Genomic DNA, 57,671 nt, shown 5'->3' with positions numbered 1-57,671 from the left:
GGGTTTTCGGCACATCGAATTCCAGTTCGAGCCGATCGCCGCGGCGTTCGACTACGAGTCGCGGCTCGATGCCGAGAAACTGGTGCTGGTCGCCGATATCGGCGGCGGTACGTCCGACTTCTCGCTGGTGCGGGTCGGGCCGGACCGGGCGCGAAAGCTCGAACGGCAAGCGGACGTGCTTGGCCACCACGGCGTGCACGTGGCCGGCACCGATTTCGATCGGCGCGTGGAACTGGTGGCGATCATGCGTGAGTTGGGCTATCAATCACTGGACGAACAGGGACGCGAGGTGCCGAATCGGATTTACTTCGACCTCGCGACTTGGCACCTGATCAACACCGTTTATGCACCCAAGCGAGTGGGCGAGCTGCGGCTGACCAAGTACGTTTATGCGCAGCCCCGTTACCACGACCGATTGATGCGCGTCATCGAGGCGCGTCTCGGCCATGCGCTGGCCGGGCTGGCCGAGCGCGCGAAGATCGACGTGGCCGCGGGCGGTGACGCGACGCTCGACTTGTCCCAGATCGAGCCCGAGCTGACGGTGGTTTTTTCCGAGCCGAAACTGCTGGAGGTGGCACAGGACGAGATCCGCCGGATTGCGAACGCGGCGCGTGACACGCTACGCCAGGCCGGCGTGCAGACCGCTGATTTAGGGGCGGTGTACTTCACCGGGGGCTCAACCGGGTTGCGCTGCGTGACCGAGGCGATTGGCGACGCGTTTCCGCGGGCGGAAAAGGTCTTCAGTGACCGTCTGGCCAGCGTTGCCACCGGACTGGGGATCCACGCACAGCGCCTGTTTGATTGACGCGCACGCCGGATAAAAAACCCCGCATAAAGCGGGGTTTTTTCATGGGCGCATCGCGCCAGGCGGGAGGGGCTTATGCCGCGCGAATATTCGCCGCTTGCTTGCCCTTCGGGCCCATCTTCACTTCGTACGTAACCTTTTGGTTTTCCTGGAGGGACTTGAAGCCATCCATGCGAATTTCGGAGAAATGCGCAAACAGGTCTTCACCACCGCCGTCCGGCGTAATGAAGCCAAAACCTTTGGCGTCGTTGAACCACTTGACGGTTCCGGTTTCCATAAAACAAATCCTTAAAAATGAATAAGAGCCGAGGCCCGATAGCGCACGAAAATCAAGGAAGGGTGAGAGGAACAACCGAAGTACCGTCGTGGGAGACTACAGATGGATAACCACCAACACTCGCCGCTTGAAATCCTGCATGCACATTTATATTGCGAAAATCAGACCCGGTCAATGTCTTTTTCGCAAACTCAGTAGTTTCCCGGATGCGCTCTGCCCGGGATCGCTTCGGATCTCGTCCTTTTTTGCCGTTTCCCGCAACGTCCGCCTCACCATCAAAAATGGGCGTAGAGTTCGCTTTCAACGCCGCGTCTGGCGTTTTATGTTAATCATTTGTCATTTGATTAATGCTGCATGCAGCGGCAATTCCGTGCTCGTCGGGTCGTCTCATGTTTCGCCGATTCGCAACTGATCGGCCAGTTGAAAGGTGCCACCGTTAAACTTCGCGCCGGTTGCAACCGACGCGTGACGCGTACTCACGAGACGTGCCAGCCGGAAACGGCACAGCGGTCAGGCGCGCTCATGTTCCTAGGAGATGTTGTGGATAGTTCGATCAAGCGAAACATCAGTCCCTTTGCGCTGATGTTGACCGGCTTGGGCTCAATCATCGGGTCGGGCTGGCTCTTCGGGGCCTGGAAGGCGGCAAAAATTGCGGGGCCGGCGGCAATCATTGCATGGATCATTGGGGCGGTGGTGATTCTGGCGATCGCGCTGACCTATGCGGAACTCGGTGCGATGTTTCCCGAGTCGGGCGGCATGGTCCGCTATGCCCGCTACTCCCATGGTTCGCTAGTCGGCTTCATCAGCGCGTGGGCTAACTGGATCGCGATCGTCTCCGTGATACCGATTGAGGCAGAAGCATCGATCCAATATATGAGTTCATGGCCTTATGATTGGGCCCATGCGCTGTTCGTGCACGGCGAGCTGACCTTACCCGGGCTTCTGCTGTCGGCTGTGCTCGTGATCGTGTACTTCCTGTTGAACTATTGGGGCGTCAAGCTGTTCGCGCATGCGAATTCGGCAATCACGATCTTCAAGTTCCTGATCCCAGGCGCCACCATTCTGGGCCTCGTGCTGACCGGCTTTCATACGGATAACTTCGCGACCGGCGCGACTGGGCAGTTCGCGCCCTATGGCTGGTCGTCGGTGTTGACCGCGGTGGCTACCAGCGGCATTGTCTTCGCCTTCAATGGATTCCAGAGTCCGGTGAACCTGGCGGGCGAGGCGCGCAATCCAGACCGCAGCGTGCCGTTCGCCGTGGTCGGCTCGATCCTGATTGCGCTGGTAATCTATGTGCTGCTGCAGGTCGCGTATATTGGCGCCATCCATCCGGCGGATGTCGTCAAGGGCTGGGACAAGCTGAACTTCAGTTCACCGTTTGCCGAGCTTGCGCTCGCGCTGAACCTGAATTGGCTCGCGATGCTGTTGTACGTCGATGCGTTCGTGAGCCCCAGCGGCACCGGTACCACTTACATGGCGACGACGACCCGGATGATTTACGCGATGGAGCGCAACAACACGTTGCCCAAGATTTTCAGCAGCGTGCATCCGCTCTATGGGGTGCCGCGGCCCGCGATGTGGTTCAACCTGATCGTCTCGTTCATCTTCCTGTTCTTTTTCCGCGGCTGGAGCTCGCTGGCCGCGGTCATCTCGGTTGCCACGGTGATCTCGTACCTGACGGGGCCGATTAGCCTGATGGCGCTGCGCCGCACGAGCGGGGACATCGAACGGCCGCTGCGCATTCCCGGCATGGGCTTGATTGCGCCGTTTGCGTTTGTTTGTGCGTCGCTAATCCTGTATTGGGCAAAATGGCCGCTGACCGGCGAGATCATCTTGCTGATGGTCGTCGCGCTGCCGGTCTTCTTCTACTACCAAGCCAAGGCAGGCTGGAAAGGATTCTCCAAGGACTGGCGCTCAGCCTGGTGGATGGTCACCTACCTGCCGGTGATGGCAGTGCTGTCGTACATCGGCAGCAAGCCGTTCGGCGGGCTCGGCTACCTCCCCTATGGCTGGGACATGGTGGCCGTCGCGGTGACCTCGCTCGGGTTCTATCAGTGGGGGGTGTCTAGCGGCTGGCGCACCGCGTATCTGGACGAGCGGGAACAACGCGAGGAAATCCTGGAGGGCGTTGTTATTTGAGCGTGAGGCATCGGTATCAGCGTGCCGCCACGTGCATCGGCGTGGATTGACACCGAGGCACGCGTGCCGGCTCGCGCCGCCGCACGGCGTTACGCCGGCGGCAGATGCGATAGCGTCGCCGCCGCAATCAGCGCAGCCGCCAGCAGTGCTGACTCGACCCAGAGTGTTCTGCCAAGATGGGCGGCCGTGACTGAATAGCGCGGCGACAACGTATTGCTTTCCCCGCCATGGACGCGTTGCGCAGCGCGCAGCCGTGGTACCCATACAGCACGGTTCAGTATCCTGAGCAATGCGGCGGTCGCCACGATGACGAGCTTGGCGCCAAGCCATCGGCCATAGTATGTGCCGACCAGCGGGGCGGGCGCGTTGGCGCAGACCCAGGCGACGTTGTATAGGCCCGAGAGCGCGACCAACGTCAAGGCGATCGCCGACGCGCGGGACAGTCGTTCACAAAACGCCAGATGCCGCCCGCCGTCGGCGCGTGTATGCAATGCGAAAGTTGGCAACACGCATGCCGCAATGATCACGCCGCCAGCCCATGCGGCGCTCGCTCCGACATGGACGCAGTACACGGCCTGCGTAAGGCTGAAGTCGCCCGCCTCTGCTGCATGACTGGCTGCGGCCTTGCCCGCCGCGTACAGCGCGAGGCCTAGCATCGTGATGCGTATCGGCCAAGGGGGCGGGGCGCTGCCCGGCCTGAGTGACGAGCTGCCTCGTGCTTGGCCGCCGCGCAAATGCACGCGCGAGGCGGCAAGTGCCACCGCGATACCGGCCGCCCCGATCAGCCACGCGGCGCCGTCATGCGACTGCCGTAGCACGATGCTCAGCATGCCCAGCGCGGCGCTCAGTGTCGAGCCGCTCATCGTGGCGGCCTGCGGCCACAGGGACACCAACTGGGCGATGGCCAGCGCGCACAACGAAAACCATAGGATGGCCGGCAATCGGATGCCGGGCATGGCTTGCTTGATCGAGCCACGCAGCCGCAGCCGTGCAGCGTCGCGAGACGACGCGAACACGGTGGCCAGCGTCGTGCTGCACAGTATCGAGCCTGCGGCGATCGCGAGCAGCACGTCCTGAATGGCGGCGAGCGCCATTTGCATGATGCACAGGGACGAGGTCATCGGGCCGCGCTCCGGCTGACGACTACGCGTGTGCGCGCTCGCACGACGGTGGTGGGCAAGGCAGCTTCACGGGTTGCGGCAGTGTTTTCGCGGGCGGCGACGGAAAGTGGGTGCAATGCTTGGATAGTCATCGCGGCGTGGGCAGTGGCAGGATGGGAGCGGGCGGCAGGCGTCGGCGCCGGACCGCGTATGTCGGAAAAACGAGCGCCGATTATGCCATGCGTTGTGTCATGCGTCGCGATGTGGCGACCGTGCGCGAAACCGCCTCAGCGCGACACACACAGGCAGCAGAGGCTTGTCGCTCGGATGCATCGACGCCGCGTAGGGCGCCTGCTGCCGGTAGTCGAGCAAGGCGCCCAGGTCATGCAGGGCCATCTTCACTGCAAACCATCCGGTGAATTTAGCCACGTGCGGATCGGCATCACCGGGCCGTGCTGAGAAGTCCGCAGCCCGTAAATTGTGCGTGATTTGCCCGGAGCCGACGATCAGCACGCCGTCATCGCGCAGGGGTCTGAGCGCGCGCCTGTCTAATAAATGTGACAGTGGGAAACGGATTGTGTCGTGTCGGTTGTCAATCCCGCGCCGGTGCCAGTCCCGTCCATGCCCGCGAGCGCGCTGTCGCGAGGTCGAACATATCCAGCGCGCGCGCGACGGTATCGGCCACCAATTCGTCGATCGTCGCGGGGCGGTGGTAGAACGCTGGCACCGGCGGGAACACAATGCCGCCCATCTCAGTGACGGCCGTCATGTTGCGCAGATGCGCGAGATTGAGCGGCGTTTCGCGGACCATCAGCACAAGCCGGCGCCGCTCCTTCAGCGTGACATCAGCAGCCCGGGCAATGAGGTTGTCGGACAGGCCATGCGCGATGCTGGCCAGCGTTTTCATCGAGCATGGCGCCACGATCATGCCGTCCGTCTGAAACGAGCCGCTGGCGAGGGTCGCGCCGATGTCGCGCGGATTGTGCACGTAATGCGCCAACTGTTCGAGCGCCGCGCGCTCGATGCCCAATTCGTGCCGTACATTGAGCCAGCCGGCACTGGAGACGACCAGATGGCTTTCGACGCCGTCCAACTCACGCAGCGCGCGCAGCACGCCGGCGCCATAGGTGGCGCCGGTGGCGCCGGTGATCGCGACGATTAGCCGTCGTGTCGACGGCCGCGCGTCATGCGGCATTCGCGAACAGCTGCTGCAATTCTCCGGACTGGTACATCTCCATCATGATGTCCGAGCCACCGACGAATTCACCGTTCACGTACAACTGCGGGATCGTGGGCCAGTTCGAAAACGTCTTGATGCCTTGCCGCACTGCCTCGTCCTCGAGGACATTGACTGTATGCACCGAATCGACGCCGCACGCCTTCAGGACCTGGATGGCTCGGCCGGAGAAGCCGCACATTGGGAACTGCGCGGTGCCCTTCATGAACAGCACGACCGGGTGGTCGCTGACGATTTGCTTGATGCGCTCTTGGGTATCCATAGCTGACCTTGCTTTAAATGCGGTTTGGATTAGATGATAGCGGATTTTGTCTGCCCGGGCCGGCGTTGCGGCCCGCTATCGGCTGCCGCAGGTGACGCGCTCGATGCCGGCCAGGTCTCGCACGGAGCGTACCGAGTCAAAGCCGTGCGCAACGAGCAGCGCGCGCACGGCTTCAGCCTGGTCGTACCCGTGTTCCAGCCAGAGTGTGGCGCCCGGCGCCAGCCACGCGACGGAGCCGGTGACGATCGCGCGAATCGCGCTGAGCCCGTCTGCGTGGTCGGTCAGCGCGTCTAGCGGCTCGAAGCGCAGGTCGCCCTCGCGAAGATGCGGGTCCGACGCGGCGATATAGGGCGGATTGCTGACGATGGCGTCAAAGCGCGCCGGGGCGGTGCGATGCGGCTCGCTAAGCGCGTCGAACCAAGTGCCGTGGCGCAGTGCGAGACGGGGCTGCCCGAGTGTGCCCGATGTGGCGAGGTCGTGACGCGCGGTCGATGCCGGCAGTGCCGGCGCAAGCGCCGCGTCGCCGAGCAGGCGCCGCGCATTGCGCCGCGCGATGTCCAGCGCGCCAGCGCAGCGATCCGTGGCGACGACCTGCGCATCCGAGCGCGTATGGGCGATCGCGATCGCGATGGCGCCGCTGCCCGTGCCAAGATCGAGTATGCGGGGGGACGGGATGGCTCGTACCGCGTCCAGCGTGCACTCAACCAGCAGCTCCGTCTCCGGACGTGGGATCAGCACGTGCGGCGTCACGTCGAAGTCGAGCCCGAAGAATTCGCGCGAACCGACCAGTTGCGCGATCGGCTCGCCCTCGACTCGCCGGGCCTGCAACGCCAGAAAGCGCGCCGACAACGCGTCCGGCAGCGTGTCGTCAGCACGCGTGATCAGCGCGGTACGCGGCCAATTGAGCACGTGGGCGAGCAGAATCCGGGCTTCCAGCCGGGCCAGCGGCGAAGTTCGCAGCAGTTGCGCGACGCAAGTCATGATGCGCTTACTCGGTCTCGCCCATCGCGGCGAGCAGCTCGGCCTGGTGTTCCGAGACAAGCGCGTCGATGAGCGCGTCTAGGTCGCCGTCCATCATCTGTTCCAGCTTGTACAGCGTCACGTTGATCCGGTGGTCGGTCAGCCGGCCCTGCGGGAAGTTGTAGGTGCGAATGCGCTCGGAGCGATCGCCCGAGCCCACGAGGCTTTTGCGGGTGGCGGCCTCCTTCGCATGCTGCTCCTGATATTGCTTATCCTTGATGCGGGCGGCCAGCACCTTCATCGCGCGGTCTTTGTTTTTGTGCTGCGAGCGATCGTCCTGGCATTCCACGACGATGCCGGTTGGGAGGTGCGTGATGCGCACTGCCGAGTCGGTCTTGTTGATGTGCTGGCCGCCGGCGCCAGACGCGCGGAACGTGTCAATGCGCAAATCGGCTGGATTAAGCTCGATCTCGGCGATCTCGTCCGCTTCTGGCATCACGGCGACCGTGCAAGCCGACGTGTGGATGCGCCCCTGCGTCTCGGTGGCCGGCACCCGCTGCACGCGATGCCCGCCTGACTCGAACTTGAGCCGCGAATAGGCGCCCTGGCCGATGATGCGAACGATCACTTCCTTATAGCCGCCCAGGTCCGACGCGCTTTCCGACATCATCTCGACCTGCCAGCGATGGCGTTCCGCATAGCGCAGGTACATGCGCAGCAGATCGCCGGCGAATAGCGCGCTCTCGTCGCCGCCGGTGCCGGCGCGAATTTCCACGAAGATGTTGCGCTCGTCGTTCGGGTCCTTGGGCAGTAGCATTTTCTGCAAGTCGCGCTCCAGTTGTTCCATTCGGCTGCGCGCCGCATTAAGCTCGTCCTCCGCGAAATCCCGCATCGAGGGATCGGCTAGCAATTCCTGAGCGGTCGCCTCATCGTTGCGCGCGGTTTTCCACTGCGCATATTGCTCGACCACTGGCGCGAGTTCCGCGTGCTCGCGGGTCAGCTTGCGGTACTGGTCGAGATCGGACGTGACATCTTCGCGCGAAAGCAGTTCGTTCAACTCCGACAGTCGCTTGGTAAGCTGTTCCAGCTTGGCTTGCATACTCGGTTTCATCGGCGCATCTGGCAAAGGGTGCGAACGGGGTCGCGTTCAATGGAAAACGAAGGCACGCTCGACGATACGCGCGTGCCGGCGGGTGTCGAGCGCCACTAACGCTCGGAGGAGCCGGCGTGCTGATAGAAGCCGGACATCAGGTCGACCAGCTTGTCGCGATCGCCGCCGGCCGCGTGGGTCAGCGCATGCGTTGGGCCGTGGATGAACTTGTTGGTCAGTGCCTGCGACAGTGCCTCGAGCACGGCGGCGGGATCGTCGCCGCGTGCCAGCATTTTCTGGGCGCGCTCCAACTCCACGCGGCGCAGCCGGTCGGCTTGCGTGTGCATGTGACGGATCACCGGCACGATGCTGCGTTGCTCGAGCCAGTGCATGAAGGCTTGCACGCGTGTCTCGATAATCGCCTCGGCCTGCGCGACGGCGGCCTGCCGGATGGCATTGCTTTCCCGCACGATCGAGCCGAGGTCGTCCACCGTATAAAGGAACACGTCGTCTAGCTCGGCCACTTCGGGCTCGATGTCGCGCGGCACCGCTAGGTCCACCATGAACATCGGCCGGTGCTTGCGTGCCTTGACCGCGCGTTCCACTGCGCCCAGGCCGATGAGCGGCAGGGTGGACGCGGTACACGACACGACGATGTCGAACTCGTGCAGCCGCGACGGCAGCTCGGCGAGCATGATCGCCTTGCCGCCGAAGCGCTCGGCCAGCTTGCTGCCGCGCTCCACGGTGCGGTTGGCAACAATCAGCTCACGCGGATTCTGCGCGGCGAAATGCGTCGCACACAACTCGATCATCTCGCCGGCACCGATGAACAACACGCGTTGCCCGGCGATATTCTCGAAGATGCGCTGCGCCAGCCGCACTGCCGCGGCGGCCATCGATACCGAATGCGCACCGATCTCCGTCTGCCCGCGCACTTCCTTGGCCACCGCAAACGTGCGTTGAAACAACTGGTTCAGGTAGGTGCCGAGCGCACCGGCTTCCGACGCGGTACGCACGGCGTCCTTCATTTGGCCCAGGATCTGGGTTTCGCCGAGCACCATCGAGTCCAGGCCCGATGCCACTCGCATCGCATGGCGGACTGCTTCAGACTGCGGCAACGTGTAGATATGCGGTGCAAGCGCCTCGACCGGGATCCGATGATAGCTCGACAGCCACGCGATTGCATGCTCGCGCGCGGCGCGGTCGTCAGTCGCGCAGTAGATTTCGGTCCGGTTGCAAGTCGACAGTATCGCGGCCTCCGCCAGTGCTTGCTGTGCGTGCGCGATACGCGTGGCGGCACGGGGGGCCGCGAGGTGCGCCTCATCGCGCCGCGCCCACGCGTCCTGGAGCGTGTGCAAGGCTGGCTTGATCTGCTCGAGCGGAAACGCCACGCGCTCGCGCAATGCGACCGGCGCGGTGTGGTGGTTGATTCCGATGGTGAGCAGGTGCATGGTTGCCGTCAAAAGTAGCGCATCATTATAGCTTTTTTGGCCGTTGGCTACCCCGGCTGCCGGCGCGCTGAAGGCAGCACATTGCGGCCGGCCTATCCTTTGCCTGCAAGGGTTCGCCCGTTGCCTGGGAGGGGGCCGCCAGTGCCTGGGCGGGTCTGCCAGTCGCCTAGAGGACCGTCAATTGCCTGGGGGCTGCCCGTTGCCTGGTAGTGGCCCGCGAATGGCCCGCGATTCAGAACCGAACCGGAATGCCTGCCGTGGATGTTCGTCAGACGAATGCCACGATACTTGGCACAATGCGCTGATGGGCTGGATTGGCACCTTGCTGCTGGGCGCCGCGATTGGCGGCTTCGGCTGGTGGCGCTATCCGGCACGCCGCGCGGCGGCATGGCCCGTGCTCATCGTCGGCGCGTTGGCTGCCGGCGCGGTTAAACTGGCCGGCAACGCGAGCGGGCTGTTCGAGGATGGCGAGATGCTCGAATGGTCGCTGTGCGTGCTTGGCGCGATGACGGTCGTGGCCGTGACCGTCTCGCTTGGCTCACATCCTTTTCGCCGGTGAACTCAATGAACACCCGACAACCCGCCGCCGATCAGGCGGTCTCCTTCCCCGAGCGGCTAGCGCGGCTGCGCGATGCGATGAAGCGTGCCGATCTGGCCGCGTATATTGTGCCATCCGCCGATCCGCACTTATCCGAGTACTTGCCGCAACGCTGGCAGGGCCGTGCGTGGCTGTCTGGCTTCACCGGCTCGGCTGGCCTGTTGGTCGTGACGCCGGACTTTGCGGGGCTGTGGACCGACAGCCGCTACTGGGTGCAGGCTGCTGCGGAGCTGGCCGACAGCGGCATCGAGTTGATGAGGATCCAGGCTGGACAGACGCAGCCCCATGTGGACTGGCTCGCCGCGCACCTGGGACCCGGTGCGCAGGTCGGCGTGGATGGCAGCACGCTGGGCCTGGCCGCTGCGCGTGTACTGCAGGACGCCCTGCAGGCGGCTGGTGTCCAACTGCGCGCTGACGTGGATCTGCTCGAGTTGATCTGGGCCGGCCGGCCGACGCTGCCTGGGACGCCGGTGTACGAGCACGATCCTGCCTACGCGCCCGTGGCCCGCGCGCAAAAGCTCGACCAGGTGCGCAGCGCAATGCGCGACAACGGTGCGCACTGGCATTTCGTCTCTACGCTGGATGACATCGCATGGATTTTCAACTTGCGCGGCGCCGACGTGAGCTACAACCCGGTTTTTGTCGCGCACGCGTTAATTGGGCCGCAGCACGCGACGCTGTACGTGGCCGACGGCAAGATCGACGCGGTGTTGCGCGAGCGGCTGGCGCAGGACGGCGTGCGCATCGCCCCCTACAGGGATGCGCCGGCGGCGCTGGCCGCGATTGAGCCGAATAGCACGTTGCTGATCGATCCGTGCCGCGTCACGTATGGGTTGATGCAAGCCGTGCAGCCCGGTGTGAAACTCATCGAGGCGGTGAATCCGTCGACCTTTGCAAAGTCGCGCAAGACGCAAGCGGAAGCCGTCCATGTGCGCGCGACGATGGAGCAGGACGGCGCCGCACTTGCGGAATGCTTCGCGTGGTTTGAACAGGCACTCGGGCGTGAGCGCATCACCGAGTTGACGATCGACGAAAAGCTTACCGCCGCACGAGCACGCCGCTGCGGCTTCGTGTCCCTTAGCTTTCCGACGATCGCTGCGTTCAATGCCAATGGTGCGATGCCGCACTATCGCGCGACGCCGCAGTCGCATGCGCTGATCGAGGGCAACGGTCTGCTGTTGATCGACTCCGGCGGCCAGTATCTGGGCGGCACTACCGATATCACACGCGTCGTGCCGGTGGGCCGGACCAGCGTCGAGCAGCGGCGCGATTTCACACTGGTGCTCAAGGGCATGATTGCGTTGTCGCGCACGACGTTTCCGCGTGGCGTGCGCTCGCCGATGCTGGACGCGATCGCACGGGCGCCGATTTGGGACGCATGCATGGATTTTGGGCACGGCACGGGCCATGGGGTCGGCTACTTCCTGAACGTGCATGAAGGACCCCAGGTGATTTCACATTACGCGCCGGCTGAGTCCTACACGGCGATGGAAAAAGGCATGATCACGTCGAACGAGCCTGGTATCTACCGTCCCGGCCAGTGGGGCATCCGCATCGAAAACTTGCTGTTGAGTCAGCCAGCGCGCACGACCGAGTTCGGTGAGTTCCTCTGCTTCGAGACGTTGACGCTGTGCCCGATCGATACCCGTTGCATCGAGCGGTCATTGCTGCGTGAAGACGAAGTGGCCTGGCTCAACGCCTATCATGCGCAAGTACGTGAGCGGGTCGGCAAGCATCTGAGCGGCGACGCGAAGGCGTGGCTCGAGACTCGTACCGCGGCAATCTAACGCATGTTCCCGTGGGCATCGGCACGCTTTCCGGTTCTGCGTCGCTTCAATGACATCGCGTTTGTCGGGCGCAATCTTGTCGGATGCAATCGCCTTCATCGATGGCAATCAGGACAACGCGCAGGCGGCCGACGCGATCGGCTGGCGCGGTGTGCATCACACGGATGCCGCATCGACGCGCCAACGCCTGCGCCAATTGGCAACTGGGGCTGCCGGCCTGAGCCGCACAAGCGGCCCGCGACCTGATGTCAACGTGTGATGGGCTTGTACCGTAGCCGCTTCGGTGCGGCTGCCTCGTCGCCAAGCCGCGCCCGCTTGTCGGCTTCATATTCCTGGTAGTTGCCATTGAAGAACACCACCTGCGAATCGCCTTCGAACGCGAGGATGTGCGTGGCAATCCGGTCCAGGAACCAGCGATCGTGCGAAATGACCATCACCGATCCCGCGAATTCGAGCAGGGCATCCTCGAGCGCGCGCAACGTTTCGACGTCCAGGTCGTTTGACGGTTCGTCTAGCAGCAGCACGTTGCCCCCGGCGATCAGCGTCTTGGCCATGTGCAGCCGTCCGCGCTCTCCCCCCGACAGGTTCCCGACCTGCTTTTGCTGGTCGGCACCGCGGAAATTGAAGCGGCCGATGTACGCGCGCGACGGTGTTTCGTAGCGGCCGACCGTCAGCACGTCCGCGCCGCCGGAAATTTCCTCGAATACCGTCTTGTCGGCGGCCAGCGCATCACGGCTTTGGTCCACATAGGCGAGCTTGACCGTGGGTCCGAGCTTGACGGTGCCGCAGTCCGGCTGCTCGCGGCCCGTGATCATCCGGAACAGCGTCGACTTGCCCGCACCGTTCGGTCCGATGATGCCAACGATCGCGCCGGGCGGTACCGAAAAGCTTAGATTGTCGATTAGCAAGCGGTCGCCGAAGCGCTTGCTCACGTTCTGAAATTCGATGACTTCGTTGCCGAGACGCTCGCCCACCGGGATGAAGATCTCCTGTGTCTCGTTGCGCTTTTGATATTCGACGCTGTTCAGCTCCTCAAAGCGGGCGATACGCGCCTTGGACTTGGCCTGGCGGCCCTTCGGGTTCTGGCGTACCCACTCCAGTTCCTTGTGGATCGCCTTCTGACGAGCGGACTCCGTCGCCTCTTCTTGCTTCAGGCGGGTTTCCTTCTGGTCCAACCAACTGCTGTAATTGCCTTTCCACGGGATGCCGTGGCCTCGGTCCAGCTCCAGAATCCACTGCGCTGCGTTATCCAGGAAGTAGCGATCGTGCGTGACGGCCACGACCGTGCCCGGGAAGCGCACCAGGAACTGCTCGAGCCACTCGACCGATTCTGCGTCGAGGTGGTTCGTCGGCTCGTCGAGCAGCAGCATGTCGGGCTTTTGTAGCAGCAGCTTGCACAGTGCGACACGGCGTTTCTCGCCGCCGGACAAGTGCTCAACCCGAGCGTCCCATGGCGGCAGTCGCAGCGCGTCGGCGGCCACCTCGAGTTGCTGCTCAGCGCTGCCGCCTTCGGCGGTGGCCAGAATCGCCTCGTACTTCGCCTGGTCGGCGGCCAGCGCGTCGAAGTCGGCGTCCGGCTCAGCATAGGCCGCGTAGATTTCATCGAGCCGCTGCTGCGCGTGGAACAGCTCGCCGAGGCCTTCCTCGACCGCTTGCTTGACCGTGTGCTGCGGGTTGAGTTGCGGCTCCTGCGGCAGATAGCCAATCTGGATGTTGGACATCGGGGTGGCGTCACCCTCGATGTCCTTGTCCAACCCGGCCATGATTTTCAGTAAGGTCGATTTGCCCGAGCCATTCAGGCCGAGCACGCCGATCTTTGCGCCGGGAAAAAACGACAGCGAGATGTCCTTCAGGATATATCGCTTGGGCGGCACGATCTTGCCGACCCGGTTCATAGTAAAGACGTATTGAGCCATCGGGTTTGCGTAACGAAGACGAAGCTGGAGGAGGGAGCAGCTTGGCGCGGGCGCAAAGCGCATGCGCGGCTGCCCAAAACCACCATTGTACGGCTCCGGGCGCCGATGGCGGATCGCATCGGCAGTGTGGTGGCTTGGCCGACGTGCGAACGGTACGATAGCTGAATGGCCGTAGTTTGCAGTTGTATTGCGCTGCTGCTACGATCCGGTTTCGGGCATGTCCTATTTTGCTTTCCTGCTCCGATCAACCGACACCGCGGGAGGCGCAGTGATGTTAATACCGCAGATCGCCGCCCCACGCGTGGCGCCACAGCACCGTTAGGCGCTGCCGGCGCGGGTTGCCGAGCACCCGCGCGGTTTCCCGACAGATCCGCTGCTTGTCGCCGGCTTGATCCGGCCCGCATCGTCTGTCCGTTTCTGTTTCTCTCTTGGGCAGTCCTGCGACCAGCGAGTCGCGGGCCATGGCAAATGGTTCGAAAAAAAATCGACTTTGGCGGACAAGCCTTCAAGGCTGTTCTCGGTTTCACCTTTTCGCATTGGGGCAAGCAGCCCTGGCGGATCGCGGCGATCGCATCACTGGCGTTGCTGTCGGCGCTCGCCGATGTGCTGACGCCGCTTTATGCGGGACGCCTGATCGACGCGCTCGCCACCAGCGCGAGCGGCGCCGCGGGCAAGCAGGCCGCATGGAGTGCGGCAGTTTCGGCCTTCTGGACCCTTGCGATGCTGGGGTTAGGTGGCATGTTGATGCGCCAGTTTGGTTTCCTGAACATCATCGTGCTCACGCTAAAGATGATGAGCGAAATTGCGTCCAGCGCGTTCTATCGCGTGCAGCGTTTCTCCGCCGACTGGCATGCAAACAGCTTTGCCGGCTCGACGGTGCGCAAAATCACGCGCGGCATGTGGGCGCTGGACCTGCTCAACGACACGTTGCTGATCGCGCTGTTGCCGTCGCTCGTCATGCTCGTCGGCGCCACCGTGCTGCTCGGCGTGCAGTGGCCGGTGATGGGCATCGTGGTCGGCATCGGATCAATCGTGTATGTCGCGGTCACCGTGGTGCTGTCGCTTGGCTACGTGGCGCCGGCCGCGCGGCTGGGAAATGCGTGGGACACACGGATGGGCGGTGCGTTGGCCGACGCGGTCAGTTGCAATGCCGTGGTGAAGGCGTTCGGCGCCGAGCAGCGCGAGGACGCGCGTCTTGCCCGTGTGATTGGCAAGTGGCGACAACGCACGCGCCGTACTTGGATCCGCGGTACGCTCAACGGTGGCGTGCAGGGCGGCATGCTGGTCGCGATGCAGGCTGCGATTCTCGGGGTGGCCCTGCTGCTGTGGATTCGCGACTTGGCCAGCGTGGGCGACATCACCTTTGCGCTGACCCTGTTCTTCATGTTGCAGGGGTATCTGCGCGACGTGGGCATGCACATCCGCAACCTGCAGCGCTCAGTCAACGACATGGAGGAACTGGTGTCGTTGCAGGCGCAGCCCTTGGGTATCGACGACAAACCGGGCGCGAGGCGTATCGTGATCCGCCGGGGCGAGATTTGCTTTGAGCATGTGACGTTCCGATACGGCGCGCACACGACACCGCTGTATGAGGATTTCTCTGTGCGCATCGCCCCCGGCGAGCGTGTCGGCCTGGTCGGCCATTCAGGCTCGGGCAAGACGACGTTCATTAAGCTGATCCAGCGGCTGCACGATGTAAGCGGTGGGCAGATCACGATCGACGGGCAGAACATCGCTGCCGTCCAGCAGGCGTCGCTGCGCAGCCAGATCGCGATCGTGCAGCAGGAGCCCCTGCTGTTCCATCGCTCGCTGGCCGACAACATCGCGTATGCGAAGCCCGGCGCAAGCCGTGCGGAAATCGAGCGGGCGGCGAAGCTGGCCAGCGCCCACGACTTCATCACCGCGCTGCCCGACGGCTACGAGACGTTGGTCGGCGAGCGGGGTGTCAAGCTGTCCGGCGGCGAGCGCCAGCGGGTGGCGATCGCGCGCGCCTTCCTCGCCGATGCGCCGATCCTTATCCTGGACGAGGCGACCTCCAGCCTGGACAGCGAGAGCGAGGTGCTGATCCAGCGGGCGATGGAGCGACTGATGATGGGGCGCACGACGCTGGTCGTTGCGCACAGGCTATCGACGGTCCGAGCATTGGACCGGCTGCTCGTGATGGATAAGGGGCGGATTGTCGAGGAAGGCAGCCACGATGCGTTGATTCGCGTGGAGGGTGGCTTCTACCGACGGTTGTTCGAGCGCCAGGCGCTGGCGTTGACGCGGGGATGGAGCGCCACCGATGCGGCTGTGGGGCGCCGGCAGGCCTCGGCCGCCGGTGCGCCGGCGGCCGATGTGCCGCTGCCGTTGCCTGAGTAGCGGCGGCGCGCAATGCACGGACATGGCGGCGGCTGACTCGCACAGTTTGCCGCGGCACCATGTCGGGCACTGCAGTGGCACAGCGCAGGTGGCGATGCGTGAGTCACGAAGCGAGCCGCGGACATCTCGCCATTGGCGAGGGGACCGTTTCGCTCGCGTGTGCCCGCCATGGGCGAGGCTGGCATGGCCGGGCGTTCGATGATGTCGGCGGCGCGTGGCCAGCACCTGGCCAGCGGCATGGTATTGTGAAAGCAGCGCTACTGGAGCGCGCGCCGGCAACAGCGCGTTAGACGTTGAACAGTTAGACGTTGAATAAGAAGTTCATTACATCCCCATCCTGGACCACGTATTCCTTGCCTTCGGCGCGCAGCTTGCCCGCCTCCTTCGCGCCTTGCTCACCTTTGCAGGCGATGTAGTCATCGTACGAGATCGTCTGAGCGCGGATGAACCCGCGCTCGAAATCCGTATGGATGACACCGGCCGCTTGCGGCGCTGTATCGCCGACGTGGATGGTCCACGCGCGGACTTCCTTGACGCCAGCGGTGAAGTACGTCTGCAGCCCCAGTAATCTGAAGCCTGCCCGAATCACGCGATTTAGCCCAGGTTCGTCCATGCCCATGTCGGACAGGAAAATGCCTTTTTCATCGTCCGGCAACTCGGCGATTTCCGCTTCGATGGCGGCGCACACGGCGACGACCGGCGAGCCTTCTTGCGCGGCGTAGCTATGCACCGCATCGAGGTACGGATTGTTCTCGAAGCCGTCCTCTCGCACGTTGGCCACGTACATCGTCGGCTTCGCCGTAATCAGGCAGAACGGCTTGATCAACGCGCGCTCGTCGTCGGACAGCTCCATCGTACGGACCGGGCGTGCCTGGTCCAGCTGTGTGCGCACCTTGTCCAGCACGGCGGCTAGCTTGACTGCCTCCTTGTCATTGCCCGATTTTGCCGCCTTCGAATAGCGTGCAAGCGCCTTCTCGACGGTCGCTAGATCGGCCAGCGCCAACTCAGTATGGATCACTTCGATGTCCGCGAGCGGGTCCACCTTGCCGGCGACGTGAATCACGTTGTCGTCGTCGAAGCAGCGAACCACGTGCGTGATCGCGTCCGTTTCGCGGATGTTGGCGAGGAACTGGTTACCCAGGCCTTCGCCCTTGCTCGCCCCAGCGACGAGCCCGGCGATATCGACGAACTCGACGACTGCCGCAAGCACGCGTTCGGGCTTGACGATCTGGGCCAAAGCGTCGAGCCGCGGATCCGGCACTTCGACCACGCCGACATTCGGCTCGATCGTGCAAAACGGATAATTTTCGGCGGCGATGCCCGCCTTAGTCAGCGCGTTGAAGAGCGTGGACTTGCCGACATTGGGCAAGCCGACGATGCCGCATTTGAGGCTCATGGAAAACCTTTATGAATCTGCGTATGGGGCGCGTCAGTGCGTATGCTTTGTCGCGACCGGTTCCACGCCGGGCAGCTGCGAGTCGAGGACGAGACAAACCAGCACAGTGTAGGGACGCGATCCTGTGTCCCTACTTGTGGCCGTAAAACGGAGATTGTAACGCTTTCGCACGCCGCCGCCTTCCCTGTTGCGCGGCTGCGCTGGGTGGGGAACGTGAGTTCACATGACGTGACTAGCGCGCTTGCGCGCGCCGAGCGCGACGGCGACGAGATGTGCGACGCATAGTGCTGTCCGGGCTGAGCCTCTCATCGCCGTCCGGGGCATCACGCGCCGACTGGATGACGCGTCTTGCGGAATCGTCGACTGACACGTGAGCCAAAGCTTCTCATGCTGGCGGCGATGCTGATAAACGAACGCCGGGTTTTATCCGTACTGTCGCTATTCTCCGTATTTTGCCGCGTCGGACGGCGTATGCCGGTTTCAATATCTGCATTCGCGGACTCGGGTTTATTTTTTTTCTTGAAAAAACTTTTGACTCGTTTAAGGATGTTTGGCTTCGATGCGAATTGATTTTGATGCTCAATAGCCTCTGACGAGCCAGTGGTATTATGTGAAAATGGCTTAATAGACGAGGGGAGGCCGTGATCGTTTATTAATTCCGTTTGCGTGTCGGGTGCCTGGGTTATCCCCTGTTTTACCTGCGGCTGCTTTTGGCCGCGCGCTTCACTCGCTGCGGGATCCACATCCTTGAATTGATTTTCCAACCATGCTTTGGCTTGCAGTATGCTCTTATCGAGTTCAGCGTCCCATATCTCTTTTATCGAAGAGCGATGGACTTGGGGCGGTGTTGATTCAGGACTTTGCTTCGCCGGTTGGCTCGTCTGCGACGCCGCACTATGGGTAGGCTGGGCCACCGGGCGAGTTGCTGATATGGAGGCTCGCACTTGCGCCGCGTAGCGCGATGCATCGGTATTGCACTCTGCAGCGCGGCGCTCCGGTGTCCAAAGTTGCGCGTCGTTTTGCTTACGATTCTGAGGCTGCGCACTCAGCTTATTTTTGCCGAGTGGATTGGCATGCGGATTCTTCAATGCTTGCAGAAACTTGTCGCCCTTTTCTTTGGCTTCGTCTAAATTTGAGAAGCTGGGCACTCTCTTGATACTGACTGGCTGAAAGGATGCCGTATCACGTGCCTGGGAGTTCTCCCCAAGCGACAACTGGTAAAACTGCTCAAGCGTAACGGGTTTGCATGGTGAGGTTGGCTGCTGCGCCCGCAGGGCAGCACCTCTAAATGGATTGTGGTCTTCTGCGCTGAATGGGTTGTCGCTTACCGAATCTGATGCGGCGAGTTGCGTCATGTGCCGATCCGCGAGGGCATTATTTACTTGCATATCGTCAACCAGCATGATTAATTGGAGTTTGCACCTTAACGATTTTGCTCCGGGTGAGACGCCAATTGCGCGATTCCGGAAGGATATAAACGAAGCTGCACAATTTCTGATTTAACTGTATTTTAATAATCCGCCATAATTGGTGTATTATCAGACGGGCAAGGGCTTCATGCGGCGATGGGATTGTTCATTCCAAAATTGCATCGCAAGCGGTGGCTTGTATTAATCGGTTAATCGTTACGTGCCGTGTACTTGTGTGCTGGACGAAGCGTCCCGCGTCTCTGATGTCGTTGGTGCAATCGCGTACCTGTGCGCTGACCGGAAATGCGGCCCTTGCGCGCAGTATTTCAGCCCGGATTTCGCCGGCCCCGGCCGCTATAATGTGCCGATGAATTCCGCACATTCGAACCATCAAGTCATCGTGATCGGCGGCGGGCTGGTCGGCAAGGCCGCCGCGCTCGCGCTGACCCAGGCCGGCCTGCGCGTCGCGTTGCTCGCGCAGCGCGCGCCTGCGCCAAGCGAACATCGGTTCGACACGCGTATCTATGCGCTATCGTCCAGTTCACAGGCGTTGCTGGAGCGGCTGCGAGTCTGGCAAGCTCTTGACTCAGCGCGGTTGTGCCCGGTGTACGACATGCGTGTGTTCGGCGATGCACACGCACAACTGCATTTTTCTGCATTTCAAGCGGCGGTTCCGCAGTTGGCGTGGATCGGCGAATCAAGCTTGATCGAACGCGCGCTCGACGCCGCATTGCGGTTTCAGCCGCTACTGACCTGGTGCGAATCGCGGGCACGGGCGCTGCACCCTCAACCGGAAGCCGTCAGCGTGACGTTGGATGATGCGCGGGTGTTGTCCGCCGATTTGGTCGTCGGCGCGGATGGTGCGCACTCGTGGGTGCGGGAGCAGATCGGCGCGAAGGTGAAACGGCGCGACTATCGGCAAACGGGCGTCGTGGCGAACTTCCGGTGCAGCAAGCCGCATCACGAAACCGCATTCCAGTGGTTCATCGACGGTGAGATCCTCGCGTTGCTGCCGTTGCCGGATTCGCACGTGTCGCTGGTCTGGTCTGCCCGCACCGAGCACGCGGATGCGTTGCTGCAACTAGACCTGCCGGCGCTAGCCGAACGGATCGAGGCCGCCACGGGCGGTGCCAGTGCGCGTCAGGTCGGCACGCTCGAAGGCGTGACCTCCGCGCAAGGATTCCCGCTTGCGCTGCAGACGGTGGATCAGCTGATTGCGCCGCGCGTGGCGCTCGTCGGCGATGCGGCTCATCTGATCCACCCGCTCGCGGGACAAGGCGTTAACCTCGGACTGCGCGATGTTGCCGCGCTGCTGGACGTGGTGAATCGGAAGGAACCGTTTCGTGATCTCGGGGATCTGACACTGCTTAGACGTTACGAGCGTTCGCGTCGCGAGGACATTCAAAAGCTGACCATCGCAACCGATGGGCTGCAGCGGTTGTTTGCGCTGCCGGGCGGGCTGGCCCGCGGCATCCGCAACGTCGGGATGACGATAGTCGGCGCGCAGCCTTTCATCAAGCGCTGGCTGGTGTCGGCCGCGCTCGGCTGACGCATGTTTGCTCAATTAAGCAAGGAACCACGATGACATTTCAAATTCGCACGATCGCGCTGACCTCGGTGGCCGGCGCGCTGCTGGCCGCCGCGTTGGCAAGCTATTCCGCATTCGCCGATACGAGCCTGGACAGGGTGAAGGCCGCGGTGCAGAGCCGGCTCGGTTCCGACGCGGGCGTGAAGGGTGTGGCCAAGTCGCCGATCGCTGGACTGTACGAGATTAATCTCGGCAAGGAAATCGTCTATAGCGACGCTAATGCCGATTACCTGGTGCTGGGTGACCTGGTGGAGACTCGCACGCGGAAGAACCTGACGCAAGCGCGCAACGACGAGTTGAACAAGGTCGATTTCGCGAGCCTGCCCCTGGCCAACGCCGTCAAGGTCGTCAAGGGTAATGGCGCGCGCAAGCTCGCGGTGTTCTCTGATCCGAATTGCGGATACTGCAAACGGCTGGAGACGACGCTGAAGGGATTCGACAATATCACCGTCTACACCTTTCTGTATCCGATGCTTTCGCCTGACTCAGACGTGAAGGCCAAGGCGATCTGGTGTTCGGCGGACCGCGCGAAGGCGTGGCAAGCGTGGATGCTTGATCATCAGTCGCCGAGCGCGGCCGGCAATTGCGACACCAGCGCGCTGCAGAAAAACCTGGCGCTGGGCCAGCAGTTGAACGTAAGTGGCACGCCGACGATCATCTTGGCCGACGGACGCCGGCTCCCCGGCGCAGTGCCGGCCGAACAGCTCGATAAGGCCCTGTCCGCGCAGCATTGACGGTTTGCCGATTGGCGGTCCGTGACCCCGATTTGTCCGGCCAGCAGGCCGGCGCCTACCTGCGTATCCCGATGAAGCCGATTCGTTATTCCATCATCCCGAAGCATCCGGCCGCTCACGTGTTCGAGGTCACGTTGACGGTGACGGATCCGGATCCGGAAGGCCAGCAGTTTATGCTGCCGGTTTGGATACCGGGCAGTTATCTGGTTCGCGAATTTGCGCGCAATATTGTGACGCTGAGGGCCATGAACCAGGCCGGCCGCAAGGTCGCCGTCGCTAAGCTAAATAAGAACACGTGGCGCACGGCCGCCGTGGATGGCCCGTTGACGCTGACCTACGAGGTCTACGCGTGGGACCTGTCGGTGCGCGCCGCGCATCTAGACGAGTCGGTCGGTTTTTTCAATGGTACCAGCGTATTTCTGGCCGTGGCCGGACGCGAGCAGGGGCCGTGTGAGGTAGAGATTCGGCGTCCTGAAGGCAACGCTTATCGCGGCTGGCGGGTGGCGACCGCGTTGCGCGAGGCGCGCGGCACGCGTCGTTACGCATTCGGCCTGTACGTTGCTCAGGACTATGATGAACTGATCGACCATCCGGTCACGATCGGCGAGTTTGAGTTGGCCCGCTTCGATGCGCACAGTGTGCCGCACGATGTCGTGATCGCAGGCAGGGTACCGGCGCTGGACATGCCGCGGCTGTGCGCGGACTTGAAGCGGATATGCGAAGCGCAGATTGCGCTGTTTGAACCACGCACGAAGCGTGCGCCGATGGATCGGTACGTGTTCATGACGCTGGCGGTGGGCGACGGATACGGTGGGCTCGAGCATCGCGCGTCGACCGCGCTAATCTGCAAGCGCGCTGATCTGCCGGCAAAGGGCAAGCCGCAGACCACGGATGGCTATCGTTCGTATCTTGGCCTGTGCAGTCACGAGTACTTTCATACCTGGAACGTGAAGCGGATCAAGCCGGCGGCGTTTGCACCGTACGATCTGACACAGGAGAACTATACGCCGCTGCTTTGGCTGTTCGAGGGGTTCACGTCGTACTACGAAAGCCTCATGCTGGTCCGAGCAGGGCTGATTTCACAGGATGAATACCTTGCGCAGTTGGGCAAGACAATCGGCTCCGTGCGGCGCGGCGCTGGGAGATTGCGCCAAACCGTGGCCGAAAGCTCGTTCGACGCATGGATCAAGTACTACCGTCAGGATGAGAATGCGGGCAATGCGATCGTCAGCTACTACACGAAAGGGTCGCTGATCGCGCTGGCGTTCGACTTGTCGATTCGGGCACAAACGCGCCATCGCAAGTCGCTCGATGACGTGATGCGTCTGCTGTGGCAACGCTACGGACGCGACTTCTATACGGGGCGGCCAACCGGCGTTGAGGCGGCCGATATTCCGGCGTTGTTTGCCGAGGCGAGCGACGCGGACTTGAGCCGACTCTTTCGTGATGCGGTGAACGGCACGCGCGACTTGCCGCTGGATGCACTGCTTGCGCCGTTCGGTGTTGAACTGGCTGCTGCCGACACGAACGGCAAACCATCGTTGGGGGCGCGCTTGCGTACCGGCAGTGACTGCACGCTCGCAAGCGTCTGCGACGGTGGCGCGGCGCAAAAGGCCGGCTTGTCCGCGGGTGACGTGTTAGTGGCGATCGATGGGTTGCGGGTGCCCGGCAGCGGACCCGATGCGCTGCTGGCCCGCTATCGGCCCGGCGACGTGGTGCAGGTGCACGCGTTTCGTCGGGATGAGCTGCGTACCGTACGACTCAAGCTGGATGCACCGGAGGTCGCGCACTACACGCTTACGGCGCGGCCCAGTCCCGCGTCGGCCAAGCGTGCGCGCGACGCGTGGTTGCATGCCGGCCGGTGATTGTTCCGCCAGTGCAACAATCTGTGTCGTGCAACGCCCTTTTTCGCACTGCGCCAAAAAACTAGGATGGCTCCTGAACCGGGCATGACGCTCGAACTGAACTTGACGGAGCCCCAAGATGACTACGATTCTGCAAATCAATTCCGCTGCGCGCAAGGACGCGCAATCCACGCTGTTGGCCAATGAATTGACGGCGAAGCTGCAACAGTCGCATCCGAATGCCACGCTCGTCGTGCGGGATCTGTTGACCGATAGCTTGCCGCACCTGGACGAGGCGGTACTCGGCGCCTTCTTCACGCCGGCAGAACAGCGCAATGCACTGCAGCAGGCGATTATTGCCCGCAGCGACGCGTTGGTGGCGGAGCTGAAGGCTGCCGACATCATTGTCATCGGCGCGCCGATGTACAACTTTGGTATCTCCAGCCAGTTAAAGGCGTATTTCGACCACGTCGCGCGTGCCGGTGTGACCTTCCGCTATACGGCGCAGGGCCCACAAGGACTGATCACAGGCAAAAAGGTCTATGTCGTGACCGCGCGCGGTGGCAAGTATCTCGGCACACCGGCGGATTTGCAAACGCCTTATCTGAAAATGTTCCTCGCCTTTATCGGCCTGACCGACGTTACGTTCATCTTCGCCGAAGGGCTGAACCTCGGTGAGCAATCCAAGCAAAGCGGCCTAGCGGCGGCGCGCGAGGCGATTGCCGCCGTGTGATGCGCAGTTGCCGGCAGGCCCCCAATCGGCTTACGGCACGCGCCAATCGATCGGCTCGCGACCAACCTGGCGCAGATGCTCATTGGCGAGCGCGAAGTGGCGGCAACCGAGGAAGCCACGGTGCGCCGACAGGGGTGACGGATGCGGCGCTTCGAGGATCCGGTGGCCGCGGCCGTGTAGTAACTGTCGTTTGGCTTGCGCATGCGAGCCCCACAGCATGAACACGAGGCCTTCGTGCTGCGTAGCAAGGTGCTCGATCAGCGTGTCCGTGCATTGTTCCCAGCCACGCTTTGCATGGCTGGCTGCCCGGTTGCGCTCGACGGTCAATACTGTATTGAGCAGCAGCACCCCTTGCCGGGCCCAGTCATCCAAGCAGCCATGGCGTGGCACCGCATGGTCGAAGGTCGCGGCAATTTCCTTGAAAATATTGCGTAACGACGGCGGAGGCCGGACGCCGGGGGGCACGGAAAACGCCAGTCCGTGCGCCTGCGGCACGCCGTTGTCCTCGCCGTGATAGGGGTCCTGACCTAGGATGACCACCTTGACGTCGTCTGGCGACGTCAGATGCAATGCGCGGAATACGTCCGTCGGATAAACCGTCTTGCCGCTGCTGCGCTCGTGATCGATGAACTCGCACAGGCGCGTGTATGCCGGACTGCCAATGAACGGTGCCAGGTGCGTGCGCCACGCCGGTGGCAAGCTGTCGAATTGTTGCTCGAGGGTGAGCGCCGTGCAAGAGGGGGGGGCCGACCGGGACGATGGTGACGCCGCGCCCTCACGCGGCGGTGACAGCGGATTGTCGAACAATGACGGTTGCCAAGCGTCAGCCGACGCGTTGCCGAGCAACGACGATTGCCTGGGCTCGGCCGACGCCTGCCGGTGTTCGGCCGATGCCTGCCCGTGTTCGGTCGGCGCCTGCCGGTGTTCGGCCGACGCCTGCCAGTGCTCGGTTTGCTGCTCGCGGGCGCCGCGCAATGCGGGGGCGGTGGTGGTGGAGTTTTTAGTGCGGGAAGCCATGATCGCGATAAAGGCGGATAAAAGAGTGGGGCGCTCGGCCACAGCGGATGGTTTACTGGCCGCTGCGCAACCGATAACCGCGTTCGGCCTTGCTGACGTCCTCTAACGTGGTGCCCGGCAAGCGTTGCTGGATAACGTCGGCGAGCGCGTCGAGGGCTGCATGCGCGCTGGCCTTTGGCGCATCCTTCAATTCAAGCTCGATTTCGCAGATCGGCGCGCGCCGCATGGCGCCGTCCACCTCGGCCTGCACTTCGCCCATGTCCAGCGCGGCTTCGATGGGTGTACCGGTCCAGTGAAGCGGCCATAGTGTGCGCGTGAAGTCGGTGCGAAACAGTGGCACAAGCGTTGCCGCAGCGTCGCGCACGAGCGCGCGCGCTTGCGCGTTGCCGCATGCGGCGAGCAGCGCGTCGAGTTCAAGTGCTTCACCGGCCACCGCCATTTCCCATTCATGGCGGCTGTGCACGCCACCCGACGCGCCGCCGCCAAACTTGAAGGTCTGCAGCCAGCCATCGGGCGTGCGTCGCAATCGCAACGCACCGCCGGCACGCGCGAGCCTGCCGTCAGGCGTATCGAAGTAGAGGTTGGCGAGCGTGACCGGTTGGCCGGCCTGTCCGCTCAACTCGGCGAGCAGCGCGCGGGCCGCCTCGACCCGCGACGCTGGCAGCGCAAGCTTGATTTCCCGTTCGATGCTCATCGTCGTCATGGATGCTGCGGTCAGAAAAACATATCGGCGAGCGCGGCACCGGGGCGGTCCGCGCGCATGAACGCCTCGCCGACCAGGAAGGTATGCACGCCGGCTGCGCGCATCCGGTCCACGTCGTCGCGCGTCAGGATACCCGACTCGGTGACCACGATACGTTCGTCGGGAATGCTGCTGAGGAGCCCAAGCGTGGTGTCTAGCGTGACGGCGAACGTGCGCAGGTTGCGGTTGTTGACGCCAATCAGCGGTGTCTTCAGCGTCAGCGCCACGTCCAGCTCATCCGCGTTGTGCACTTCCACCAGCACCGCGAGCCCCAGCGAATGCGCGTACGCTTCCAACTCGCGCATCTGCGCCGGCTCCAGCGCGGCGGCGATCAGCAGGATGCAGTCCGCACCCATCGCACGCGCCTCCAGCACCTGGTACGGGTCGATGATGAAGTCTTTGCGTAGCACAGGCAGCGTGCACGCGTCGCGAGCCTGCTGGAGGTCGCGCGCGCTGCCCTGGAAAAATTGCACGTCCGTGAGTACCGACAAGCATGCAGCGCCGTGCTGTGCGTACGAGCGAGCGATGTCGGCCGGCACGAAGGCTTCGCGCAACACGCCCTTGGAGGGGCTGGCCTTTTTTACCTCGGCGATGATCGCCGGCTGTTCGAGCGCGTGCTTGGCACGCAACGCAGCAACGAAGTCACGCAGGTCGCCGTGCCGCGCGTCGGCGCTCAGTTGCAACGCTGCCAGGGGCGCACTCGTCTGCGCGGCACGAATCTCATCGCGCTTGATGGCAATGATGCGATCGAGAATATCAGTCATGGTGGTGCTCTGCTTGGCTCAATGACTCAACTGCTGCGTGAAACGGACCAGTTCATCGACCTTCGCACGGGCAGCCCCACTGGCGATTGCCTCACGCGCTTGCCGGATCCCGTCGCCGATCGAGGTGACGACGTTGGCCGCGTACAGCGCGGTACCGGCATTGAACGCGACGATCTCGCGGGCGACGCCCGGCGTATTGTCCAGTGCGCTGAGCAGCATCGTTTTCGATTCGTCTGCATTGGCGACCTTTAGGGCGCGATTCGACACCATTTGCAGGCCAAAGTCCTCGGGATGGATCTCGTATTCGTGCACCTGGCCATCGCGCAACTCGCCGACCCGCGTCGCCGCGCCGAGCGATACCTCGTCCATCCCGTCGCGCCCGTAGACGACCAGCACGTGGCTTGCGCCCAGCCGTTGCATCACCCGGACCTGGATGCCGACCAGATCCTCGTGGAACACGCCCTGCAATTGGTTCGGCGCCCCAGCTGGATTAGTCAAGGGTCCCAGTATATTGAAGATCGTGCGTACCCCCATTTCGCGGCGGATCGGCGCGACGTTCTTCATCGCCGGATGATGGTTCGGCGCGAACATGAACCCCATGCCGGTCGCCTCGATAGACTGCGCCACCTGCTCCGGTGTTAGGTTGATATTGACGCCGAGTGCTTCGAGCACGTCGGCGCTGCCGGACTTGGACGACACGCCGCGATTGCCGTGCTTGGCGACCTTTGCGCCGGCGGCGGCGGTCACGAACATCGTCGCCGTGGAGATATTGAACGTGTGCGAGCCGTCGCCGCCGGTGCCCACGATGTCGACAAAGTGCCGGTTGTCGGCTACCTGCACGTGGTGGGCGAACTCGCGCATGACGGTTGCCGCCGCGGCGATCTCTCCGACCGTTTCCTTCTTCACGCGCAGCCCGGTGATGATGGCGGCCGCCATGACCGGCGACATTTCTCCGCGCATGATCATCCGCATCAAGTGCAGCATCTCGTCATGGAAGATCTCGCGGTGCTCGATGGTCCGCTGCAGCGCTTCTTGGGGGGTGATGGGCATCGGGTCCTCCGTGCGGGTCAGGCCAGTGAGCGAGGGTGACAGGGGCGTCACGCCAGTATGGGACGCGTTCATCGGGTGAGTGTCGCAGTGCGGCTTTGCGCGATGAAATTTTCAAGCAGCGCATGGCCATGCTCGGACAGGATCGATTCCGGGTGGAACTGCACGCCCTCGATCGGTAGCGTTTTATGGCGCACGCCCATGATTTCGCCATCGTCGGTCCATGCGCAGACCTCCAGGCAGTCGGGCAGCGTGTCGCGCTCGATGGCCAGCGAGTGGTACCGCGTGACCTTGAAGCGGTGTGGCAGATCGGCGAAGACCCCCCGCCGATCGGTCTCGATTTCGCTGACCTTGCCATGCATGATCGTCTTGGCTCGCACGATGCGGCCGCCGAACGCCTCGCCGATCGCCTGGTGTCCCAAGCATATGCCGAGCATCGGGATGCGGCCGGCGAAGCGTTGAATGACCGCGAGCGTCACGCCGGCGTGCTGCGGATTACTCGGTCCGGGCGACAGGCAGATATGCTGCGGGTCCAGCGCGGCGATCTCGTCGCAGGTGATCTCGTCATTGCGGTAGGTCCGCACCTGCTCGCCCAACTCGCCGAAGTACTGGACGAGGTTGTAAGTGAACGAGTCATAGTTATCGATCATCAGCAGCATACGGCACCCAATGGACTGATATTGAACGAAAATTCGACACGCTGAGGCCGCTGACCCGCGGACCCGCGCGGTGCGGCCCGGCGTGGGATCGCCGCAGGCGCCCGACGCAAACGGGAGAAAACATGAACACAGGCGTGCAGCGGGCGGGCGTTGCTCACGCCAGCGGCTGTGCGAGCGACAACAGGGACGACGGAGCCCGCATCGAGCGGTTCGGGCGTGTTGGTGACGGCTGAATCTGTCAACGGCATCGGCAATCTCCTTGAACTTGGAGCCGCCGTACCGTAGCACTATCAGGGTTGCAAACCTGCCACCGGATACGGCGGCAAGGTGCGGTGGGTGAACCACGACGACGTGCCGCTTCCTAGTGGAAGCGCCACCACTGGGCTGTGCGGGTCAACGTGGTTCGAAACATCGGTTACGCTGGCTGAAATAGCGGCCCGGCGCGCTGGCCGGGTTGGTCGGGCTCATTGTAGCGTTTCGTGCGCGGGCCTGTCGACCCAAATGACACAGTACGGCGCCGACAACGCGCTCAATCTGCTTTGCGGCGGGCACGCGTCGCTCAATGGGAGAGCCGCCCTGTCAGAACTGCGCATCCAGGCCGTCCTGCACGTGCTCGGCGGCGCGCAATACTGCACGCGCTTTGTTCTCAGTCTCTTGCCATTCCGTTTCAGGCACCGAATCGGCGACGATGCCGGCGGCTGCCTGCGTGTACAAGTTGCCGCCGTGGATCACGCCGGTGCGGATCGTGATCGCCAGATCCATCTCGCCGGAAAATGACAGGTAGCCGACCGCGCCGCCGTACAGGCCGCGCTTGACCGGCTCGAGTTCATCGATCAACTCCAGCGCGCGGACCTTCGGGGCGCCGGACAGCGTGCCGGCTGGGAACGTGGCGCGCAGCACATCGAAGGGTGTCATGCCGGGCTTGAGCTTGCCCTCGACCGAACTGACGATGTGCTGCACGTGCGAGTATTTTTCGATCACCATCTTGTCGGTGACCACCACGGAGCCCGTTTGCGCGATGCGGCCGACGTCATTGCGCGCGAGATCGATCAGCATCACATGCTCGGCGATCTCCTTCGGGTCGTTCAGCAGCTCCGTCGCCAACTGCGCGTCGCGCTCCGGCGTATTGCCGCGCGTGCGCGTGCCGGCCAGCGGCCGGATCGTCACGATCTGCTCGCCGCCACGCGCTTCTTGCCGCACCAGGATCTCAGGCGACGCGCCGACCACGTGGAAGTCATCGAAGTTGTAGAAATACATGTACGGCGACGGGTTCAGCGAGCGCAGCGCACGATACAGCGATAGGGGATTGTCGCGAAACGGTTTCGTCATCCGCTGTCCCACTTGCACCTGCATCAATTCGCCGGCGGCGATGTATTCCTTGGCCTTGCGCACTGCGGCCAGATAGTCATCCTTGGCGAACTCGCGATAGGTATCGGTGCGCACCGTTGGCGACGTGACCGGAGGCTGAGCCGGGCTGCGCAACCGGTTGCGCAATTCGCGCAGCCGCTGCTTGGCGCGCGTGTACGCTTCCGGGGCACCCGGATCGGCGTAGACGATCAGGTAGAGCTTGCCGGCCAGGTTGTCGATCACCGCCACTTCTTCGGTCAACAGCAGTTGGATGTCCGGCAGGCCCAGATCGTCCTTCGGCGTTGAATGCGCGAGCTTCTTCTCGATGAAGCGCACCGCGTCGTAGCCGAAGTAGCCCGCCAGGCCGCCGCAGAAACGGGGCATGCCAGGCCGGAGCGCAATTTTGAAGCGCGCCTGGAACTGCGCGATGAATGCAAGCGGATCGCCTACGTGCGTTTCGATGACCTGGCCGTCGCGCACCACTTCGGTGATGCCGGTGCCGTCGGCTTGCCGCGTGCGCAACAAGGTGCGGGCGGGCAGGCCGATGAATGAATAGCGGCCGAAGCGTTCGCCGCCGACCACCGACTCGAGCAGGAACGAATTTGCGCCTCCTCGTTCGGGTTGAGCGAGCTTTAGATACAGCGACAGCGGCGTATCGAGGTCGGCGAGCGCCTCGGCAATCAGCGCAATGCGGTTGTAGCCTTCGTTGGCAAGGGACTGGAATTCGATCTCGGTCATGTTGGCAAGTCCTGTTGGCGCGCCGTGCACGGCGCGGCATGCATGGAGCCGATGTCGCGGCCCGGCCGCAGCGTAGGTGCCGAAGCCGACGTACTGGGACGCGGCGGCGCTACACGGCGCGTATCGCGGACACAGCCGCGATACTAGGGGCGACGACGAAAACAAAAACGGGAGAAATCGGAAACCCGGCAAGCAGCGGGCTTCGGCGCGGGATCGCGCTCAGGCGTGCCAGCGGCGCCAGGGCCAGGCTCCCCGGTCGATATTGCCAAGACTGCGTTTTCTGTTCAGAAACATGACGATGGTAGCGAATACCCTGGGATGGATGCTACTGCGCGGCGTGCGGTGTCGTTACCCGACGGGCCGCCTCCAGCAGCGAGCCCACTATACCATCCGAGTCGATCAATTGTACAGGTTGGCCATGGTTGTAGCCGTATGGCACGGTCAATGTCGCGAGCCCGGCGGCGCGCGCGGCGCGCGCGTCGTTTTCTGAGTCGCCAATCGCGACCGCCCGCGCGGGCGGCACACCGAGCGCGTCGCACGCGGCCAGCATCGGTAACGGGTCCGGCTTTTTCCGTGGCAGGCTGTCGCCGCCAAGTACCACCTCGAAATATGGCCGCAGCCCATACTGCTCGAGCAACTCGAGCGCAAATCGAAGCGGTTTGTTGGTCACGCATGCAAGCTTGATCCGCGCAGCCCCGAATGCGTCCAGCCCGCGGATCACATCCAGATAGAGCCGCGCGTGGCGGCCATTGGCCCCCGCGTATGCTCGTTGGTATCCAGCCAGTGCCACGTCGAACCGTTGCTCGGCCTCGGCTGGCGGCAGGCGTGCCGACAGCACGCTGTGCACGAGGTGCTCGGAGCCCTTGCCGACGTAGGCGACGACTTCGGCTTGGTTGATCGGCGGCAAGCCTAGCTCGCCGAGCACCGCGTTGAGCGCTGCCGTAAAATCACCGGCGGTATCGACCATCGTGCCATCCAAATCGACGATTGCGGCCTCGATCGGTCCAATGGTGGGCGCACCGCGACGAGCGTCGTCGGCGACCGGTGTCAGGCTCGTGTCGGTCATCGCGCGTTCACCGCCCGAGTGCGGCGCGCATCTGGCTAATCACCTGTCGGTAGTCGGGCTGCCCGAAAATCGCCGAACCCGCGACAAACGTGTCGGCGCCGGCGGCCGCGATCTGTGCGATGTTGTCGGCCTTCACGCCGCCGTCCACCTCCAAGTGAATTTCGCGACCCGTCTGCGCTGTATATGCGTCGATGCGTCGCCGCACTTCGCGCAGCTTGTTCAGTGCCTCGGGAATAAACGACTGTCCGCCAAAGCCGGGATTCACCGACATAATCAACACCAGGTCGATGCGGTCCATCACATGGTCCAGGTAGTTCAACGACGTGGCGGGATTGAATACCAGTCCCGCCTTGCAACCGTGGTCCCGGATTAGCGACAGGGTGCGATCGATATGGTCGGACGCCTCCGGATGGAAGCTGATTATGTTCGCGCCCGCTTTCGCGAAGTCCGGCACGAGGCGGTCCACCGGACGGACCATCAAATGCACGTCGATCGGCACATTCACGTGCGGGCGGATTGCTTCGCAGACCATGGGGCCAATCGTCAAGTTGGGCACGTAATGGTTGTCCATCACGTCGAAGTGGATCCAGTCGGCGCCGGCGGCGACCACATTGCGCACTTCTTCGCCGAGGCGGGCGAAGTCGGCGGAAAGAATGCTTGGGGCGATGCGAAAAGTCATCTTGAAACTCGTTGGCGGGCGCTGAATGGCAGGCAAAGCGTTATTCTAGCGTGCCGGCACGACCCCAGCTGAGGCGCGGCGCCCTGATGCCCGCGCCGACGTGTCAGCAGATCGCGTCACGCTAGCGACGTCACGTCGGTTAGGTCAGGCCAGCCACGCCGGGTCAACTGCGTCGGATCGACTACGTCGGGTCAACTACGTCCGGTCGGCCACATCGGGTCAGCCGCCATATCGCATTGCAGGTTGCGACACGCAGGCGCATCAACGAAAATGCGATGCGCAGGCGCCTGTTTACCCGCGCCACGGGTAAGCGCGCGCCCGTATTGCGCGACCTTTAACGGAATCCAGGATGAGTCAGTACGAATTGAGCGTCTCGGCACAGGCGGCCTATCTGCCGGACCAGTCCGACCCAGCGCGCCAGCAATATGCGTTCGCCTACACGTTGACGATACGCAACACGGGACAGGTCGCCTCGCAGTTGATTGCGCGCCATTGGATCATCACCGACAGCGACGCGAAAGTGCAAGAGGTCAAAGGGCTCGGGGTCGTCGGGCATCAGCCGTTGTTACAGCCGGGCGAGCAATTCGAATATACGAGTTGGGCGGTCATTGCGACGCCGGTGGGCACGATGCGCGGCGAGTACTTTTGCGTGGCCGAGGACGCGACGCGCTTCGAGGTGCCGGTAGCGGAATTCGCGTTGTGCATGCCACGCACGCTGCATTGAGCGCGCACACCGGCGGCGCGGCGCCGCGAGCGCTCCGGCGCGGATCGCTGCGGCGGCTGGCCGGCGCAGCGCCGCAGGGCGTCAATCACGCTTGCGCGGCGAGCGGCGCACGTACCATACGATGTACGCGACCCATCCAATCGGCAGCAGTATTTCAATCGTGGGCAGTAGCCACGGGCAAGCGGTGAAGAATTCGGACATGGCGGCTTGGGAGACGAGCGAGCATTTTAACGGTTGCTCGCATGGTAACGGTGGCGCACGTGGCAGCGGGCCAACGCAGGTGGCCGCAAGGGAGCGGCATGCGGCCGGCGTGTGGCGCTGGGGCCGCGCCGCGGCGCTGGTCGCGACGATCGTCACGGCGGCGCTGCTTGCGTCATGCGGTGGCGACGGGGCGGTGCGGCCCCAGCGCCACACGCCGGCCAGTGCTGCGCCGAGCCAGCAGGCGCTGGCCGATGCGCGGCTCACGCCGGTCAGTTGGCAGCAGGTGCCCGGTTGGCAGGAGGATAGCCTGATCGGTGCCACCGCTGCGCTGCGGCAGAACTGTGCGCGCATGAGCAGCCTGGCGAACTGGCAGCGCGCCTGTGTTGCGGCGCAGCAACTGGATGATCTTGACGTGGCCGCCGCACGCACGTTTTTCGAGACGTACTTCACGCCGTTTGTGCTGGCCAATAGCGACGGCACGCTCGACGGTCTTGTCACCGGCTACTACGAGCCGATGTTGCACGGGTCCCGGTACCGGCGGGCGCCGTATCTGTACCCGTTGTATCGCTGGCCGAGGGCAGCCCGCCCGGGCGCCGCGTTGCCGCCGCGTGCGCAGCTAATGCGCTCCGGCATGCTGGCCGGCAACGAGCTTGTCTACGTGGATGATCCGATCGAGGCGTTTTTCCTGCAAGTGCAAGGCTCCGGCCGGGTATTGCTTGACGACGGCACGGTGATGCGGGTCGGTTACAGCGGCACCAACAATCAGCCGTATCGTTCTATTGGCCGTTGGTTAATCGATCGTGGCGAGCTTTCACCGGCGCAGGCGACGATGCAGGGAATCAAGGCATGGGCCCGGGCGAACCGGTTGCGCGTGGATGCCCTGCTGGATGTGAATCCGCGCTTCGTGTTCTTCAAGGAAGTGCCGTCCAGCGAAGGCGTGCCCAGCGGCGGAGCCGACGGACCGGTCGGTGCATTGGGGGTGCCGCTCACGCCCGAGCGCTCGATCGCAGTCGACCCGACGTCGATCCCGCTCGGCACGCCGGTATTCCTGCAGACCACCCGGCCATTGTCGAATCAGCCGATGAACCGGCTGGTGTTCGCGCAGGACGTGGGCAGCGCAATCAAAGGCGGCGTGCGGGCCGACTACTTTTGGGGACTGGGCGATGACGCGGGCGATCTGGCTGGCCGGATGAAGCAGGGCGGCCGGATGTGGCTGCTGCTGCCCAACAGCTGAGCAGCCGGATGTGGCTGCTGCTCAACAGTTGAGCGGCCGTGTTGCGCGTGGCCGCCATCGGCTCAGGCTTCAGGCTTACACACGGCGTTTGTCCACGACGCGGCGCGCCTTGCCCACTGAGCGCTCGATGCTGTTCACTGGCAAGACGACGGTTTGCGCCGTGACGCCGACCAGCGCCTTGACATCGTATGCCAGGCTCGTGCGTGCCGCTTCGACTGCGCGTGTGTCCAGCGCCGATTCCGGACAGGGCTCGACATGGATCGTCATCACGTCGAGCGGGCCTTCCTTGGTCAGCACGATCTGGTAATGAGGGGCAAGCACGGTGGGGTGCTTGAGCAACAGCTCCTCGATTTGCGACGGAAACACATTCACGCCTCGGATGATCATCATGTCATCGCAGCGGCCGGTGATCTTTTCCATGCGCCGCATCGCGCGCGCAGTGCCGGGCAGCAGCCGGCTCAGATCACGGGTGCGATAGCGGATGATCGGCAAAGCCTCTTTGGTCAGCGAGGTGAACACTAGCTCGCCCAATACGCCTTCAGGCAGTACCTCGCCAGTGTCCGGGTCGATGATTTCCGGATAGAAGTGGTCTTCCCAGATCGTCGGGCCGTCCTTAGTTTCCGCGTATTCGGAGGCGACGCCAGGACCGATGATCTCTGACAGCCCATAGATGTCCACCGCGTCGATGCCCATGCGTTTCTCGATCGCCGCGCGCATGTCGTTGGTCCACGGCTCCGCGCCGAAGATGCCGATGCGCAACGACGATTCGGCCGGATTCAAATCGCGTCGCTCGAGTTCATCGGCGATCGATAGCATGTAGCTTGGCGTGACCATGATGATGTCAGGTCGAAAGTCATGGATCAGCTGGACCTGCTTCTCGGTCTGCCCGCCGCCGAACGGGATCACGGTTAGGCCCGCGCGCTCCGCGCCGTAGTGCGCGCCCAGCCCACCGGTAAAGAGCCCGTAGCCGTAGCTGATATGGACCTTGTCGCCGCGCCGCGCCCCTGCCGCGCGGATAGAGCGCGCCATGAGGTTGGCCCACATGTCGATGTCGTTGGCCGTGTAGCCGACCACGGTCGGTTTGCCGGTGGTACCGGACGAAGCATGGATGCGCGAGACCTGGTCCATCGGTACGGCGAACATGCCGAACGGATAGTTATCGCGAAAGTCCTGCTTCGTCGTGAACGGAAAGCGAGACAGGCCCGCCAGCGTCTTCAAGTCGTCAGGATGCACGGCCGCCTCATCGAATTTGCGCCGGTAGACCGGTGAATGCGCATACGCGTGCTCCAGAGTTTTTTTCAGCCGGTCAAGCTGCAGGGCTTGTAGTTCGTCGCGGCTGGCCTTTTCAATCGGCTCCAGCGGCAGCGTGGTGCTCATCGAGATTCTCCTTATTGTTGTGTTTGTCCCGTAGCTTGTAGCGGGTGTCAATCGTTCGATCGAATGACGTTTCCTTTAATGTGTGCCGACTTGCCGCGAAACATCGCGACCGGTTCGCCGGCGTGATTTGTCACACGGATGTCGTAGAGGCCGGTGCGCCCAGATCGCACCTGTTCTACGGCTTCCGCGGTCAGCGCGTCGCCGCGGTGCACCGGTCTCAGGTATTCGATCGTGCATCCGGCTGCCACCGTATTCACGTTATAAGTGTTGCACGCAAATGCGAATGCCGAATCGGCAAGCGTGAAGATCAACCCACCGTGGCAGATATCGTGGCCGTTTAGAAATTCGGCGCGTACTTGCATCGTCGCGCGCGCATAGCCGGGCCGAACTTCCACTATCTGAATGCCGAGCCAGCGGGTGCACGCATCGTTCTCGTACATTTCCGCGGCACAGTGGCGCGCGAGCCGCTCGGCTTGCACCATGCCGGGTTCGGCGTCGGTGCGGGAAGAACGGTCCATATCAATGTCCTTCAAAGCGGGGTTGACGTTTCTCGATAAATGCGCGCACGCCTTCCGCATAGTCGTGCGACGCGCCAAGCTTGCGCTGCAGGTCGCGCTCAAGATCCAGTTGTCCATCCAAATCCAGCGTTGCACCGCTGCGGATGGCCTGCCGGGTCGCGACGATTGCGGCGGTGGGCTGCTGCGCGAGTTCCGCGGCGAGCTTGTGCGCTTGGGGCAGAAGGGCCGCATCGTCGATGACGCGCCAGATCAGACCCCACGCTTCGGCCTTCTCTGCGCTGAGCTTCTCGCCAGTGAGCGACAGTCCCAGCGCGCGAGCGATACCGATTCGTCGTGGCAGCGTCCACGTGCCGCCAGTGTCCGGTACCAGCCCGATCTTCACGAAAGCCTGGATGAAGCGGCTTGAACGCGCGGCAAGTGTGATGTCGCATGCCAACGCTAGGTTTGCGCCGGCGCCTGCTGCCGTGCCGTTGACCGCTGCGGTCACCGGTAGCGGCAGCTGCTGCAGCCGTCGCACGAGTGCATTAAAGTTTTGATCAATTAGCTCGCCCAGGTCGGTTTCATGGCCGGGCGTGAAGTCGAGGTCCGCGAGGTCCTGGCCCGCGCAAAATGCCTTTCCTGCGCCTGTCAATATCAGCGCCCGGGCACCCGCGCGCTGCACTTCATCCAGTGCCGCGCGCAACTCGGCGTGCATCGCGCGGGTGAAACTGTTGAGCTTGTCCGGTCGGTTCAGCGTAATGGTTGCAACGTGAGCGGCTGCGTCGATGTCGAGCAGAATTGACGTGTAAGTCATGGGAGCTCCCTCCTGCCTAGGCAAAATGGAATGCGCGAGGCCGACTTCAGACGCGCTCGATGGCCAATGCAATGCCCTGTCCGACTCCAATGCACATCGTGCACAATGCATAGCGGCCGCCGTTGCGGTGCAACTGGTACATTGCGGCCGTGACCAGCCGCGCGCCGGAGGCGCCGAGCGGGTGGCCGAGCGCGATCGCTCCGCCGTTCGAGTTCACGCGCGGGTCGTCGTCGTCGATGCCCAGCAGCCGCAGCACGGCCAGACTTTGTGCAGCGAATGCTTCGTTTAACTCGATGACGTCGAACTGCTCGAGCGTCATGTCCAATTGCTGCAGCAGCTTGCGCGTCGCGGGCGCTGGTCCGATGCCCATCACGCGTGGCTCGACTCCCGCCGCTGCCATGCTGAGCACGCGCGCCTTCGGCGTTAGCCCGTGCGCGCGTGCGGCTGCTTCGCTGGCGATCAGCAGCGCACATGCGCCATCGTTGATGCCGGACGCATTGCCGGCTGTGACGGTACCGTCTGGGCGTACCACACCGCCGAGCTTGGCCAGTGCGTCCATCGACGTTTCGCGCGGATGCTCGTCGTGCTGCACCACGATCGCATCGCCGTTGCGGGTGGGCACGGTGACTGGCACGATCTCGGCCGCCAGCACGCCGTCACGCTGCGCGCGGGCGGCCTTTTGCTGGCTGCGTAACGCGAATGCATCCTGGTCGACACGACTCACGTTATAGTCGGCCGCGACGTTTTCGGCGGTCTCCGGCATCGAATCGATGCCGTACTGCTGTTTCATCAGCCGGTTCACGAAACGCCAACCAATCGTCGTATCGAAGACTTCGGCCTGGCGCGAGAACGCGGTGCTGGCCTTGCCCATCACGAACGGCGCACGTGTCATGCTCTCAACACCGCCGGCCAGCATCAGCGACGCGTCACCTGCGCGGATCGCCCGCGCCGCGGTGCCGATCGCATCCATGCCTGAGCCGCATAGCCGGTTCACCGTGGCGCCCGGCACGTCAACGGGCAGGCCGGCGAGCAGCGCGGCCATCCGGGCGACGTTGCGGTTGTCTTCACCGGCTTGATTCGCGCAACCGTAGATCACGTCGTCCACCGCCGCCCAATCCATTGACGGATAACGCTCGAGCAGCGCCTTGATCGGGATCGCGCCAAGGTCGTCTGTGCGAACGTTTTTTAGCGCGCCGCCATAGCGGCCAAACGGCGTACGGATTGCATCACAAATAAAAACGTCGGTCATGGTGCCAGTCGCCTGCGCTTGTCGAGTATCGTCGTTTTCGTCAGTGTGAAGCAATGCCGAGGTGGCGCCGGTTAGCCGCGCGGTGCCACGTGCGCGCGGCTTTGCACGACGCGGAAGCGGTTCGCCACGAACGCGGCGTCGGTCAGCGTCGCATTGGCCGCTGGGTTAGCACCGGTACCATGGAAGTCTGAGAACGCCGCGGATTGGTTCACAAACACGCCGCCAGTCAAGTTCAGTGACAGCGCGACGCCGCCTTCGATCGCCGCTTCGTGCGCGGCTTGCTGCACTGCTTCATCACTGCTGTACACAGATAGCGTCAGCGCGCCGTGCTGCGCGGCAATCGAGCCGGCTAGCGCCAGCGATTGCGCGGTGGAATCCGTCGCGATGACGAACGCGATCGGGCCGAACCATTCCTGCGTGAACCGGTTTTGGTCGGTGGCCGCATCCAGCTTGATCAGCAGCGGCGTGTGCACTCGTGCATGCTCGAACACGGGATGCACGAGCGGTTGGCTGTCCAATAGTACGGTACCGAGCCCGCGCGCCCGTTCGATGCGCTGCACTACGGCGTCGTTTTGGATGGCGCCGATCAATTCGACCGCCTTGACTGAGTCCGATGTCAGTTTCTGGACGGCCTCGGCGATTGCTTGGCCGACTCCGTCGAAGCTAAGCGTGCCGTCGGCGGTGCGGATGCCGCCGCGCGGCACATAAATGTTTTGTGGCGCGGTACACATCTGGCCTGAGTACAGTGCTAGCGAGAATGCGATATTGCGTGCGGCCGCCTGGATGTCGTCAACCGAGTCGATGACAATCTGGTTTACGCCCGCCTTCTCGGTATACACATGGGCCTGGGTTGCGTTGCGCTCGAGCCAATTGCCGTTGTGCGTGCTGCCCGTGAAATCGATCAGTCGGACATCGGGGCGCGTGGCGAGCTGCTGCACGAGCGTGCCGTCATCCGGATCCGTTGCCAACAGCGTAACGACGTTTGGATCGAAGCCGGCCTCGCGCAGCACGTCGCGCGCGATACGCACGGTGATCGCCAGCGGCAGGATCGCGCCAGGATGTGGTTTGACGACCACCGCGTTGCCGGTCGCAAGATCGGCAAACAGTCCCGGATAACTGTTCCATGTCGGAAAGGTACAACAGCCAAGCACCAGGCCGATGCCGCGCGGCACGATCGTAAAGTGCTTTTCCATTGCCAGTGGCGGATTCTTGCCTTGGGGCTTTTCCCAGTAAGCTTGGGCCGGGATGCGCCGCAATTGGTCCCATGCATATGCGATGGCCTCGAGCGCGCGGTCCTGTGCATGCGGCCCGCCGGCCTGGAACGCCATCATGAATGCCTGCCCGGTCGTATGCATCACGCTGTAGGCGATCTCGAAGCTTGCCCGGTTCAGCCGCTGCAGGATCTCCAGGCTCACGCCAATCCACGCGTCGCGGCCCGCGCGCTGCCATGGTTGCTGGGCGCGCGCCACGGCAGCGAACAGTCGGTCCGGATCGGCCTTCGGATAGCGCACGCCCAAAGCGAAGCCGAATGGCGAGTGCTCCTGGCCTACCAGGCCATGACTGGGTTGATCCAAATCGAACGTTTGGTTCAAAAGCGCTTTGAACGATTGTTCACCGTCCGCGCTCGCCGTTTCCCCGTACACCTTGGGGCTGGGCATCTCGGGAAACGGACTCCAGTAGCCGCGCGTTTCCTGTGCCTGAAGTGCCTGTGTCAACGTCGATTCATGTTTCGCAAACAATGGATGTGTCATGGCGGGTAGTCGGAAAAATGAGGCGGAGAGGGATAAATAAACCGACCGGTTGGTTGGAAAATGTTAGCATCCTTTTCGGGTTGCGCGGCGTTTTTTCGCGGTTCCCCTTGCCAGTGGAAAATTCATGACATACGAAAACATTTTGGTCGACACAAACGGACGGGTTGGGCTGATCACGCTGCATCGCCCGAAGGCGCTCAATGCACTGAACGACGCGCTGATGGACGAGTTGGGCGTGGCGCTCAAGGCGTTCGACGACGATGAGCAGATCGGCACGATCGTGATGACAGGCAGCGAAAAAGCATTCGCCGCCGGTGCGGACATCGCAATGATGGCGAAGTACACCTATATGGATGTCTATAAAGGAAACTACATTACGCGCAACTGGGAGGCGGTGCGAGCGGTGCGCAAACCGGTGATTGCCGCAGTGGCGGGCTTCGCGCTGGGCGGCGGGTGCGAACTGGCGATGATGTGCGACATTATCATCGCGGCGGACACCGCGCGGTTCGGCCTGCCGGAGGTCAAGCTTGGGGTCATGCCGGGCGCGGGTGGCACGCAGCGCCTGCCGCGCGCGGTCTCCAAGGCCAAAGCGATGGACCTGTGCTTGACCGGGCGGTTTATGGATGCACACGAAGCGGAGCGCGCGGGGCTGGTATCCCGCGTAGTCGAGGCGAACAAACTGTTAAACGAGGCGCTCAGCACGGCGGCTGCGATTGCTGAATATTCGCTACCTTCGGTGATGATGATCAAGGAATCGATCAATCAGTCGTACGAGACCTTGCTGGCCGAGGGCGTGCATTTCGAGCGCCGGCTGTTCCACTCGCTGTTTGCCACCGAGGATCAGAAGGAAGGGATGGCTGCGTTTGTCGAGAAGCGCAAGCCCATCTTCAAGCATCGTTGAAAATAGGCTTGCGTTGGAGGTGGCGGCTCGCTAAAATCTTATTTTTCGCACGGCGAACGCCGTTGCGCGAAAGTGGGGCGGGTGAGTGGATTTTTCTCGAATCCCCGGGGTGAAAAAAGTTTTAAAAACTTCTTGACGCCACGACGAGGAATCTTCATAATCTCGTTTCTCTGCTGCTGATGCAGCGACGCGATGCGGGGCTGAGGTCGGATGGGCCGAGGCGCAGGTAGCGCGATGCTCTTTAACAAGTAACAGCCGATAAGTGTGGGTACTTGATGGCGAGGCGGGCGGTAGTCGGGGGTAACAGTCCGGCTGCGGCCAAGCGAAGGAATACATCAAGTCTCATACGAAATGAAGGTAGGTTTTGAGAGATCGAAACTTGTCAACGTTTTGAGTTGAGCGACAGGGTCTGCGAGGGCCCAAACAAGTAACAGGTTTGAACTGAAGAGTTTGATCCTGGCTCAGATTGAACGCTGGCGGCATGCCTTACACATGCAAGTCGGACGGCAGCGCGGGCTTCGGCCTGGCGGCGAGTGGCGAACGGGTGAGTAAGACATCGGAACGTGTCCTAGAGTGGGGGATAGCCCGGCGAAAGCCGGATTAATACCGCATACGCTCTGAGGAGGAAAGCGGGGGACCTTCGGGCCTCGCGCTCAAGGGGCGGCCGATGGCAGATTAGCTAGTTGGTAGGGTAAAGGCCTACCAAGGCGACGATCTGTAGCTGGTCTGAGAGGACGGCCAGCCACACTGGGACTGAGACACGGCCCAGACTCCTACGGGAGGCAGCAGTGGGGAATTTTGGACAATGGGGGCAACCCTGATCCAGCAATGCCGCGTGTGTGAAGAAGGCCTTCGGGTTGTAAAGCACTTTTGTCCGGAAAGAAAACAGCCTGGCGAATAACTGGGCTGGATGACGGTACCGGAAGAATAAGCACCGGCTAACTACGTGCCAGCAGCCGCGGTAATACGTAGGGTGCGAGCGTTAATCGGAATGACTGGGCGTAAAGCGTGCGCAGGCGGTTTGCTAAGACCGATGTGAAATCCCCGGGCTTAACCTGGGAACTGCATTGGTGACTGGCAGGCTAGAGTATGGCAGAGGGAGGTAGAATTCCACGTGTAGCAGTGAAATGCGTAGAGATGTGGAGGAATACCGATGGCGAAGGCAGCCTCCTGGGCCAATACTGACGCTCATGCACGAAAGCGTGGGGAGCAAACAGGATTAGATACCCTGGTAGTCCACGCCCTAAACGATGTCAACTAGTTGTTGGGGATTCATTTCCTTAGTAACGTAGCTAACGCGTGAAGTTGACCGCCTGGGGAGTACGGTCGCAAGATTAAAACTCAAAGGAATTGACGGGGACCCGCACAAGCGGTGGATGATGTGGATTAATTCGATGCAACGCGAAAAACCTTACCTACCCTTGACATGGTCGGAACCCTGCTGAGAGGTGGGGGTGCTCGAAAGAGAACCGGCGCACAGGTGCTGCATGGCTGTCGTCAGCTCGTGTCGTGAGATGTTGGGTTAAGTCCCGCAACGAGCGCAACCCTTGTCCTTAGTTGCTACGCAAGAGCACTCTAGGGAGACTGCCGGTGACAAACCGGAGGAAGGTGGGGATGACGTCAAGTCCTCATGGCCCTTATGGGTAGGGCTTCACACGTCATACAATGGTCGGAACAGAGGGTTGCCAACCCGCGAGGGGGAGCTAATCCCAGAAAACCGATCGTAGTCCGGATTGCAGTCTGCAACTCGACTGCATGAAGCTGGAATCGCTAGTAATCGCGGATCAGCATGTCGCGGTGAATACGTTCCCGGGTCTTGTACACACCGCCCGTCACACCATGGGAGTGGGTTTTACCAGAAGTGGCTAGTCTAACCGCAAGGAGGACGGTCACCACGGTAGGATTCATGACTGGGGTGAAGTCGTAACAAGGTAGCCGTATCGGAAGGTGCGGCTGGATCACCTCCTTTCTGGAGCTCAAGTGCCTCCAAATCAAGTACTCACGCTTATCGGCTGTGAAAGTCACAGGGACAGACAACGGGTCTGTAGCTCAGTCGGTTAGAGCACCGTCTTGATAAGGCGGGGGTCGTTGGTTCGAATCCAACCAGACCCACCACGCAAGTGGAGTGTGCGCTGAGCGCGGCGCGCCGTGCGGCCCAAACCCAATAAGGGGGCATAGCTCAGCTGGGAGAGCACCTGCTTTGCAAGCAGGGGGTCGTCGGTTCGATCCCGTCTGCCTCCACCACCGCTCAATCGCGAGCGCTCGAGGCTCGAGCGCTGGCGATTGACCTGTGGGTCAAGCAGTGCAGTATGGCTGTGACGTTCTTTAACAATCTGGAAAAAGAAGCAGTAATGTCTATTGGACGCGTCTTGAGATGGGCGTGGAAGATAGACGGGTAGTGATTGATAGTATTATTTTGAGTGATCTGAGAAGACGCTTGGAAGATACGGCACAACGCGAAAACTCAGCCTATGATAGGTGCGTTGCAAGACGGACTTGTTATAGGGTCAAGCGAACAAGTGCATGCGGTGGATGCCTTGGCGATCACAGGCGAAGAAGGACGCGGTAGCCTGCGAAAAGCTGCGGGGAGCTGGCAAACGAGCTTTGATCCGCAGATGTCCGAATGGGGCAACCCGGCCCGTATGGGTCATCGGTGACTGAATCCATAGGTCACGCGAAGCGAACGCGGCGAACTGAAACATCTAAGTAGCCGCAGGAAGAGAAATCAACCGAGATTCCCAAAGTAGTGGCGAGCGAAATGGGATGAGCCTGTACCATTTAGCATCCTGGTTAGCCGAAGGCTCTGGAAAGGGCGGCCGTAGCAGGTGATAGCCCTGTAGGCGAAAACCAAGGTGTGGAACTAGGGGTACGAGAAGTAGGGCGGGACACGTGAAATCCTGTCTGAAGATGGGGGGACCATCCTCCAAGGCTAAATACTCGTGATCGACCGATAGTGAACCAGTACCGTGAGGGAAAGGCGAAAAGAACCCCGGGAGGGGAGTGAAATAGATCCTGAAACCGCATGCATACAAACAGTCGGAGCCTCGTAAGGGGTGACGGCGTACCTTTTGTATAATGGGTCAGCGACTTACGTTCAGTAGCGAGCTTAACCGGATAGGGCAGGCGTAGCGAAAGCGAGTCCGAATAGGGCGCACAGTTGCTGGGCGTAGACCCGAAACCAAGTGATCTATCCATGGCCAGGTTGAAGGTGCGGTAACACGTACTGGAGGACCGAACCCACTAACGTTGAAAAGTTAGGGGATGAGCTGTGGATAGGGGTGAAAGGCTAAACAAACTTGGAAATAGCTGGTTCTCTCCGAAAACTATTTAGGTAGTGCCTCGTGTCTCACCTTCGGGGGTAGAGCACTGTCATGGTTGAGGGGTCCATTGCGGATTACCTCGCCATAGCAAACTCCGAATACCGAAGCGTGCAATCACGGGAGACAGACGCCGGGTGCTAACGTCCGACGTCAAGAGGGAAACAACCCAGACCGCCAGCTAAGGTCCCTAAAATTGGCTAAGTGGGAAACGAAGTGGGAAGGCTAAAACAGTCAGGAGGTTGGCTTAGAAGCAGCCACCCTTTAAAGAAAGCGTAATAGCTCACTGATCGAGTCGTCCTGCGCGGAAGATGTAACGGGGCTAAGCCAGTTACCGAAGCTGCGGATGCGCACGCTAAGTGCGCATGGTAGGAGAGCGTTCCGTAAGCCTGCGAAGGTGCATTGAGAAGTGTGCTGGAGGTATCGGAAGTGCGAATGCTGACATGAGTAGCGATAAAGGGGGTGAAAGGCCCCCTCGCCGTAAGCCCAAGGTTTCCTACGCAACGTTCATCGGCGTAGGGTGAGTCGGCCCCTAAGGCGAGGCAGAAATGCGTAGCTGATGGGAAGCAGGTTAATATTCCTGCACCGTCGTTAGATGCGATGGGGGGACGGATCGCGGAAGGTTGTCCGGGTGTCGGAAATCCCGGTCCCTGCATTGGAGAAGGCGCTTTGGCAAATCCGGGCGCGTAATTCAAGGGTGTGGGGCGAGCGGCCTTGAGCCGCGAAGCAATCGGAAGGGGTCCCAAGAAAAGCCTCTAAGCTTCAGTCTAACGAGACCGTACCGCAAACCGACACAGGTGGGCGAGATGAGTATTCTAAGGCGCTTGAGAGAACTCGGGAGAAGGAACTCGGCAAATTGGTACCGTAACTTCGGGATAAGGTACGCCCTGCTAGCTTGACTGGCCTGCGCCAGGAGGGTGAAGGGGTTGCAATGAACTGGTGGCTGCGACTGTTTAATAAAAACACAGCACTCTGCAAACACGAAAGTGGACGTATAGGGTGTGACGCCTGCCCGGTGCCGGAAGATTAAATGATGGGGTGCAAGCCCTTGACTGAAGTCCCGGTAAACGGCGGCCGTAACTATAACGGTCCTAAGGTAGCGAAATTCCTTGTCGGGTAAGTTCCGACCTGCACGAATGGCGTAACGATGGCCACACTGTCTCCTCCCGAGACTCAGCGAAGTTGAAGTGTTTGTGATGATGCAATCTACCCGCGGCTAGACGGAAAGACCCCATGAACCTTTACTGTAGCTTTGCATTGGACTTTGAACCGATCTGTGTAGGATAGGTGGGAGGCTTGGAAGCGTGAACGCTAGTTTGCGTGGAGCCGTCCTTGAAATACCACCCTGGTTTGTTTGAGGCTCTAACCTAGTGCCCTGAATCGGGCACGGGGACCGTGCATGGTAGGCAGTTTGACTGGGGCGGTCTCCTCCCAAAGCGTAACGGAGGAGTACGAAGGTACGCTAGGTACGGTCGGAAATCGTGCTGATAGTGCAATGGCATAAGCGTGCTTAACTGCGAGACCGACAAGTCGAGCAGGTGCGAAAGCAGGTCATAGTGATCCGGTGGTTCTGTATGGAAGGGCCATCGCTCAACGGATAAAAGGTACTCTGGGGATAACAGGCTGATACCGCCCAAGAGTTCATATCGACGGCGGTGTTTGGCACCTCGATGTCGGCTCATCTCATCCTGGGGCTGTAGCCGGTCCCAAGGGTATGGCTGTTCGCCATTTAAAGAGGTACGTGAGCTGGGTTTAAAACGTCGTGAGACAGTTTGGTCCCTATCTGCCGTGGGCGTTGGAAGTTTGAGGGGGCCTGCTCCTAGTACGAGAGGACCGGAGTGGACGAACCTCTGGTGTACCGGTTGTCACGCCAGTGGCATCGCCGGGTAGCTATGTTCGGAAGAGATAACCGCTGAAAGCATCTAAGCGGGAAACTCGCCTCAAGATGAGACTTCCCCGGGGACGCGATCCCCTTGAAGGGTCGTTCAAGACCAGGACGTTGATAGGTCGGGTGTGTACGCGCAGTAATGCGCTTAGCTAACCGATACTAATGGCCCGTAAGGCTTGATCCTATAACTGGTCCGTTTTACCGTTGTGCCACCACGCAACCTACCGACTGCTTCCCATTCCAGATTGGCTGGCGCGCGCCCTGCGCGACAGCCCCCCCCTTTGCCTGATGACCATAGCGAGTCGGCCCCACCCCTGCCCATCCCGAACAGGACCGTGAAACGACTCCACGCCGATGATAGTGCGGATTGCCCGTGTGAAAGTAGGTAATCGTCAGGCTCCCCCTTCCCCCCCAACGCCCGCTTCCACTCGAAGCGGGCGTTGGGCTTTGTACGCCCCCTGGAGCCCTGTCAACTCAATCATCGCACGCGCGCCCGGCTCCCCCTCCCTCGGCTGGCTGGAAGATGAAGACCACGGTTCTGTCGTCTCGGTGCGTAGCTGAATACTGCGCGGCACATTACGTGATCTGCCGATGGCATCATGTTGTTCGCGCGCGACGCCGCGTGGCGTATAAAAAATGGCCCAACTTCCCAATCGTTAAACGTGCGGCCATGAACGCCAGCGTGGGAGTTGATCCCATCATCCGCCTCGCCGACTATTCGCATGATTGTCCGAATACTGGCGCCAACAGCTCATGCTCGACCCGTACCCCCATTTCCTGCGTAAGCCTTTCCCAGTGAATGCTAGTGTGTAGTATGAACGAAATGTCGGTCAGCACGGCACGATTGTCGAGCGGCTTGCGACCGAGGTAGTGCGCTCGGCGCACTGGCCATACCGGCCGTGCAAGGTCGCAGCAAGGCCCAAACGGCGTTATCGCTGCATCGTTCTATTGGAAAGCTGCAATGGTATTGCGCGACAGGGAGCGCTGTGGCCATGAGACGCGAGCGCATGGCGCTGCGTTTCCACCGTCAAACTGACTGCTGCTCAACCCGGACAGTACGGGCCACCTTCGGACAAATTTGAATAATTAAGAGTTACGGTATTGGAGGCGTTCTTTGATGCCGTCATGATACTAAACCTCTTAAACAGCATATTGGCGAGCCGACGTACTCCTTTTGAATTCCGCATCAAGCTTCGCGACTGATTGCATAGGAACGGGTCTACGCGTACTGTTCATGTTCACCCTATCCGACTAGCACTTGGCTAATAACAAGAGACTTTAAATGCGGATTTCTGATGCAACGCCAGTAACAGTTTATGGCGCTCCGTTCGCTCATCGCTCCAATTACCTCAGGTTCGTTTTATCAAGGACGTTGTGTGTGCTCGGAGTCGTTACCGCATTGCTGATTTCCGACGACGCGAGGTCAGCCACAGTCCAGTCCGATACGCAGGATACGCCGATGGGCGAAGTCGCATCGCACAATGAGGGCTCGAGCCCACTCAAGGCGCGGAAAACGCGCTGGGATGTGAAGCCGTCCGATAAGCAAGCTAGGCTGATAGATAAAGTTGCGCCGCTTGATAAAGGCTCGAGCCAGCCCAAGGAGCGGAAAACGCGCTGGGATGTGAAGCCACCCGATATGCAAGATGATATGTCGATAGACGAAGGCGTGCCGCATGATAAGGGTTCGAGCCAGCCTAAGGAGCGGAAAAAGCGCTGGGATGTGAAGCCGCCCGATATGCAAGATGATATGTCGATAGACGAAGGCGTGCCGCTTGATAAGGGTTCGAGCCAGCCCAAGGCGCGGAAAAAGCGCTGGGATGTGAAGCCGCCCGATATGCAAGATGATATGTCGATAGACGAAGGCGTGCCGCTTGATAAGGGTTCGAGCCAGCCTAAGGAGCGGAAAAAGCGCTGGGATGTGAAGCCGCCCGATATGCAAGATGATATGTCGATAGACGAAGGCGCGCCGCTTGATAAAGGCTCGAGCCAGCCCAAGGAGCGGAAAACGCGCTGGGATGTGAAGCCGCCCGATATGCAAGATGATATGTCGATAGACGAAGGCGTGCCGCATGATAAGGGTTCGAGCCAGCCTAAGGAGCGGAAAACGCGCTGGGATGTAAAGCCGTCCGATAAGCAAGATATGTTGGTAGACAAAGTCGCGCCGCATGGTGAGGGGGCGATGCCGTCTAAGGTGCGGGAAACATCGCGTTGGGATGTGAAGCCGTCCGATAAGCAAGCTAGGCTGATAGATAAAGTTGCGCCGCTTGATAAAGGCTCGAGCCAGCCTAAGGAGCGGAAAACACGCTGGGATGTGAAGCCGCCCGATATGCAAGATGATATGTCGATAGACGAAGGCGCGCCGCATGATAAGGGTTCGAGCCAGCCTAAGGAGCGGAAAACGCGCTGGGATGTGAAGCCGCCCGATATGCAAGATGATATGTCGATAGACGAAGTCGCGCCGCATGATAAGGGTTCGAGCCAGCCTAAGGAGCGGAAAACGCGCTGGGATGTAAAGCCGTCCGATAAGCAAGATATGTTGGTAGACAAAGTCGCGCCGCATGGTAAGGGGGCGATGCCGTCTAAGGTGCGGGAAACATCGCGTTGGGATGTGAAGCCGTCCGATAAGCAAAATACGCCGATAAACAAAGGCGCGCTGCATGATAAGGGTTCGGGCCAGCCTAAGGAGCGGAAAACGCGCTGGGATGTGAAGCCGTCCGATAAGCAAGATACGCTGATAGACAAAGTCGCGCCGCTTGATAAGGGTCCGAGCCAGCCTAAGGAGCGGAAAAAGCGCTGGGATGTAAAGCCGTCCGATATGCAAGATAAGCTGGCTCCGAAGCGGAAACAGCGTCCGGGCGTGACGGATGGAAAACCAACGGAGGTTGGCGTACGAAGAGAAAAACGGATGCGCGAGCGATCCCAGTCGGTCCCAATATTTTTGCCAAGTGAGTCTTTGCCAAACGAGGCAAACCATTTTTCGAAAAGAATCCGACAGGCCGATGAATCGCTATTCGTCTTAGCTCCCCGAAAAGGCAGGGGGGAGTCCGGCGACTCGCGGAAGGACACGGCTAATCAAATCGACACGGGGAGATTGCACCCACCGCTCACGGGAAAGGACTATACCGACGGCGGTATTGCGCCGTTACCTAACGTGCAAGGAGCTAACCGGATACGCCAGAGATCTCGGTCGCTATCAGCATTATCGCCAGAGCTGGAACAACGCCATTTGCAAGTTGATACGCCGCTGTTCATTCTTTCGCCCTCGCCCGATGGCGGTGATGGGGATTGGGATAGCTTGCAACAGATTAGGGCGCCCGAACCGGCCTGGCCTCAGTCTGCGTTTTCCGATGTGCCGCCGACCAATACGCACGATATGCTAATAGACGAAACCGCATCACACGATCAGGGTTCGAGCCAGCCCAAGGTGCAGCAATCGCGCTTGGATGTGAAGCTGTCCACGCCCGTGTCCGATACGCAAAATACGCTGGTTTCGAAAGGGAAGTGGAAACAGCAACGGGACGTGACGCCTGGAACACCAATGGAGGTTGGTGTACAAAGAAAAAAACGGATGCGCGAGCGGTCCCATTCGGTCCCAATATTTTTGCCAAGTGAGTCTTTACCAAGCGAGGCAGACCGTTTTTCGAAAAGAATTCGACAGGCCGATGAATCACTATTTGTCATAGCTTCCCAAAAAGGCGGGGGGAAGTCCGGCGACTCGCAGAAGGGCGCCGCTGATCAAATTGACACGGGAAGATTGCGCCCTTCGCTTAAACAACCCCAGTTCGGTGACGTTACGGGAAAGGCCAATACCGATAGCGGCATTGCGCTGGTACCTAGCAAGGGAGCTAACCGGACGCGCCAGAGGTCTCGGTCGCTACCAGTATTGTCGCCAGGGCTGGAACAACGCCGTTTGCAAGTTGATACGCCGCTGTTCGTTCTTTCGCCCTCGCCTGATGGCGGTGACGGGAATTTGGATGGCTTGCAACAGATTAGGGCGCCCGAACCGGCCTGGTCTCAGTCTGCGGTTTCCGATGTGCCGCCGACCGGTGCGGCATTAACATACGAAAGTACTGTCGCTGTTCCTTTTAGAACAACGTTTTCCATCTTGCCGTCTATCCGACCAGGACAGACCGTTACAAGTGTGACCGCTGCCACGCCGACTGCTGACTCTGGCATAGATAGCAACGTGGTGGGTAGTGAGGCTGTTGTATTGTGTGACGCAGGCGGCAATACGCACACGTCGATCCTGGGAGCCAGTGAGTCCATCCCCGAGAATGGGACAAGGGCTGACACGGCTATGGTCATCCCGTCGAATTCAAGAAGCAAAGAACAAAGGACGTTGACTGAATCTGATGGTGTGAAACCGTATGATGTGGATAAGTACGACGACGAATGGCAAAGCGACTCAGCCCCGTCAACGGAGACGAAGGTTGCGCAGGCAGGTGAGCCGAGTAAACCGCCGGTCCGACAGGAGCGGCAAACCGGTCATCATGCGAGCGCCACCATGTCAGCGGCCCACCCGGCATCGCGCCGAGGTAGCGTATCAACTATGAGCGATGCCGGCATCAGTGTCGACGGTAGGTCAACACAGTCTGCTGGCGAGAGCAGCGATCAGCTTTTGACCCAGACCCTGGAGGCCAACTCGTCCTCTGCCTTGCAACAGACAACGGCTGACAAGGTGCTAGACGCTTTGCCGGGCAACAGGGGAAGATCCAAATCGGCAGTGCTGTCGCGGCCTCAGGTGGCTAAGCGGTTGCGATCCAGCAGTGAAGACCGACTCAGATCAGGCGGCTTGGATGCGGCAGGCTTGGAGCATGGTATCTGGCAAAGCGGCCCAGCTCCGTCTAAGGAGATGAAGGTTGCGCAGGTGGGTGAAACGCCGGCTCCGCAGGTGAGTGAAACGCCGGGGCAACGGGAGCGGCCAATCGACCATGATGCGAGCGCCACCATGTCAGCGGCCCACCCGGCATCGCGCCGAGGTAGCGCGTCAACTGCGAGCGATGCCGGCACCAGTCTTGACGGTAGATCAATACAGTCCGCTGGCGAGAGCAGCAATCAGCTTTTGACCCAGATCCTGGAGGCCACGTCTCCTACCTTGCAGCAGACAGCGGCTGACAAGATGCTAGACGCTTTGCCGGGCAACAGGGGAAGATCCAAATCGGCAGTGCTGTCGCAGCCTCAGGTGGCTAAGCGGTTGCGATCCAGCAGTGAAGACCGACTCAGATCAGGTGGCTTGGATGCGGCAGGCTTGGAGCACGGTATCTGGCAAAGCGGCCCAGCTCCGTCCAAGGAGATGAAGGTTGCGCAGGTGAGTGAAGCGCCGGCTCCGCAGGTGAGTGAAGCGTTGGCTCAACAGGAATGGCCCACCGGCTACGATGCGAGCGCCACCATGTCGGCGGCCCACTCGGCATCGCGCCGAGGTAGCGCGTCAACTACGAGCGATGCCGGCATCAGTGTCGACGGTAGGTCAACACAGTCCGCTGGCGAGAGCAGCAATCAGCTTTTGGCCCAGACCCTGGAGGCCAACTCGTCCTCTGCCTTGCAACAGACAGCGGCTGACAAGGTGCTAGACGCTTCGCTGGGCAACAGGGGAAGATCCAAATCGGCAGTGTTGTCGCGGCCTCAGGTGGCTAAGCGGTTGCGATCCAGCAGTGAAGACCGACTCAGATCAGGCGGCTTGGAGGCGGCAGGCTTGGAGCACGGTATCTGGCAAAGCGGCCCAGCTCCGTCTAAGGAGATGAAGGTTGCGCAGGTGAGCGAAGCGCCGGCTCCGCAGGTGAGTGAAGCGTTGGCTCAACAGGAATGGCCCACTGGCTACGATGCGAGCGCCACCATGTCGGCGGCCCACCCGGCATCGCGCCGAGGGAGCGCGTCAACCACGAGCACTATCAATAACATTATGGCAGACGAGCGTGAGCGCACGCTGCCGTTGTCACCGACCGAGAGTGCAGGCGCGAGTCGGTCCCCCAACTCTGACCCGTCTTCTGCCGTGGAGCAAAAGCCAAGCGGCATGGAATCGGCTGTGATGACACTAACAACGGCTATCCTGGACGGCGATGGACGCTCGCGCCCGACTGAACAAACGTCGCCGACACGGGCCGTACTCACGAATCCGAAGGAGCCGGATGGTACGAACGCTTGGGCTGCGTATGCTGTCCACAGGAACGCCGACAACTTGGACGGGAATGCCAGTATAGATCCGCTTTCGGTCGGTCAAGCCAATTTAATGTCGAAGACGGGTGATGAAAAGCAGGCTCAAGCAGGTGCGAACATCCCCGCACCGGTTGCTAGCAGTTCCTCAAATGTTCCGAGTAGAGGGCAGGCCGATCAAGAACAAAACTCTGAGCCGACAGAAATGACGCCTTTGACACGGCCCGGTCCAAGTATGGCGGCCGCTACGCCACGTGACGCCGCCCCCGAACAAGACATGCGTCATGGGTGGCTGCGCGAGGCGATCGCGGCAGAGTTGCCGGCGGTTATGAACGAGCAACTTGGTATTAGCGTGGACGAAGCCCACGTATCGGTTGGCACGCCTGGCCACGAGCGCAAGATCACGCATGTTGCACGCGGCACGGCACCGACCGATGCAGTCAACAAAGCTCAGTTGGACGAAGCCGTCGCGCGTGTCGATCGCGACGCGTCAGCAGGCATTGCAGCGGCAATGGCGGTGGCAGGATTGCCACAGCCGACGTTGCCCGGGAAGAGTCTGGCGACGTTTGCGGCTGCAACGTACCGCGGCCAGTATGGCGCTGCGCTTGGCATATCGCACGTCACGCCGAATAATCGCTGGGTTTTCAAACTCGCCGCAAACGCGAACGGACGCGGTTATTTTGGAGCCGTTGCGTCAGGAGGATTTCAATGGTGACGGGTCCTTCTTAGCCGTTCACGATTTTGCAATGCACTGACGTTGCAGAATCAGATGTAAGGCGATATTCGGTGTTTGTGTGCAGGCACTTCGTCATTCGGAACGGCATCAGCCAAGTGCGAATGCTTCAGCAGAGACATTCGCACGTTTAAGCATGACTATGTAACGCACATTGCCACGCACGGTTCATCGACTAAAAATCTCTGACAAAATGAGCCGCTAGGACGGTCAACCTGCATCGTGTTCAGTGGACCGCATCGTTATTTTGCTGGCGATAAGACTATGGCTAAACCGTTACTGGGTGACGAGCTGTGGTCATACCGTGCCGGGCCGGGCGCGCTATGCCGTCGAAAGCCGCTTGACGATCACGCCGTGTTGACCGGTCGCATCCGGAGATTTACTCGGTCGATGTGGCGGCACGAGGCATCGCAAATGGCATAACGGTGCGTATCTTCGGGGCCAACGCCGACTGAGGAGACCGTCTAAAGCGATTGTCCAGGAACGCCGTTGCGGCTAGCATGCCATTTTTAGCACGATCATTCGAAATTAATCGGAGGAGGTGCCGCATGGAACGCATCTGGCTTAAATCCTATCCCGCCGGCGTGCCAGCGGATATCGATCCGTCGATCTATGCATCGGTGACGCTGCTGCTCGAGGAGAGTTTCGGCAAATTTGCTGAGCGGCCCGCGTTTGCCTGCATGAAGCAGGTGTTGACCTACGGGGAATTGGATCGGCTGTCGCGGGCATTGGCCGCCTATTTGCAATGCAAGGGTCTGGCCAAGGGCGCTCGCGTCGCAGTGATGATGCCGAACGTGCTGCAGTATCCCGTTGCAATCGCGGCCGTGTTGCGGGCCGGCTATGTCATGGTCAACGTCAATCCGCTCTATACGTCGCGCGAGCTTGAACACCAGCTGCGCGACAGTGGCGCACAGGCAATCATCCTCCTCGAGAATTTTGCGACGACGCTACAGGCGGTCGTGCCCAATACCGATGTCAAGCATATTATCGTGGCCTCGATGGGCGACTTGATGGGCGTGAAGGGCTGCCTGGTCAATTGGGTCGTGCGACATGTGAAAAAAATAGTGCCGGCCTGGTCGCTACCGGGCTCGGTGCGCTTCAACGATGCGCTCGCGCAGGGCAAGCGAGGCACGTTTCGTCCCGTGCAGCAAGGACCGGATGATGTCGCTTTCCTGCAATATACCGGAGGCACGACGGGTATGGCGAAGGGGGCGACGCTGCTGCATCGGAACATCGTTGCGAACGTACTGCAATCGGAAGTCTGGCTCAATCCGACGCGCAGCGCGCATGCGGAACTCACGCAATTTACTACGGTGATCGCGCTTCCGCTGTATCACGTTTATGCGTTGACCGTCTGCGCACTGCTGACGATTCGTACCGGCGGGCTCGGGGTATTGATTCCCAACCCGCGCGATATTGCCGATACGATCAAGCAGCTGAAGGGGTACGCGGTCAGTACGTTCCCCGCAGTCAATACGCTGTACAACACGCTGCTCAATCATCCCGACTTCGGCAAACTGGATTTTTCGAAACTAGTGGTGGCTAACGCGGGGGGAATGGCTGTGCAGGAGGCGGTGGCGAAGCGGTGGTACGAAATGACCGGCGCGCCGATCATCGAAGGCTATGGTTTGTCCGAGACGTCACCTTGCGTGACGTGCAACCCGGCGACCTCGACCGAATACACGGGCACGATCGGCTTGCCGTTGCCATCCACCGAAGTGTCAATCCGTGACGACGAGGGCAACGAGTTGCCGCTGGGGCAGCCCGGTGAGATCTGCATTCGCGGCCCGCAGGTCATGGCCGGCTACTGGAACCGCCCGGATGAGACGGCTAACGTGATGACAGCGGATGGTTTCTTCAAGTCCGGCGACGTTGGCGTGATCGATGAACGTGGTTACGTGAAAATCGTCGACCGCAAGAAGGACATGATTCTGGTGTCGGGCTTCAATGTCTATCCGAACGAGGTCGAGGACGTGGTCGCGCAGATGCCGGGCGTCTATGAGGTTGCCGCGGTGGGCGTGGCGGACCCGCATTCCGGCGAGGCGGTGAAGCTGTTCATCGTGAAGAAAGACCCGGCGCTCACCGAGCAAGCTGTTCTCGCGTTCTGTCGAGAACGCCTAGCTGGCTATAAGCGTCCAAAGGCAGTCGAGTTCAGGGCTGAACTACCGAAAACGAACGTTGGCAAGATTCTGCGGCGCGAGCTGCGCGACGTGCCTCGGCATTGAGCTTGCTGGTACGGTGAGTTCGCCGAGACGTTGAGCTTGCCCCGACGCTGAGCTAGCTGCGACGTCGAAACCTGCTGTGATATCAGCGTGGCAGCGCATTAAAAAAGACGCCCGAAGGCGCCTTTAAAGGTTACAACCGATTCAAAGCGTGTTATTAGAACTTGTGGCGGATGCCGACGCGAACCGTGGCTTGGTTGTTCGTTGTCGACGGCGACAGGCCCATGATGTTGGCGGTGGCTGCAACCACCGAATCTACGCCGCTCGACGAAGTCGACACCGTGTTGCCCGACGCGTGCTGGTAGACGCCGATCAGGTACACGTCGGTACGCTTGGACAGGAAATAGTCCGCGCCCAGCGCGCCTTGGTGGTACTTCGCGCCGGACTGGCCGTTAATCGAGCTGCCCTTCGTAAAATCATACGCTGCGCCGAGTACCAACGCCGGTGTCAATTGATACTTGAAGTTGATTTCGGCGTTGTTGAACGTTGCAGTGCTGCCGGCGAAAGCCGATGCGTACGTGCTGCCCAGGTTGTAGAACTTCGTGTTCGAGTACGTGATGCCGACCGTAGCCGGGCCGAACGTGTACGCGCCGCCCGCACCGATCACTTGGTACGTGTGGGCCGAGCCGTAGCCGCCGTAGACTGACGAGGTCACGTTTGACACGCCAGCGTTGATCGTGCCCGACGTGCTGTTACCGAAGAAGCTGACGTTCGGGTTACGCACGTTCAAGTAGCCGACGCCCAACACCAATGGGCCGTTCGTGTAGCCCGCGCCCAGCGAGAACGCTTGGTTGCGCGAGAAGTCGCCAGCCACGCCGCCCAGGCTGTACAAGCCGCCGAAGGTCAAACCGGCGAAGTTGGGGCTCGTGTACTTGATCGAGTTGTTGATGCGATAGGCGTTGTTGAAGTTGTCCAGGTCGCCCGGGTGAGCGGCGATGTAGCCACCCCATTGGTCACCGGCTTCCAGCGGGCCGACGTAGTCAACCACGGAGTCGTATTGACGACCCAGCGTGACCATACCGAAGCCGCTCGACGACAGGCCGACGAATGCTTGACGACCGAACTCGAGGCCACCTTGGCCAGACTTGCCGGTGTTGACGTCAAAGCCGTTTTCCAACGTGAAGATCGCCGTCAAGCCACCGCCCAGGTCTTCGGTGCCACGCAGGCCCCAACGGCTGCCTTGCATCACGCCGCTGGACGGGTTCCACAGCGTGTGACCGCCGCTGTTGCTCGTGTAATTCACGCCTTCGTCAATGATACCGTACAGAGTCACGCTGCTTTGCGCATCGGCAACACCTGAGAAAGCGCCCAATGCCGCGAGAGCGAGAAGCGACTTTTTCATCGAAATGATCTCCAGAGATTGGCTGACTTATAGGCAAAGTCAATGTGATAATTTCCTTGCTTTGCAACTTCGCGAGAAGTTGGGCCCTAATGTAGCAAAAGGGTCTGTATCGACCAAGGGAAAGCCCAGTTTTGTCCGGGTTTTACGCATCCTTTGTCACTTTTACGCAACAGCCGGCCAGTAGTCATCGCTGATCGGCCATGTCTATAAAAAATTGCCTCCCTGTCAATGACTTGTGAGCGTTGATGCGATGGCGGAATCGATTAAGGCGTGCCGACGCAATCCCTGGCGCGATGGTTGCCGGGTGCCGGTGTGCGCAAGGGGTGCCGGGTATTGCATCCAGTGGTGGTGACGTATGGATGAAGGAGTATTGAAATGTTGCTCGACGAATTGATTGGGGAGTTTGACCGTGGCTTGCGCTCAATCACAGGGGTGGCCAGAATGAGCCGGCCGGTGCCGCAGCCCGATGTGGTGGCTGACGACAGTGAAATGACGGTGGCCGAGCAAAGTCATGCGGCGGCGCTGATGCGAGTGAACCATGTGGGCGAAGTGTGTGCGCAGGCACTGTATCAGGCGCAGAAGCTGGCAACTCGCTCCGAGCGGCTGAAGCAAGCGTTCGAGCGGGCCGCGCGCGAGGAGGAGGACCACCTGGCGTGGACCGCCCATCGATTACGCGAACTGGACTCGCGGCCGAGCTTGCTCAATCCGCTGTGGTACGCTGGCTCGCTTGCCATCGGCTTTGTCGCCGGCCGGTTTGGCGATCGCGTCAGCCTTGGCTTCATGGCTGAAACGGAGCGCCAGGTCGAGCAGCACCTGGATGGCCATCTGGACCGGCTGCCGGCGCTCGATCACGCGTCACGCGCGATTGTCATGCAGATGCGCACGGATGAGATGGCGCATGCGCGCGCCGCGTCGGACGCCGGCGGCGTGGAGCTTGCTGCCCCGGTGAGCGCACTGATGCGCATGGCCGCGCGCGTGATGACCCGTACTGCGTACTATATCTAGCACTATCGCATACGCTGCCTCGGTTGCTAGGCGTGGAGCGGCCGCAGGCGTCGCCTCTTCAATGCCGATCGCGTTGACACGGGGCGACTGCCGGCGATCCGATCGCGTCGACATGGCCGGGTGCCCCCGACGCTGATCGTATCGGCATGGCTGGCTATCTGCGACACCAATCGCGTCGGCGCTGCGGGCTTCGGAGTCAACTCGCCCGATTCGGCTTGGCGCCGCTATCGTGCCGCAAAAATGACCCTCTGCCGACCCGCGAATTCCGCAGTGCAGTGAAAAAAGTGCCGAATTCTCACGTATTACTTTTAAAAGTGAGGCAATCCCTTCATTTGGTTGAACAATCTTTATTGGAACCCGCTTTAACGGGGCGCGCTAAGTCTTTGTTCTATCGAATGAATTCGCGTGAACCACCGCACGTTGCGCCTTGACCCCTGCCAGGCGTCCTCTAAAGTGGGGGCCAGTGTGAAAAAGTGTATTTTTGTGTGCTATTCGCACGGCTGGGATGATGAAGTGGGTT

Annotated in this window: 40 protein-coding genes, 2 tRNA genes, 3 rRNA genes and 2 pseudogenes (1 of these 47 running past the window's edge); 21 read left to right on the top strand and 26 right to left on the bottom strand. The window is 61.3% G+C overall.

What is annotated here, in order from left to right; translation table 11 throughout:
• A protein-coding gene (locus IHE30_RS08110; RefSeq protein WP_337689852.1) for an Hsp70 family protein crosses the window boundary here: on the top strand, positions 1–805 show its 3' portion. Its footprint begins 458 nt before the window's first position; only the last 805 of its 1,263 coding nucleotides appear in the window; its start codon lies off the left edge, out of view; its stop codon occupies positions 803–805.
• Between the two features lie 73 nt (positions 806–878).
• Here IHE30_RS08110 and IHE30_RS08105 read toward each other — a convergent pair whose 3' ends face one another.
• The gene (locus tag IHE30_RS08105) at positions 879–1,082 is read right to left on the bottom strand and encodes a cold-shock protein (RefSeq protein ID WP_013434901.1); all 204 of its coding nucleotides are present in this window, start codon (positions 1,080–1,082) and stop codon (positions 879–881) included.
• A 522-nt stretch (positions 1,083–1,604) separates the two neighbouring features.
• Between IHE30_RS08105 and IHE30_RS08100 the strand changes: the two genes are divergently transcribed.
• Positions 1,605–3,221 (top strand): APC family permease, encoded by a 1,617-nt coding sequence (locus tag IHE30_RS08100; protein WP_443193629.1) that lies wholly within the window; start codon positions 1,605–1,607, stop codon positions 3,219–3,221.
• A gap of 89 nt (positions 3,222–3,310) precedes the next feature.
• Here IHE30_RS08100 and IHE30_RS08095 read toward each other — a convergent pair whose 3' ends face one another.
• From IHE30_RS08095 to hemA, 7 genes and pseudogenes are all read right to left on the bottom strand, one after another.
• A complete protein-coding gene (locus IHE30_RS08095) occupies positions 3,311–4,342 on the bottom strand; it encodes a CopD family protein (RefSeq protein WP_337689850.1) in 1,032 nt (343 codons plus the stop codon).
• A gap of 267 nt (positions 4,343–4,609) precedes the next feature.
• Positions 4,610–4,879, bottom strand: a pseudogene (locus IHE30_RS08090) (dioxygenase); the annotation flags it as partial.
• Positions 4,880–4,913: 34 nt separating this feature from the next.
• Positions 4,914–5,516, bottom strand: coding sequence for a UbiX family flavin prenyltransferase (locus tag IHE30_RS08085; RefSeq protein WP_337689849.1), 603 nt, complete (start codon positions 5,514–5,516; stop codon positions 4,914–4,916).
• Positions 5,506–5,820: a Grx4 family monothiol glutaredoxin gene (grxD, locus tag IHE30_RS08080; RefSeq protein ID WP_323071353.1), complete on the bottom strand. Its 315-nt coding sequence runs from the start codon at positions 5,818–5,820 to the stop codon at positions 5,506–5,508. The genes IHE30_RS08085 and grxD overlap by 11 nt, the downstream gene beginning before the upstream one ends.
• Before the next feature lie 75 nt (positions 5,821–5,895).
• The gene (gene prmC, locus IHE30_RS08075) at positions 5,896–6,801 is read right to left on the bottom strand and encodes a peptide chain release factor N(5)-glutamine methyltransferase (protein WP_337689848.1); all 906 of its coding nucleotides are present in this window, start codon (positions 6,799–6,801) and stop codon (positions 5,896–5,898) included.
• A gap of 7 nt (positions 6,802–6,808) precedes the next feature.
• Positions 6,809–7,891 (bottom strand): peptide chain release factor 1, encoded by a 1,083-nt coding sequence (gene prfA, locus IHE30_RS08070; RefSeq protein WP_337689847.1) that lies wholly within the window; start codon positions 7,889–7,891, stop codon positions 6,809–6,811.
• Between the two features lie 95 nt (positions 7,892–7,986).
• Positions 7,987–9,246: pseudogene (gene hemA, locus IHE30_RS08065) on the bottom strand (glutamyl-tRNA reductase); the annotation flags it as partial.
• A 295-nt stretch (positions 9,247–9,541) separates the two neighbouring features.
• Here hemA and IHE30_RS08060 point away from each other — a divergent pair.
• The 3 genes from IHE30_RS08060 to IHE30_RS08050 are packed head-to-tail and all read left to right on the top strand — an operon-like array spanning position 9,542 to position 11,965.
• Complete coding sequence (locus tag IHE30_RS08060) at positions 9,542–9,880, top strand: hypothetical protein (protein WP_443193628.1); 339 nt, start codon at positions 9,542–9,544, stop codon at positions 9,878–9,880.
• A 5-nt stretch (positions 9,881–9,885) separates the two neighbouring features.
• Positions 9,886–11,706 carry an aminopeptidase P family protein gene (locus tag IHE30_RS08055; protein ID WP_337689845.1) on the top strand — a complete coding sequence of 607 codons (1,821 nt, stop codon included), beginning with the start codon at positions 9,886–9,888 and terminating at the stop codon, positions 11,704–11,706.
• Positions 11,707–11,755: 49 nt separating this feature from the next.
• A complete protein-coding gene (locus tag IHE30_RS08050; RefSeq protein ID WP_337689844.1) occupies positions 11,756–11,965 on the top strand; it encodes a hypothetical protein in 210 nt (69 codons plus the stop codon).
• On the opposite strand, the gene ettA is transcribed toward IHE30_RS08050, so the two are convergent.
• Complete coding sequence (ettA, locus tag IHE30_RS08045) at positions 11,955–13,622, bottom strand: energy-dependent translational throttle protein EttA (protein WP_337689843.1); 1,668 nt, start codon at positions 13,620–13,622, stop codon at positions 11,955–11,957. The two genes, IHE30_RS08050 and ettA, sit on opposite strands and share 11 nt — an antisense overlap.
• 274 nt (positions 13,623–13,896) lie before the next feature.
• Positions 13,897–14,085, bottom strand: coding sequence for a hypothetical protein (locus IHE30_RS08040; protein WP_337689842.1), 189 nt, complete (start codon positions 14,083–14,085; stop codon positions 13,897–13,899).
• A 5-nt stretch (positions 14,086–14,090) separates the two neighbouring features.
• On the opposite strand from IHE30_RS08040, the gene IHE30_RS08035 reads away from it, so the two are divergent.
• A complete protein-coding gene (locus IHE30_RS08035) occupies positions 14,091–15,983 on the top strand; it encodes an ABC transporter ATP-binding protein (RefSeq protein WP_337689841.1) in 1,893 nt (630 codons plus the stop codon).
• 301 nt (positions 15,984–16,284) lie between these two features.
• Here the strand turns inward: IHE30_RS08035 and ychF are convergent, their stop codons facing one another.
• Positions 16,285–17,379, bottom strand: a complete 1,095-nt coding sequence (gene ychF / locus IHE30_RS08030) for a redox-regulated ATPase YchF (protein WP_337689840.1) — start codon at positions 17,377–17,379, stop codon at positions 16,285–16,287.
• Between the two features lie 323 nt (positions 17,380–17,702).
• On the bottom strand, positions 17,703–18,782 hold the full coding sequence (locus IHE30_RS08025; RefSeq protein ID WP_337689839.1) for a hypothetical protein: 1,080 nt from the start codon (positions 18,780–18,782) through the stop codon (positions 17,703–17,705).
• A 373-nt stretch (positions 18,783–19,155) separates the two neighbouring features.
• On the opposite strand from IHE30_RS08025, the gene IHE30_RS08020 reads away from it, so the two are divergent.
• From IHE30_RS08020 to IHE30_RS08005, 4 genes are all read left to right on the top strand, one after another.
• Positions 19,156–20,337, top strand: coding sequence for a UbiH/UbiF family hydroxylase (locus IHE30_RS08020; protein ID WP_337689838.1), 1,182 nt, complete (start codon positions 19,156–19,158; stop codon positions 20,335–20,337).
• A gap of 32 nt (positions 20,338–20,369) precedes the next feature.
• On the top strand, positions 20,370–21,110 hold the full coding sequence (locus IHE30_RS08015; protein ID WP_337689837.1) for a DsbC family protein: 741 nt from the start codon (positions 20,370–20,372) through the stop codon (positions 21,108–21,110).
• Positions 21,111–21,181: 71 nt separating this feature from the next.
• Entirely contained in the window at positions 21,182–22,975 is a 1,794-nt protein-coding gene (locus IHE30_RS08010; protein ID WP_337690018.1) for a M61 family metallopeptidase, read from the top strand.
• Between the two features lie 118 nt (positions 22,976–23,093).
• Positions 23,094–23,687 carry an FMN-dependent NADH-azoreductase gene (locus IHE30_RS08005; protein ID WP_337689836.1) on the top strand — a complete coding sequence of 198 codons (594 nt, stop codon included), beginning with the start codon at positions 23,094–23,096 and terminating at the stop codon, positions 23,685–23,687.
• Positions 23,688–23,717: 30 nt separating this feature from the next.
• On the opposite strand, the gene IHE30_RS08000 is transcribed toward IHE30_RS08005, so the two are convergent.
• The 8 genes from IHE30_RS08000 to rpe all read right to left on the bottom strand — a co-directional run bounded on the left by IHE30_RS08000 (position 23,718) and on the right by rpe (position 31,746).
• On the bottom strand, positions 23,718–24,533 hold the full coding sequence (locus tag IHE30_RS08000; protein ID WP_443193632.1) for a uracil-DNA glycosylase: 816 nt from the start codon (positions 24,531–24,533) through the stop codon (positions 23,718–23,720).
• A gap of 223 nt (positions 24,534–24,756) precedes the next feature.
• Positions 24,757–25,398: a CYTH domain-containing protein gene (locus tag IHE30_RS07995; RefSeq protein WP_337690016.1), complete on the bottom strand. Its 642-nt coding sequence runs from the start codon at positions 25,396–25,398 to the stop codon at positions 24,757–24,759.
• 20 nt (positions 25,399–25,418) lie between these two features.
• Positions 25,419–26,210: an indole-3-glycerol phosphate synthase TrpC gene (gene trpC / locus IHE30_RS07990; protein ID WP_337689835.1), complete on the bottom strand. Its 792-nt coding sequence runs from the start codon at positions 26,208–26,210 to the stop codon at positions 25,419–25,421.
• Between the two features lie 18 nt (positions 26,211–26,228).
• Positions 26,229–27,260 (bottom strand): anthranilate phosphoribosyltransferase, encoded by a 1,032-nt coding sequence (gene trpD / locus IHE30_RS07985; protein WP_337689834.1) that lies wholly within the window; start codon positions 27,258–27,260, stop codon positions 26,229–26,231.
• A gap of 68 nt (positions 27,261–27,328) precedes the next feature.
• The gene (locus IHE30_RS07980; RefSeq protein ID WP_337689833.1) at positions 27,329–27,916 is read right to left on the bottom strand and encodes an anthranilate synthase component II; all 588 of its coding nucleotides are present in this window, start codon (positions 27,914–27,916) and stop codon (positions 27,329–27,331) included.
• Positions 27,917–28,495: 579 nt separating this feature from the next.
• Positions 28,496–30,001, bottom strand: coding sequence for an anthranilate synthase component I (trpE, locus tag IHE30_RS07975; RefSeq protein ID WP_337689832.1), 1,506 nt, complete (start codon positions 29,999–30,001; stop codon positions 28,496–28,498).
• A gap of 325 nt (positions 30,002–30,326) precedes the next feature.
• Positions 30,327–31,067 (bottom strand): phosphoglycolate phosphatase, encoded by a 741-nt coding sequence (gph, locus tag IHE30_RS07970; RefSeq protein WP_337689831.1) that lies wholly within the window; start codon positions 31,065–31,067, stop codon positions 30,327–30,329.
• Between the two features lie 7 nt (positions 31,068–31,074).
• Positions 31,075–31,746 (bottom strand): ribulose-phosphate 3-epimerase, encoded by a 672-nt coding sequence (gene rpe, locus IHE30_RS07965; RefSeq protein ID WP_337689830.1) that lies wholly within the window; start codon positions 31,744–31,746, stop codon positions 31,075–31,077.
• Between the two features lie 349 nt (positions 31,747–32,095).
• Between rpe and apaG the strand changes: the two genes are divergently transcribed.
• Both apaG and mltA read left to right on the top strand, forming a co-directional pair.
• Positions 32,096–32,470: a Co2+/Mg2+ efflux protein ApaG gene (apaG, locus tag IHE30_RS07960; RefSeq protein ID WP_337689829.1), complete on the top strand. Its 375-nt coding sequence runs from the start codon at positions 32,096–32,098 to the stop codon at positions 32,468–32,470.
• 199 nt (positions 32,471–32,669) lie between these two features.
• The gene (gene mltA, locus IHE30_RS07955; RefSeq protein ID WP_337689828.1) at positions 32,670–33,905 is read left to right on the top strand and encodes a murein transglycosylase A; all 1,236 of its coding nucleotides are present in this window, start codon (positions 32,670–32,672) and stop codon (positions 33,903–33,905) included.
• Between the two features lie 75 nt (positions 33,906–33,980).
• On the opposite strand, the gene paaK is transcribed toward mltA, so the two are convergent.
• From paaK to paaN, 5 genes are all read right to left on the bottom strand, one after another.
• The gene (gene paaK, locus IHE30_RS07950; RefSeq protein ID WP_337689827.1) at positions 33,981–35,282 is read right to left on the bottom strand and encodes a phenylacetate--CoA ligase PaaK; all 1,302 of its coding nucleotides are present in this window, start codon (positions 35,280–35,282) and stop codon (positions 33,981–33,983) included.
• Between the two features lie 47 nt (positions 35,283–35,329).
• Positions 35,330–35,800 (bottom strand): hydroxyphenylacetyl-CoA thioesterase PaaI, encoded by a 471-nt coding sequence (gene paaI / locus IHE30_RS07945; protein ID WP_337689826.1) that lies wholly within the window; start codon positions 35,798–35,800, stop codon positions 35,330–35,332.
• A gap of 1 nt (position 35,801) precedes the next feature.
• A complete protein-coding gene (paaG, locus tag IHE30_RS07940) occupies positions 35,802–36,593 on the bottom strand; it encodes a 2-(1,2-epoxy-1,2-dihydrophenyl)acetyl-CoA isomerase PaaG (protein ID WP_337689825.1) in 792 nt (263 codons plus the stop codon).
• A gap of 46 nt (positions 36,594–36,639) precedes the next feature.
• Complete coding sequence (gene pcaF, locus IHE30_RS07935; RefSeq protein ID WP_337689824.1) at positions 36,640–37,842, bottom strand: 3-oxoadipyl-CoA thiolase; 1,203 nt, start codon at positions 37,840–37,842, stop codon at positions 36,640–36,642.
• A gap of 71 nt (positions 37,843–37,913) precedes the next feature.
• Positions 37,914–39,593 carry a phenylacetic acid degradation protein PaaN gene (gene paaN, locus IHE30_RS07930; protein WP_337689823.1) on the bottom strand — a complete coding sequence of 560 codons (1,680 nt, stop codon included), beginning with the start codon at positions 39,591–39,593 and terminating at the stop codon, positions 37,914–37,916.
• A 124-nt stretch (positions 39,594–39,717) separates the two neighbouring features.
• On the opposite strand from paaN, the gene IHE30_RS07925 reads away from it, so the two are divergent.
• From IHE30_RS07925 to IHE30_RS07890, 8 genes are all read left to right on the top strand, one after another.
• On the top strand, positions 39,718–40,494 hold the full coding sequence (locus IHE30_RS07925) for an enoyl-CoA hydratase (protein WP_337689822.1): 777 nt from the start codon (positions 39,718–39,720) through the stop codon (positions 40,492–40,494).
• Between the two features lie 438 nt (positions 40,495–40,932).
• Positions 40,933–42,463: ribosomal RNA gene (locus tag IHE30_RS07920) — 16S ribosomal RNA — on the top strand.
• Between the two features lie 69 nt (positions 42,464–42,532).
• Positions 42,533–42,609 (top strand) — tRNA-Ile (locus tag IHE30_RS07915).
• Between the two features lie 53 nt (positions 42,610–42,662).
• A tRNA-Ala gene (locus IHE30_RS07910) sits at positions 42,663–42,738 on the top strand.
• Between the two features lie 261 nt (positions 42,739–42,999).
• Positions 43,000–45,883, top strand: a 23S ribosomal RNA gene (locus IHE30_RS07905).
• A gap of 100 nt (positions 45,884–45,983) precedes the next feature.
• Positions 45,984–46,097: ribosomal RNA gene (rrf, locus tag IHE30_RS07900) — 5S ribosomal RNA — on the top strand.
• Together the 16S, 23S and 5S rRNA genes with 2 tRNA genes alongside form the textbook arrangement of a ribosomal RNA operon.
• Positions 46,098–47,077: 980 nt before the next feature.
• A complete protein-coding gene (locus IHE30_RS07895; protein WP_337689821.1) occupies positions 47,078–52,564 on the top strand; it encodes a YadA-like family protein in 5,487 nt (1,828 codons plus the stop codon).
• 566 nt (positions 52,565–53,130) lie between these two features.
• Positions 53,131–54,807 carry a long-chain fatty acid--CoA ligase gene (locus tag IHE30_RS07890; protein WP_337689820.1) on the top strand — a complete coding sequence of 559 codons (1,677 nt, stop codon included), beginning with the start codon at positions 53,131–53,133 and terminating at the stop codon, positions 54,805–54,807.
• A gap of 154 nt (positions 54,808–54,961) precedes the next feature.
• On the opposite strand, the gene IHE30_RS07885 is transcribed toward IHE30_RS07890, so the two are convergent.
• Positions 54,962–56,146, bottom strand: a complete 1,185-nt coding sequence (locus IHE30_RS07885; protein WP_337689819.1) for a porin — start codon at positions 56,144–56,146, stop codon at positions 54,962–54,964.
• A gap of 375 nt (positions 56,147–56,521) precedes the next feature.
• On the opposite strand from IHE30_RS07885, the gene coq7 reads away from it, so the two are divergent.
• The gene (coq7, locus tag IHE30_RS07880; protein WP_337689818.1) at positions 56,522–57,151 is read left to right on the top strand and encodes a 2-polyprenyl-3-methyl-6-methoxy-1,4-benzoquinone monooxygenase; all 630 of its coding nucleotides are present in this window, start codon (positions 56,522–56,524) and stop codon (positions 57,149–57,151) included.
• The last annotated feature ends 520 nt before the right edge of the window (positions 57,152–57,671 follow it).

Origin of the sequence: Mycetohabitans sp. B46, from assembly GCF_037389205.1 — a bacterium.
Classification (GTDB): domain Bacteria; phylum Pseudomonadota; class Gammaproteobacteria; order Burkholderiales; family Burkholderiaceae; genus Mycetohabitans.
This window is presented reverse-complemented; position numbering and strand designations above follow the sequence as displayed.

Coding starts and splice junctions, on each gene's coding strand:
- IHE30_RS08105 (WP_013434901.1), bottom strand. CDS start 1,082: ATGGAAACCGGAACCGTCAAGTGGTTCAACGACGCCAAAGGTTTTGGC.
- IHE30_RS08100 (WP_443193629.1), top strand. CDS start 1,605: ATGTTCCTAGGAGATGTTGTGGATAGTTCGATCAAGCGAAACATCAGT.
- IHE30_RS08095 (WP_337689850.1), bottom strand. CDS start 4,342: ATGACCTCGTCCCTGTGCATCATGCAAATGGCGCTCGCCGCCATTCAG.
- IHE30_RS08085 (WP_337689849.1), bottom strand. CDS start 5,516: ATGCCGCATGACGCGCGGCCGTCGACACGACGGCTAATCGTCGCGATC.
- grxD (WP_323071353.1), bottom strand. CDS start 5,820: ATGGATACCCAAGAGCGCATCAAGCAAATCGTCAGCGACCACCCGGTC.
- prmC (WP_337689848.1), bottom strand. CDS start 6,801: ATGACTTGCGTCGCGCAACTGCTGCGAACTTCGCCGCTGGCCCGGCTG.
- prfA (WP_337689847.1), bottom strand. CDS start 7,891: ATGAAACCGAGTATGCAAGCCAAGCTGGAACAGCTTACCAAGCGACTG.
- IHE30_RS08060 (WP_443193628.1), top strand. CDS start 9,542: ATGGCCCGCGATTCAGAACCGAACCGGAATGCCTGCCGTGGATGTTCG.
- IHE30_RS08055 (WP_337689845.1), top strand. CDS start 9,886: ATGAACACCCGACAACCCGCCGCCGATCAGGCGGTCTCCTTCCCCGAG.
- IHE30_RS08050 (WP_337689844.1), top strand. CDS start 11,756: ATGACATCGCGTTTGTCGGGCGCAATCTTGTCGGATGCAATCGCCTTC.
- ettA (WP_337689843.1), bottom strand. CDS start 13,622: ATGGCTCAATACGTCTTTACTATGAACCGGGTCGGCAAGATCGTGCCG.
- IHE30_RS08040 (WP_337689842.1), bottom strand. CDS start 14,085: ATGGCCCGCGACTCGCTGGTCGCAGGACTGCCCAAGAGAGAAACAGAA.
- IHE30_RS08035 (WP_337689841.1), top strand. CDS start 14,091: ATGGTTCGAAAAAAAATCGACTTTGGCGGACAAGCCTTCAAGGCTGTT.
- ychF (WP_337689840.1), bottom strand. CDS start 17,379: ATGAGCCTCAAATGCGGCATCGTCGGCTTGCCCAATGTCGGCAAGTCC.
- IHE30_RS08025 (WP_337689839.1), bottom strand. CDS start 18,782: ATGCTGGTTGACGATATGCAAGTAAATAATGCCCTCGCGGATCGGCAC.
- IHE30_RS08020 (WP_337689838.1), top strand. CDS start 19,156: ATGAATTCCGCACATTCGAACCATCAAGTCATCGTGATCGGCGGCGGG.
- IHE30_RS08015 (WP_337689837.1), top strand. CDS start 20,370: ATGACATTTCAAATTCGCACGATCGCGCTGACCTCGGTGGCCGGCGCG.
- IHE30_RS08010 (WP_337690018.1), top strand. CDS start 21,182: ATGAAGCCGATTCGTTATTCCATCATCCCGAAGCATCCGGCCGCTCAC.
- IHE30_RS08005 (WP_337689836.1), top strand. CDS start 23,094: ATGACTACGATTCTGCAAATCAATTCCGCTGCGCGCAAGGACGCGCAA.
- IHE30_RS07995 (WP_337690016.1), bottom strand. CDS start 25,398: ATGAGCATCGAACGGGAAATCAAGCTTGCGCTGCCAGCGTCGCGGGTC.
- trpC (WP_337689835.1), bottom strand. CDS start 26,210: ATGACTGATATTCTCGATCGCATCATTGCCATCAAGCGCGATGAGATT.
- trpD (WP_337689834.1), bottom strand. CDS start 27,260: ATGCCCATCACCCCCCAAGAAGCGCTGCAGCGGACCATCGAGCACCGC.
- IHE30_RS07980 (WP_337689833.1), bottom strand. CDS start 27,916: ATGCTGCTGATGATCGATAACTATGACTCGTTCACTTACAACCTCGTC.
- trpE (WP_337689832.1), bottom strand. CDS start 30,001: ATGACCGAGATCGAATTCCAGTCCCTTGCCAACGAAGGCTACAACCGC.
- gph (WP_337689831.1), bottom strand. CDS start 31,067: ATGACCGACACGAGCCTGACACCGGTCGCCGACGACGCTCGTCGCGGT.
- rpe (WP_337689830.1), bottom strand. CDS start 31,746: ATGACTTTTCGCATCGCCCCAAGCATTCTTTCCGCCGACTTCGCCCGC.
- apaG (WP_337689829.1), top strand. CDS start 32,096: ATGAGTCAGTACGAATTGAGCGTCTCGGCACAGGCGGCCTATCTGCCG.
- mltA (WP_337689828.1), top strand. CDS start 32,670: ATGGCGGCTTGGGAGACGAGCGAGCATTTTAACGGTTGCTCGCATGGT.
- paaK (WP_337689827.1), bottom strand. CDS start 35,282: ATGAGCACCACGCTGCCGCTGGAGCCGATTGAAAAGGCCAGCCGCGAC.
- paaI (WP_337689826.1), bottom strand. CDS start 35,800: ATGGACCGTTCTTCCCGCACCGACGCCGAACCCGGCATGGTGCAAGCC.
- paaG (WP_337689825.1), bottom strand. CDS start 36,593: ATGACTTACACGTCAATTCTGCTCGACATCGACGCAGCCGCTCACGTT.
- pcaF (WP_337689824.1), bottom strand. CDS start 37,842: ATGACCGACGTTTTTATTTGTGATGCAATCCGTACGCCGTTTGGCCGC.
- paaN (WP_337689823.1), bottom strand. CDS start 39,593: ATGACACATCCATTGTTTGCGAAACATGAATCGACGTTGACACAGGCA.
- IHE30_RS07925 (WP_337689822.1), top strand. CDS start 39,718: ATGACATACGAAAACATTTTGGTCGACACAAACGGACGGGTTGGGCTG.
- IHE30_RS07890 (WP_337689820.1), top strand. CDS start 53,131: ATGGAACGCATCTGGCTTAAATCCTATCCCGCCGGCGTGCCAGCGGAT.
- IHE30_RS07885 (WP_337689819.1), bottom strand. CDS start 56,146: ATGAAAAAGTCGCTTCTCGCTCTCGCGGCATTGGGCGCTTTCTCAGGT.
- coq7 (WP_337689818.1), top strand. CDS start 56,522: ATGTTGCTCGACGAATTGATTGGGGAGTTTGACCGTGGCTTGCGCTCA.